The sequence below is a fragment of the Agrobacterium sp. NPDC090283 genome, assembly GCF_044769685.1.
GTDB lineage: Bacteria > Pseudomonadota > Alphaproteobacteria > Rhizobiales > Rhizobiaceae > Agrobacterium.
The window spans coordinates 172160-219046 of the sequence record NZ_JBIVYG010000009.1 but is presented as its reverse complement, the minus strand read 5'-3'; the positions used below and the strand labels follow the sequence as shown (position 1 = coordinate 219046).

Genomic DNA, 46887 nt, shown 5'->3' with positions numbered 1-46887 from the left:
CACTCTAAGCAGTCAAATAATCATCCGCCTCAAAGCCATAAGCCCCGAAACCAACAAGCAAGCAGCTCATCTTCCTGATTTATTTAGAACGAAAGACTTCGTCGCCAGCAGCGCCGCCGCCCTCGTTCAGTGAGCGGACTTATAAGAGAACACCCACAAACAAGTCAACAGCCCAAATCCGAAAAATATACGAAATTCGACAAGTAACTGAAATTAAAAGGTAATTTGAGATTTATCGTATAAATTAACAGCTTTTAACGATTTTCAGGCTCGCTAGCCTCGGCTCGATGGGCCTTCCCTTATATAGGGTTTCCATTTCGCGATAACAGGCCAACGGGTCTATGCGGATATCAGTCGGAAGATGGGCTGAATCGGGCAACCAGCGCATGCGCATTGCCCGGATAGGTAAAGCGCACATAGGTGACGGCACCTGAATTGCTCCAGGTGCGACGCTCTACGACAAGACAGGCCTGCCTGTCGGAAATGTTGAGCAGGCGCGCGATCTCCTTGGAGGGCGACTCGGCGCTGATCCGGTGTTCGGCGGTACTCCATGGCACATGGCCGAGCAGCCAGGGGCCTGGTGCAATTTCACTGAAGTCGGTTTCAGCCGCTTCCGGCACGGCAGCCAGATTGATGAGGCGCTGTTCGACACAAAATTCCCGCGCGCCCGCGAGATGGATGCAGATGATTTCGAGCAAGTCTGTGCCAACGGAAACGTCGAGCCTTTCACGATCCCCGCTTTTGGCGCTGCGTTTGGTGCGTTCCAGGACTTTGAAGCCATAGTCTAGACCGAGCGATTCAACCTCGGCCCCGATGTCATGAATTTGAAGGACGGCGGACTGGATCTGCGGCTGGCGAACGAAACTGCCGGATTTCTTTCGGCGTTCGATCAAACCGGCCTTGGCGAGCTGGCTCATGACCTTGTTCACGGTCATGCGCGAACAATGATACTGATCCGCAAGGTCGACCTCGAAAGGCAGCCGATGACCCGGCGGCCATTCTCCCGAAACGATCCGGCCCTCGATGTCGCTGAGGATACGCTGGTGCAGGGTCTGCCCGGCCGATGCTTTCGTCACGTCCGCAATGCCTTTCCCCACTGGCTCTTTTCCGTTGCTGCCGAGGCCATATCAGCTATCGAGGAGTTCGACCATGACCTTGTTGAAGCGACCGGATATTTCACGGCGATGGATATGCCGGCCGGCCTGCACCAGTTTTTTGCCGCGCACCCAGACGGAATCGACCGCGATGCCGCCCGCGAACATCCACTGATCGAGAAGCTGGGATACCGGAAGATAGGAAACGGCGGACACGTCAAGAGCGACAAAATCGGCGCTTTTTCCCTTTTCCACGCCGTTTCGCGACGCCAGTGCCCTGCCACCCCCTTCAAGCGCTTGCAGGAACAGTTTTTCACCCGTGGAGCAACCGGCATCGGCGATGACATTACGCGCCCGAAGTGAGAGGCGCTGCGAATATTCGAGGGTTCGCAATTCTTCCGGCAAGGAAATCAGGATATTGGAGTCGGATCCGACACCGTAATGGCCGCCTTCGGCGAGAAAGACCGGGGCCGGGAAGATCCCGTCACCGAGATTGGCCTCGGTGATCGGGCAAAGACCGGCAACAGCCCCGCTTTTCGCCATACGTCTCGTTTCGGTTTCCGTCATATGCGTCGCATGGATAAGGCACCAGCGGCCATCGACCGGCGCATTGTCCAGCAGCCATTCCACCGGCCGAGCGCCGGAAAAGGCGAGCGAATCGTCCACTTCCTTCGTCTGTTCCGCCACATGAATATGGATCGGCCCAGCCTTTGCCAGCGGCTCGATGGCCGTGAGCTCGGCGCCGGTCACGGCGCGCAGGCTGTGGGGCGCGATACCGAGAACGGCACCCGGCAAGCTGTCCACCACTGCCTGCACGCCCTGCATCAGCTTTCCGTAGCTGTCGAGTGAATGGATGAAGCGCTTCTGCCCGTCGATCGGCGCCTGACCGCCGAAACCGGAATGGGCGTAAAAGACCGGCAGCAATGTAAGACCGATACCCGTTTGCGAAGCGGCCGCGCCGATACGCTCGGCCATTTCGGCGATATTGCCGTAATGCGAGCCGTCCCTGTCATTATGCAGGTAGTGGAATTCGCCGACCCGGCCGAAACCCGCCTCGAGCATTTCCATATATAGCTGGGCGGCAACCGCCTCGACATGGTCAGGCGTCATGGAGAGCGCGAATTTATACATGACGGTGCGCCAGCTCCAGAAACTGTCGTCACCGGGACCGCGAGTTTCGGCAAGCCCGGCCATGGCGCGCTGAAAGGCGTGGCTGTGGAGATTGGGCATGGCCGGAACGATGACGGCGTGGCGCTCATCCTGCGGCTGCGGGGAAACGCCGGTTTCGACGGATGAAATAACGCCGTCATCGCAGATGATGCGAACATCCTTCGCCCACCCACCAGCCAGAAGCGCCGCGCCCGCGTGAATTGCCGTCATGCCACACTCTCCTTTGGTTCTTTCCGGCAAGGCCATTTCAAACCCGAAATTGCAGCTTGCCAAGCCGATTATTATGTATATACATTTAACTCACAAAGGAAAGGCGAAAAGCAAATGCCAGGGAACAATTCTACGAAGGGAACGGCGACGGGGAACGCCACGGCTTTGTGGCGCAACGCCCGGCTGGCGACTTTCAATCCTGCACTTGATGGCATCGGCGCTGTCGAAAATGCCGTCATTGCCGTGCGGAACGGCCGCATTGCCTTTGCCGGCCCGGAAAGCGAGCTGCCCGCTGGTCTCTCGACAGCCGACGAGACGACCGATTGCGGCGGCCGCTGGATCACACCCGCCCTGATCGACTGCCACACCCATCTCGTCTTCGGCGGCAATCGCGCCATGGAATTCGAGATGCGGCTGAATGGCGCCACCTATGAAGAGATCGCCAAGGCGGGCGGCGGCATCGTTTCTTCGGTACGCGACACGCGTGTACTTCCGGAAGAGGTTTTGGTGGCGCAGGCGCTGCCGCGTCTCGACACGCTTCTTTCCGAAGGCGTTTCCACCATCGAAATCAAATCCGGTTACGGTCTCGACATCGAAACCGAGCTGAAAATGCTGCGCGTCGCCCGCCGGCTCGAGACGCTGCGGCCGGTGCGCATCGTCACCAGCTACCTCGCCGCACACGCGACACCCGCGGACTATAAGGGCCGCAACGCCGATTACATTACTGAAGTCGTCCTGCCCGGGCTGGAAAAAGCCCATGCGGAAGGACTGGCGGATGCGGTGGACGGTTTTTGCGAAGGCATCGCCTTTTCCGTCGCGGAGATCGACCGGGTTTTCGCGGCAGCGAAGCAACTGGGGCTTCCCGTCAAACTGCATGCCGAGCAGCTTTCCAATCTTGGCGGTGCTGCGCTTGCTGCCTCCTACAACGCACTTTCGGCCGATCATCTGGAATATCTCGATGAAGCCGGTGCGAAGGCGCTGGCAAAAGCGGGAACGGTGGCCGTGCTTCTGCCCGGTGCCTTCTATGCGCTCAGGGAAAAGCAGCTGCCGCCGGTTCAGGCGCTGCGCGATGCCGGAACCGAAATCGCGCTCGCAACGGATTGCAATCCCGGCACGTCGCCGCTCACCTCGCTGCTGCTCACCATGAATATGGGCGCCACGCTTTTCCGCATGACCGTGGAAGAGTGCCTGACGGCGACGACGCGCAACGCGGCAAAGGCGCTCGGCCTGCTTGCGGAAACCGGCACGCTGGAGGCCGGAAAATCCGCCGATTTTGCCATCTGGGATATCGAGCGCCCGGCCGAGCTTGTCTATCGCATCGGTTTTAATCCGCTCCACGCCCGTATTTTCAAGGGACAGAAGGTTTCCCCATGACCATGAAAACCATCACGCTTCATCCAGGTGCCGTGACGCTTGCCGATCTCGCCGCAATCTATTGGGAGAACGGCACGGCAAAGCTCGACCGTTCTTTCGACGCCGGCATTGAGAAGGCTGCAGCCCGCATTGCCGAAATCGCCGCCGGCAATGCGCCGGTCTATGGCATCAATACCGGGTTCGGAAAGCTTGCTTCCATCAAGATCGACGCCGCCGATGTGGCGACGCTGCAGCGCAACCTCATCCTGTCTCATTGCTGCGGGGTCGGCGCGCCGCTTCCTGAAAACATCGTGCGGCTGATCCTGGCGCTGAAGCTGGTTTCGCTCGGCCGTGGCGCGTCCGGCGTGCGGCTGGAACTGGTTCGGCTGATCGAGGGCATGCTGGAAAAGAGCGTCATCCCCGTCATTCCCGAAAAGGGTTCGGTCGGCGCTTCCGGCGATCTCGCGCCGCTTGCCCATATGGCGGCCGTGATGATGGGCGAAGGCGAGGCCTTTTATGAGGGCATGCTTCTTTCCGCCGGCGAGGCGCTGGCGAAGGCTGGGCTGACGCCGGTGGTTCTTGCGGCAAAAGAAGGGCTGGCGCTGATCAATGGCACGCAGACCTCGACGGCGCTGGCGCTGGCCGGGCTTTTCCGCGCCCATCGCGCCGCGCAGGCAGCTTTGATTACCGGCGCGCTTTCCACCGATGCCGCCATGGGCTCATCCGCGCCTTTCCATCCCGATATTCACAGCCTGCGTGGTCACAAAGGCCAGATCGATGCCGGTGCGGCACTGCGCCGGCTGCTGGAGGGCTCGGAAATCCGCGTCAGCCACATTGAAGGCGACGAACGGGTGCAGGACCCCTATTGCATCCGCTGCCAGCCGCAGGTCGACGGCGCCTGCCTCGATCTTCTGCGACAGGTGGCCCGCACGCTGGAAATCGAAGCCAATGCGGTGACCGACAATCCGCTGGTACTATCGGACAACTCAGTGGTTTCCGGCGGCAACTTCCACGCCGAACCGGTCGCCTTTGCGGCCGACCAGACGGCGCTTGCCATTTGTGAAATCGGCGCGATCGCCCAGCGCCGTGTGGCGCTGCTGGTCGATCCGGCACTTTCTTATGGTCTGCCCGCTTTTCTTTCCAAGAAGCCCGGGCTGAATTCCGGCCTGATGATCGCCGAAGTCACCTCCGCTGCGCTGATGAGCGAGAACAAGCAGATGGCGCATCCGGCCTCGGTCGATTCCACACCGACTTCGGCCAATCAGGAAGACCATGTCTCCATGGCCTGCCACGGTGCGCGTCGTCTGTTGCCGATGACCGACAATCTCTTTGCCATCCTGGGAATCGAGGCGCTTTCGGCCATTCAGGGTGTGGAACTGCGCGGGCCGCTGAAAACCAGCCCTGAATTGCAAAAGGTGATTGCTGTGCTGCGTGCGGTAGTCCCGTCACTGGAAGAAGACCGCTATATGGCGCCGGATTTGAAGGCTGCGGCAGAGCTGATTGCCTCCGGGGCGCTGGTTTCGACGATTTCGGACGGCATTCTGCCTAAGCTGGAGGCTTGAGGTGATGAACGTTTTATCCTCCTCCAATTCCGTTTGTGCACTGGGGTTGCCCCCCTCTGCCCTGCCGGGCATCTCCCCCTCAAGGGGGGAGATCAGATGCCGCGCCCGCTCGTTCTATTGGCAGGGTGCTATCCGCTTGCCAATCTCCCCCCTTGAGGGGGAGATGCCCGGCAGGGCAGAGGGGGGTAACCCCACGGCAAAGAGGGGCAATCGATGACCACCCCATTCACCCTGCGCAAAGGTACCTCGCCCATCATCCTCGGCCTGCCGCACACCGGCACAGACGTGCCCCCCGAGATTTGGGACCGCCTCGACGACAACGGCAAAATCCTCGCCGATACGGATTGGCATATCCATGAGCTCTATAGCGGGTTGCTCCCGAATGCGACCATGGTGCGGGCAACTTTCCATCGCTATGTCATCGATGCGAACCGCGATCCCTCCGGCGTGAGCCTTTATCCGGGCCAGAACACGACCGGCCTTATTCCGGAAACGGACTTCGACGGAAAGGCCATCTGGAAAGAGGGAGCGGAGCCCACTCAGGACGACATCGCCTATCGCCTTGAAAACTTCCACGCGCCCTATCACGCAGCCCTTGCGGCGGAAATCGAACGGGTGAAATCCATCCATGGCATCGCCATTCTCTATGATTGCCATTCGATCCGCTCACATATTCCCTTCCTGTTCGAGGGCAAGCTGCCAGATTTCAACATCGGCACGGATATGGGCAAGACCTGCGATCCGGCGATCGAGACAATCGCCGTAGAGGTGACCGCCGGGGCGGAGGGCTATGACAGCATTCTGAACGGCCGCTTCAAAGGCGGCTGGACGACGCGCCATTACGGAAAACCGGAGACCGGCGTGCATGCCATTCAGATGGAGCTGGCGCAGTCCACCCATCTTCAAAACGAGCAGCCACCCTTTGCCTATGACACGGGCAAAGCCGAACGGCTTCGAACCCATCTCAAGACCATTCTCACGCGCATGGAAAAATTTGCGCTCGACACGAAACGATAAGGGGAAAGCACATGAACAATCCACGCCACAATATTCGCGACGTCCGCGCACCGCAGGGCACTGAACTCAATGCCAAAAGCTGGATGACGGAAGCGCCGCTGCGCATGCTGATGAACAATCTCGACCCTGACGTTGCAGAGCGCCCGCATGAACTGGTGGTTTATGGCGGCATAGGCCGCGCCGCCCGCACCTGGGACGATTTCGATCGTATCGTTGCGACACTCAAGGATTTGACCGAGGACGAAACCCTCATCGTGCAGTCCGGCAAGCCGGTCGGCGTGTTCCGCACCCATAAGGATGCGCCGCGCGTCCTGATCGCCAACTCCAACCTTGTACCGCATTGGGCGAACTGGGATCATTTCAACGAGCTGGATAAGAAGGGCCTTGCCATGTACGGCCAGATGACGGCCGGTTCATGGATTTACATCGGCACGCAGGGCATCGTGCAGGGCACCTATGAAACCTTCGTCGAGGCTGGCCGCCAGCACTACAATGGCGACCTCAAGGGCAAATGGATCCTGACCGGCGGTCTCGGCGGCATGGGCGGCGCACAGCCGCTCGCCGCCGTCATGGCCGGCGCCTGCTGCCTTGCGGTGGAATGCGACGAGACCCGTGTCGATTTCCGCCTGCGCACCCGTTATGTCGATGCGAAGGCGCATACGCTGGATGAGGCGCTGGCGCTGATCGACCAGTGGACCAAGGCAGGCGAGGCAAAATCCGTCGGCCTGATCGGCAATGCCGCGGAGATCTTCCCGGAACTTTTCCGCCGCGGCATTCGCCCCGATATCGTCACCGACCAGACCTCGGCACACGACCCCGTGCATGGTTATCTTCCCGCCGGCTGGACCGTTGCCGAATGGCGCGCCAAGCAGGAAAGCGACCCGAAGGCCGTTGCCGCTGCCGCCCGCGCCTCGATGAAGGTGCATGTTCAGGCGATGGTCGATTTCTGGAATGCCGGCGTTCCGACGCTCGATTACGGCAACAATATCCGCCAGGTCGCCAAGGATGAAGGGCTGGAAAACGCCTTCGCTTTCCCGGGCTTCGTGCCGGCCTATATCCGCCCGCTGTTTTGCCGCGGCATCGGGCCATTCCGCTGGGCTGCACTTTCCGGTGATCCGGAAGATATCTACAAGACCGACGCCAAGGTGAAGGAACTGCTGCCCGATAACAAGCACCTGCATAACTGGCTGGATATGGCGCGCGAGCGCATTGCATTCCAGGGCCTGCCGGCGCGCATCTGCTGGGTTGGGCTTGGTGATCGCCATCGCCTCGGGCTTGCCTTCAACGAAATGGTCAGGAACGGTGAACTGAAGGCGCCTGTTGTTATCGGCCGCGACCATCTCGACTCGGGCTCCGTCGCTTCGCCCAACCGCGAGACAGAAGCCATGAAAGACGGCTCGGATGCCGTTTCCGACTGGCCGCTCCTCAACGCGCTGCTCAACACCGCATCCGGCGCCACCTGGGTTTCGCTGCATCACGGCGGCGGTGTGGGCATGGGCTTCTCGCAGCATTCCGGCATGGTCATCTGCGCCGATGGCACGGATGATGCGGCGCGCCGGCTGGAGCGTGTTCTCTGGAATGACCCCGCCACCGGCGTCATGCGCCACGCCGATGCCGGTTACGACATCGCGCTCGATTGCGCAAAGGAACAGGGCCTTCGCCTGCCCGGCATTCTCGGCAATTGATCCTCTTGCGGCCGGAAAGAGAAACACCTTTTTCCGGCCGACCCCTCTCAAAAGTGGAAAACCATGACCCTGCTGCGCGCAAGCGACTACAAGCGTATGCCCTGGAAAAACGGCGGCGGAGAGACGGTGGAAATCGCCATTTTTCCGCCCGGCTCTTCCGTCGAGGACTTCGATTGGCGCATCAGCATGGCGACGGTTGCCAATGACGGGCCGTTTTCGATCTTTTCGGGCATTGACCGTACCCTGTCCATTCTTCAAGGAAACGGTATGGCACTTGCGATCGCGGCTGGCGATCCGCGGCTGCTGACAAAAGAAAGCCCACCCCTGCCCTTTCCGGCCGATGTTCCGGTGAGTGCGACCTTACCGCATGGCCCGATTACCGATCTGAACGTCATGACCCGGCGCTCAACCTTTCGTCATGTGGTGGAAAGGCATGCCGGGCCATTTTCAGGCGAAGCAGCCGGAAACATCACATTTGTTCTCGCGCTGGAACCTCTGACGGTCTCCACTAACAACAGTAAGAACCGTCTAGAGAAACTCGATGGCCTGCTGATCGAAGCCGGTTTGCCCTTCGTCATCGAAGCGGATCAGAGCGAAAGCGCGTTTTTCCTGATCACGCTCGAGCGTATCTGACGTCTTTCCGGAACACCCGCCGCGGTTCCGACCAGATAAGACACAAACCGCTGCCGCCTCAATCCAGACCCAGCGGATCGGCCACGCGCGGCCAGAGTTCAAGGCTCGCCTTGCGATAGGGCGTTTTTGCCGGATCGGTCGGATAGGACGTCGGAGCCGCTATATAAACGATCTCGGAAGCGACCGGCGCAAAGCCCGCATGGAAGTGGTTGGTCGACTTGACCAGCAGCACATCCTTTTTCGCGAAATCGACGCCGAGATTGGAAAAGATATCCGGCTCATAAGTTTGCGTCCGGCTGGTGATGAGGATGATATCGATGTCAGTGCCAAGCGGCCGGACGACCGCGGCGCGACCGAGTGTCACCCGGCTGTTGCGGAAACTCTGCCAGCCGGCCTCGGCCGTGCGCATCACCTTGATCCGGAAATCGAGCGGCTCCCCACCCTCGGGGCTGGATTTGCCGCCGATGCGCAGATCGATCTCGGCCCCCTCGCCCGCGGCGTGACAGAAAGACACCGCAATCGGATCCCAGATCGTCGCGACGGCAAAATTGTCCATGCCGCGCTCCACCATGCGCCGTAGAATATGCGTGGCGTCACCAGCGACACCGCCGCCGGGATTGTCCCATATATCCGATACGACCACCGGCTTCTCCGGATTATCGCTGCGAAGGGTAAGAACGAGGTCGAGACCTGACTCCGTATCCAGCATCGGCATCGCGGTCAGCTTGCGCATGGCATAAAGCTCATGGCCGAATTTTTCGGCCAGTGCATCGCCCTTTGCCTTGTCATTATCGGTGACGACGACGATCCGCGTTCCCATATCCGGCACATCGCCTGCCATAAAACCGTGAATGACAGAAATCGACAGGATGCCGTCCTTGCCTTCCATCGCCTTCAGCCGGTCGACATAGGAACGCATCGGCTCACGACTGGTCGGATAAATGGTGATCATGCGGCAATCGAAGGTGGAGATGACCGGACTGATCTCTCCCCGAAGCGCGCGCAACGCCATTTCCACGACATGTTCGCCACGCTCTTCGAAATCCGTATGCGGAAACTCCAGAAACGTCGCCATGATATCGAGGTTTTTGACCCGAAGCGCCGTCAGATGACTATGGGGATCAAATTCCGCCGCCACCAGCACATCCGGCCCGACCAGAGCCCGAACGCGAGAGAGGAAATCCCCTTCCGGATCGTCATAACCCTGCGCCACCATGGCGCCATGCAGGCCAAGCACCACGGCATCGACCGGCAGGGCGGCCGTGAGTTCGGTTAGAATGGTATCCCGCAGCGTTTCATAGGTCTGGCGCTGGATGAGACCCGCCGGTTCCGCCCAGCAGGACGTGCCTTCGATCACCGTAAACCCTTCCGCCTTGCCACGGCGGCGCAGGATAGGCACGGGCGACGAGCAGAGCGTCGGCGTTTCGGGGTGCTCCCCGGGCCCGGCGTAAAAAGCCGCGCGAAAAGCGTCCATATCCGTCGGGACGGGTGAAAACGTATTGGTTTCGGTGGCGAGTGACGCCGTAAAAATGCGCATGTCCCTGAATTCTCGTTACAGTGATCCGCCTTTCGGCAGCTTCATTTCGGAATTTAATTAGCCGGGTAATATCACCAGACCGTCCCACGTGCTGCGACCTGCTCCACCCGTGTCACGATGCCGTTTCGATGGAAAACCATCCTGTCGAAAAGGTTGCTCACGACGCAGGTGTGGTTTGGTACGACCTTGACCATCTCGCCGATTTCAGGCCGGCCCGAAACACAGCCGGATAGATCCACAACCGCATGTTCCTCCGAAAGCGAGACGATTTTTGCACCTTCGTAGCCTTCAATTAGCCCATAATCGCTGAAACCCAGCAGATCGGAGGTCAAGGCCTTGGAGCCGCAATCCAGCACGGCCCGATCTGTCGTGGGTCGCGATACGACGGTGGCGAGAACATGCATCGCCAGGTCGCCAGCACCGCAATGCCCGGCTCGCAGCATCGAGCGATCATTATAGACATAGGTGCCAGCCCGATGTTCGGTTGCGGAAGGAACGAGATGGGCCGTGTAAAAATCCGGCGAACCGCCGCTGGATCGAACCGGGCAATCTATGCCCTTTGCCGCAAGCAATGCCATGGTCTCACGAAGGAAGTTTTCCACCGTCTCGGCCCCGCCCGGTGCCGGATAGGTCAACACACCCCTGAATGTAAGGCCAGGTGCCGCGACGATCTGTTCCGCAAGCGCCAACGCCACCTCCGGCGTCTGCACACCGCAGCGCTTGCCGCCCGTATCGCATTCAACCAGAACGGCGAGCGGCCTTGACGCATCGAATGTATCGGCGAGGCCGGCAATCGTGACCGCGCTATCGGCAACCACGCTCAGCCGGCTGATACGAGCATTCAGCGCCTTCAGCCGCGAAAGTTTTGCTGCGCCGAGAATATTATAGGTGATCAGAATGTCGTCGAAACCGGCATCCGCAAAAACCTCCGCCTCGCTGACTTTCTGGCAATTAATGCCGATGGCGCCAGCCAGAAGCTGTTGTTTTGCGATGGCAGGGATCTTGTGTGTCTTGATATGCGGCCGGAACGCCTTGCCGTGATCATCCAGATAGGATTGCGCTCTGAGGATATTGGCGGCGAGCCTGTCCTCATCAATGACGGGCATGGGCGTCGAAATCGCATTGAGGGCTGTGCCCGCATCAGGCCAAGGATAGCTCATCATCTACTCGCAGAATTGTAAAATCGGGGCCTTAAGCCAGAGGCTTATAAGCGATGACGTCCATTTCCACCTTGGCATCCACCATCAGCGGCGATTGCACGGTCGAACGGGCCGGCGGATGATCGATGAAATATTTCTGGAAAACGGCGTTGAAGCTCGAAAAATCCCGGGCATCGTCCAGCCAGACATTAACCTTGATCACATCCGCAAGCGTACAATCGGCAAGCGCCAGAACATCCCTGATATTCGCGACCACCTGCTCGGTCTGCGCCACGATCCCGCCGGTCACGACCTCGCCATCGACGGTCGGCACCTGCCCGGAAACATAAACGAAATCGCCAGCCCGGACGGCCTTGGCAAATGGTCGGCGCTGTCCACCCGCTTGACTGTCCGCCGCTTCAAATCTTACCAGTTTCGGCTTCTGCATGGATCCTCGCAAATTATTTTCATAAATACGGAATTTTTCACGGTTTATAGCCGCTTTTATGGCGAAGTTCCATAAGCTATGTAAATTATTTAGCAATCCGGCATATTACGTGCGGGATCGGCCGCCATCCCTTACCCGTTCATAAAAGAGGAGGCATGCGTGTTTCACGGAAGAACTTTGCCTTCCATCATTCGCCAGCCCTTGCGACATTCGTTAACCGGCCGCCCCGCGAATTCGGTGCCAAATGAACCTTCAGCACATTTGTTCTGAGAGAAAGTTTGCCGCGGCTAACACCACAAGGAGAGGCGTAGAGAATGGCTGTTATCAAGGCGCCTTTGCTCCGGCTGGTTCTCCAGCCAGATCAGCCCCGGGCGGAAACCCGATCATTCGCGGTTACTCTATTCGTTATCTCCTGCGCGATCTTTTGCGCCTGAACACGAATATCCGGAACAGCGGTAATTTCCCAAAATCGGCCGGCCGTCAGCGCACCGGCAGCGAAAAGACCGGGCCAGCTTCGTCCATCCGTCCGCAGCAAACGCGACTGGTCGTCAACTTCGACCCCGAGCCCGAAGGGATCAAGCAGAATAACACCGTCGTCGCGCATGATTTCAAGCAGGCGTGAATGGCCGATGCCGGCCCGCTCCATTCCCGTGCAATTAACCACCCAGTCGACCTGCAGCTCTTTCAATATTTGCGTATGCCTGCGTCGATACCGTACGACAATCCCCTCCTCCCGCTCCTCTATGGACCGAAGGTAACCCGCATGAATTTCCAGAACACCGTCTGACATCAACGTCCCGAAGGCACTGGAAACTTCAGGCGCGATACGGTGCCGATGGATGTTCCACCAAGGTAGGGCGTGGCGAAGAAACCGGGCACGCTGCTCGGGAGTAAGGCGCTGCCAAAGCAATTGGGTTTGCGGTCGCAAACCATCCATCACGCTCCGCCACGGTGCTCCATCTCTGACCTGTCTGCGCAGAGACTGCAACAACCGGCTGATCTCCGTCGAGCTTTCCGGCAGATTCGGCGCCGTAGGCGGCAGAGGCGGGCTGACATGCGGATGCGGCACCAGACCCCGGCGGGATAGAACATGGATGGGGCCTCGATGTCCTTTTCCCCGCAGGGTCAAAACCTGATCGATCATCGTCAGGCCCGAGCCCAGAATACAAATACGATCACCTGCCTTGACCTTCGACAACCAGCCCGGCTGCCAGCAGTGACCGATGACACGTTGTGGCCCCTCTTCTTCCCTCGCGACAGTTTGCACCGGCAAACTTGCCGCGCCGACCCCCAGACATAAAACGACATTTTTCGCGTGCAGCCGTTCGCCACTCTCCAAAGCAAACGAAAATCCATCTGCGCCGTCCGGCCGACAGGCCGAAGCCTTGGCCCGAACGAAATCCACCCGCGCCCGTTGCTCCCGGCTTCTCAGCAGAACCGCCAGCCTGTCACGAAGATAAAGACCATAGTCTCCGCGCGAGGCGAACAATAAAGGATCGTCCGTTATCCCGTTCTCCGCCAACCAGTCGACAAAATCATCGGGCCGGTCAGGGAAGACACTCATTCGCCCGGCCGGCACATTCAGCCTGTGATAGGGAAGTTCCGTGCGATAGGCGGTGCCGCGCCCGAAATCCGATTCATCGCCCACGATAGCAATCGAGGCCTCGGGCGGCAGGAATGATAAAAGATGGGCGGCAGTACAGATGGCCGAAAAACCCGACCCGACGAGAGCGACATCATAGGACATTCATTCCTCCAACCTGCGACAGCTTGAACAGCCAGACGACGGGCGTCGAACCCAACGATACTCTAGTGAACGAGTAGAGATTAAACATCTGCAAATGTCCACCCTTCACTTTCTGTCTCCGGGTTTGTCGAAAGCGCCAAGGGGCAAAGCGGAAAGTTAGCCGCGGCAAACTTCTGCGTGGCCGTGCAGTTCTTGCCTAAAGAGACGCAATCAACGCCCGTCATTGTGATCTCCAGGAAGAAGTTAGCCGCGGCTAACCGTCAAACTGTCACAAAAAGCAAATGTGATTCTTCCACAATGCTTTAGCGGCACTTTCGCATCCGGGAAAAAAGCCTATTGCGCCAAAAAGAGAATCGGCGCTTATATCTCAGTTGCGGAAAAAACCGCCTTTTTCGAAAAAAACCGCTACTGCAATTTCGAGCGAAAGAAGACCGATGACACAGAGTGCCGATTTAAGACGTGCCGCAGGAGCACCTGACCTGACGAGTCTTATACAACAGCATTCGGCTGCGTTGTCAGCCCAATTGCAGGCTCATAATGCAAATACATTTTCACCACACACCGAAAAGAGCATGCGCCATTTTTCGCCGGCAGAAACCGCACGGTTGATCGGCATCGGCGAGGCCTATCTGCGCCAGATCGCCGCCGAGCGTCCGGAGCTCGATGCAGCGCAGGCTTCCGGCCGTCGTTCCTATTCAGTCGAGGATATGGACGAAATCAGGAAACTCCTTGACCAGGGCGCGCGCGGCACACGCCGGTACCTGCCCCATCGCCGTGATGGCGAAGAGTTGCAGGTCATCGCGGTCATGAACTTCAAGGGCGGCTCGGGAAAAACCACGACATCGGCGCATCTGGCACAATATCTGGCGCTGCGCGGCTACCGGGTACTTGCCATCGATCTCGACCCGCAGGCCAGTCTGTCCGCTCTCTTCGGCCATCAGCCGGAAATCGACGTCGGCCCTAATGAAACGCTTTATGGCGCGATCCGCTACGACGATGAACGCCGGCCGATCGCCGAGATCGTTCGCGGCACCTATATTCCCAATCTCCATATCGTTCCGGGCAATCTGGAGCTCATGGAGTTCGAGCACGACACACCCCGCGCCCTGATGCGTCGCGCACCCGGCGATACGCTGTTTTTCGCCCGCATTGGCCAGGCAATCGCCCAGGCGCAGAACTTCTATGACGTCGTGGTGATCGATTGCCCGCCGCAGCTTGGTTATCTCACACTTTCCGCGCTAACCGCCGCCACATCGGTCCTCGTCACCGTTCACCCGCAAATGCTCGATGTAATGTCGATGAACCAGTTCCTTGCCATGACCGGCGATCTTCTCGCTGAAATCGGCAGGGCGGGTGCGCGCTCCGACTATAACTGGATGCGTTACCTCATCACCCGTTTTGAACCAAGCGATGGGCCGCAAAACCAGATGGTCGCCTTCCTGCGCTCGATTTTCGGTGAAAACGTCCTCATCCACCCGATGCTCAAGAGCACGGCCGTCTCGGATGCCGGATTGACCAATCAGACACTTTTCGAAGTGGAAAGAACCCAGTTCACCCGGTCCACCTATGACCGTGCGCTGGAAGCCATGAACAACGTAAACGCTGAAATCGAAGGACTGATTAAAAAAGCGTGGGGTAGGGCAGCATGAGCAGAAAACAGATCTTCGCCAATCTCGGCACGCCGGGTGCAGACAACAGCGAGACCGCACCAGAGCGGTCGCGTCCGCGTATCAGGCCCATCCTCGGTTCTCCGGAACTGGTGACGGATGTTCTTAATTCCCCGGTCGGCATGATCGGCCAGTCGCTCAACGAAGTATCGGAACGCGCCAAGCGTGCGGAAGAGATCGAAAAGCAGCTCGCGGAAGGTCTCACGATCGTTTCGCTCAGCCCTGCCGATATCGATCCCTCCTTCATACCGGATCGCATGCCAGCCTCGGAAGAGGCGGATGCAGGTCTGGTAGAGGCCATTCGTGAGCAGGGCCAGCAGGTTCCCATTCTGGTGCGCCCGCATCCCGAATTCCCCGGGCGTTATCAGGTCGCCTTCGGCCATCGTCGCCTGCGTGCCGTCTCCAGCCTCGGTATTCCGGTCAAGGCGGTCGTTCGTGATCTCAGCGACGAGCAGCTGGTGGTCGCCCAGGGACAGGAAAACAACGAGCGTCGTGACCTCACCTATATCGAGAAGGCACGCTTTGCCCAGAAACTGCAGATGCGGTTTCCGCGAGATACGATCATGGCCGCCATGTCGCTGCACAAGGGCGATCTCTCCAACATGCTGTCGGTTGTCGGCCGCATTCCAGAGGATCTGGTCGATCTCATCGGCCCGGCCCCAACTGTTGGCCGCCGTAACTGGATGGATCTTGCCGATCAGCTTTCTTCGTCGCAGGTCAAGGAAGCGGCCCGCGCCTATGTGAAGGATGCATCGGTTGCCGCGCTTCCCTCGGAAGAACGTTTCAAGTCGCTTCTGGATTTTCTGAAGCCCAAGGCACAGGCAAAAAAAACCGGCGTCTGGTCATCCGAAGCCGGCGGCCGGCTGGCAAAGGTGGTCGAGAGCGACCGCAAGCTGGATATCTCCATCGACAAGAACGAAGCTCCGGAATTTGCCGAATTCGTTCTGGAACATCTTCAGACGCTGTTTGCCGAATACCGGTCCAAACAGTGATTTTTAACTCGAACGACTAACAGGAGACGCATCACAAAAGAAAAAAGCCCCCGAACGTTGCCGCGCGGAAGCCTTTCTTTGATTTAAGCACCCGAAGAATCTCATTTCCGCGAATCATAGTCAAGAGTCTTGGCATCGAATTTTTCGGTGAGCGATTTTCTTTTGCCTTGTGAAAGGTGAAAGACATGGACAGCACATGTGTAACGACGCCCTTTGGGCGGCGAGCGATGTCGTTTGGCGTCCTCGCAACCCAGTTGGCCGCGCAGAAAAACAAAAAAATCGAAGCGGTCGATAAATGGAAACTCTATCGCTCGGTCTGTGAAGCCAGGCCATTGCTCGGCGTGACTGATCGCTCCCTTGCGGTTCTGAACGCGCTTTTGAGTTTTTATCCGAAAAACGAACTTTCCAGCGAAGCCGGCCTGGTCGTCTTTCCCTCGAATACGCAATTGTCGCTCCGGGCCCATGGCATGGCCGAACAGACATTACGCCGGCACCTTTCGGCGCTTGTCGAAGCCGGTCTCATCATCCGCAAGGACAGCCCGAACGGAAAACGATATGCCCGCAAGCACAGGGGAGGGGAAATCAGCGAAGCCTATGGTTTTTCGCTGGCGCCGCTTCTTGCCCGCAAAGCGGAAATCGAGGAACTGGCCGAACGCATCGTCAGCGAGCGGCTCGATCTTCAGCGGCTTCGCGAAAACATCAGCCTTTGCCGCCGCGATATCCAGAAACTCTGCGAGATGATTGCGGCGAGCGGTCAGGTTGAAACCTGCGAAGGGTTTCAGACACGCTACAATGCCATTGCCCGTTCTCTCGGTCGCAATTCCAAGCCTGCGGAACTCAGGGAAATCGCCGGATTTTTGGCATCTTTGCGCGCAGAAGTGACCAACTATCTGGAAAACATTGAAAAATCGGAAAAAACGGGCGGCAATGACTGCCAAAATGAGCGCCTCATAAAGAATTCAGAATCCGAATCCATATCTAAACGGCAAAATTTGAATGAGCCGCTGACCCTTGCACCTGCCAGCAAGGCAAGCGCCCAGCCTGCCTATGGGGCACCCGTCAGTGCAACTCCTTCGTCACAACCACCAAAGCCGGTTCTTCATAAGCAATTTTTTGTTCCTGATATTGTTTTGGTTTTGAAGGCTTGCCCGGATATCTCGCTCTACGCACCCGGTGGAGCCGTTACCGGCTGGCGCGATCTCGAAGTGGCGACATCCGTGATCAAAACCATGTTCAACATCAGCCAGTCGGCATATCAGGATGCGCTTGTCACATTCGGCCGACAGGGAACGGCAGCCATTCTCGCCTGCCTCTTGCAGAAAGCCGACCAGATAAGTTCGCTCGGCGGATATCTGCGCAATCTGACCCGCAAGGCCCAGGAGGGTGGTTTCGACGTACAGACGATGCTTCTGGCGCAATTGCGAGGCCGTAAGGATATTATGGAGGCAAGCATGCCCTGCTGAGTTCTGAGGGCCTGGCAAACGGCCGTGGCTTGCGGAAAAAACGGACTGAAGTTAGATTAACACCGTTTCCGCAAGCAGAAGAGATTCGCGTGGCGCTGCTGATATCGACAGTGCAGCCGGGGGATTTCTATGGTTAATGCAAGGTAATGAAAACTAAGTTCAGTTTAGCTTTCGTTTGCGTTTTTCCGTGATTGGTTTCAATCGCTTGAGTCGGGGATGTTTTTCGTCGGAATTGCGATGACGAGGACCGAAAAGTGCAATCTTTGTGCATTGATGACCGGTCGAACCGGGGGGAGCGCTGGATAAAAGTGCATCTCTGGTTGCTGCAAAACGGGGCATGAAAACTGACGGAAGCGCAATGCACATTCGAGACAAGCTGCATCGCGCAGAGGCGGTGAAGTTGAACTTTCCGCAGGGTCCTGCGTTTGCGCTTTATTGCTAAAACGGATGGCTGAGCTCATGAATTTTCCGGATGATATGGAACTGGCCGTCGCTCTCTATATGGCGGACAACGCCTTGCCCCGGGACAGGGCGATTGAAAAGCTCATGAGGGTGGAGCTTGAAAACACTGGGCATCTGCCGGGTGGTGATGGTCGGCCGCGCGAAATCATCGATGGGCAACCAAGCGCGGCCTATGTGCAATATAGCTCCTACCTGGATGGGGATAGCTGAGAAGCGGCGGAACCAAAGCGGACGAGGCCTGTTTATGGCGCAGATAATTGTGCCAGAATATGAGCCCCATGTTTCCAAGATCATTTCTTCTCGCAGTCGCGCTTGCCACCATGACGGGCTTGCCGACAGTTGCCCAAACTTTCGAGGTCAGCACGCTTGCGGTTTCCAAAGCCGATAGCACCCCAGCTCCGCCAAAGGCCATCGCCCCGAACTACATTACCGACGTGTCCGGGAAAAAAGTCCGTCTTGTCGGGCCGCAGTTTTATCCGGACAGTGCGCGGGCGCTGGAATTTCCTGGCCGAAGGTCGAGCCCGCTTGCATCGGGCAGCGAAGAGACCCTGTCGCAACGGTGAGGGCACGTATTGCGACGATCGACATCTGACAATGGGGGTGGCATGAGAGCTGAGGGGGAGATTAACCGACACAAAGCGGATGCGGAAAGCTGGGTAAGGCAGGAACGACAGGATGCCGAAAAGGCCAGTTTTCCCGAATTATTCTTCGATCTGGTCTTCGTTTTCGCGCTGATCCAGCTCTCCCACGCGCTGGCCAAGGATTTTGGGCCGACGGCGGCGCTTGAGGCCGGCATATTGATATTGTCGCTTTGGTGGTTGTGGATACATACGACCTGGATCACAAACCTGCTGAACACCGAAATGGAGCCAGTCAGGCTTTTGCTATTCGTCCTGATGTTCGGGGGCGTTCTGCTGGCCATTGCGCTGCCGGAGGCATTTGCGGAGCAGGGCCTTGTCTTCGCCCTGATCTACAGCGCCATGCAGGTCGGCCGAAGCCTGTTCGCCCTCTATGCCTTCAGGGGCGAAGACCGCCCGTCTTTTCTGGTGTTCGTGCGCGTGACGATCTGGCTCGTCATATCGAGCCTGTTCTGGATCGCCGGTGGGCTCGTCGATCTGGCGGATCGCATTCTCCTGTGGGGCATCGCGCTCGCAATCGAATATGCCGGCCCCGCCTGCCGTTATGTCGTGCCGGGCGTGGCCTCGAGCGACGAGGACAGGCTGCATCTTTCCGGGGAGCATCTGGCGGAGCGATGTGCGCTCTTCGTCATCATCTGCCTGGGGGAAACGATCCTGACCACGGGGCGCACGGCCACGGAATATATGAATTCGGGTCTGACATTCGTCGTCTTCTGTTCGGCTTTCGTCAGCACCGTCGCCATGTGGTGGATTTATTTCCATCACGGCCAGGAAGGAGCTTCGAGAAAAGCCGAGAATGCCGAAGAAAAGGCGAAGATCGCCCATAATCTTTTTAATTACGGGCATTTGCCTATCGTGGCCGGTATCATCCTGACGGCGGTGGGTGAGGATTTCAGCCTCTCCCATGCGCGTGATGGCGCAACGATGCGGGAAGCGATCCCCATTCTCGGCGGTCCGGTCCTGTTTCTGGCCGGTAATATCGGCGTCAAAATTGCCACCGCCTATCAGCGACCGGTTTCGCATTTCGCCGGTGCCGCGGCCCTCTGCCTGTTTTTGCCGGTGCCGGGTATCCCGCTTTTCGTGCTGCAACTGGCAAGCACGGGAATTCTTCTGCTCGTCGCCTTTTGGGAATATTGGGCGCTGAAAAAAGCCGTCACCAATGCCTGACGGTTAATCAGGCATTGGCCAGATTACGCGCCCTGTCGTTCCAGAGCCGGAGGCTGCGCGCATAGGCTTCCTCAAAGGGAAGGGTCATATCGTTGACCAGCATCAGCGCGATGGCCGTCGTGGAAATGATAATGATCTCGGCCCTTTCGTCCCTTGCGGCACCCGTCCAGACCGCCCGCCAATATTCGAAGGTAGTGAACATGGTCGGCATTTCGGCGGGCGGTGTTTCGCGTGCGGGAATGATGAACTCTACGTCTCTGCCCTCTGAAAGACCGAAAATCCGGGTACTGCGAAATGGCGTGTATTGCGCGAAATCGCGTGTATTGCCGAGAATGGCGAGGTTTTCCACCGAAAGCAGCCGCGCCGTATCGCGGTGAAGTTCCTGATAGGACGGGCGAGCGACACCAATGATGGTGCTTCTGGCACGAAGCGGATTGAGAAGATGCACGACCGTATTCAGCGGCAGGCGCATCTCCAGAATGTCGTATAGGCCGAGCAGGCTCTGAAATTGCAAGGACAGGCCACCGATCGGCAGATAGGCGATACGTTCCGAGGCTGTGGCTTTCGCCGCCTGCGAAAGCGAGTGGCAAAGGGGAATGCCGCAGGCCTGCGCGGCAAGTTCAAGCTTGCCGCCGTTTTCGCCCTGTCCCACATGGCCGTGCAGCAGCACGCTGTATCCCGCCATGGCGACAAGACGTGCGGAATGGAGGAACCATGGGGCGTCGCGATGTTTTGGCGACATATAAGCCGGCCAATCGAGATCCGCCGATGCAGGCGCCTGCTGGCCCCTTTCTATATGTTGCCACATCGCCTCGATGAAACCGGCAAGCTCCGCCGCAGTCACGCCGCGATAATGCATGGTGGCGAGCAGTGCCCCGATCTGTATCGGGTCGGCATCGCCATCGAGAATGATCGAGAGCGCATCCATGGCTTCCACCTGGCTGAGCGGGCGGCTGTTGCCGATGCCCATCGCCGAGGTCGCGATATATTTGGCAAGCCTCTGCTGCGGATCGGCATTGTGACCGATGCGCGCGAGACGGTCGGCGATGTTTTCCGGTGTCGGTTGACCTTCGAGAAGAACGCTGGGGCGAAGCGAGAGCGGTGGTGCTTTCATCAGAACCGGCCGCTCCCAGCCGCTTACACTGGTAGCGGCCGGGGTTGCGGGTTTTTCCTGCGAATAGTCGATCAGGTTTTCGGCCTCCGCTGCGAGCGAACGGATGCGCAGCCGCATGTTTTCAGCAAAGGGGGTGGGACGCAGGCCCTGACCGGTGCGCAGAAAAAGCTGGTCGCCGTATTTTTCGCGGAGCTGCTGCAATATCCGGCTCATGGAAGATGTCGGCAGTCCCATGCCCGCCGCAGCGCGGCTGACACTGCCTTCCCGCAACAAGGCATCGAAAGCGACAAGTAGTTTCAGCTGTCCAAGCCTGTCGGGTTTTGCCGTGGAGACTGGTTCATCTTTTCTCTTGCCGGTTGTCATCTTGCGATTTTTTTACTCCGCCGCTCGTCCGGGGAGCCCTTTTTGCAATTTCTGGAATTTAGAACTGTTCGAAAACAAACGCGTTGCACCTGCCCTCCCTCCTAAATAAGTGGGGTTAAATTCTCAAGTTAAATGCGGGGGCATAACATGGAATTGAAGTACCGCGGCCAGAACAGGACCGTGACAATAATAAAGGCCGGTGTTTCGGCAGCAATGGCGGGCACCGCTCTTGGTCTTGCTCTGCCGGCTTTCGCGCAGCAAGCATCTGGAGATAACACTGTTCTTCAGCAGATCGTCGTCACTGCATCCGGCTTCGAGCAGAATGTGAAGGACGCACCGGCCAGCATCACGGTGGTGACGCGGGAGGATCTGGAAAAAGGCTCTTACCGCGATCTGACCGATGCCCTGCGGGAAGTGCAGGGTGTGTCCGTCACCGGCATTGCCAATGAAAAGGATATTTTCATTCGCGGCCTGCCCGGCGCTTACACGCTGGTTCTGGTTGATGGGAAGCGGCAGAGCACGCGTGACGCCCGCACCAATGGCAATTCCGGCTTCGAACAGAGCTTCGTGCCGCCGGTCTCGGCAATCGAGCGCATCGAGGTCGTGCGCGGCCCGATGTCATCGCTTTACGGTTCGGATGCCATGGGCGGCGTCATCAACATCATCACCCGCAAGGTCGGCGATGTCTGGTCCGGCTCCGTCACCACCGAGGGCACGGTCCAGCAGCATTCCAAGTTCGGCAATAGCGGCCAGGTTTCCTGGTATGCGAACGGGCCGATCCTGAAGGATCAGCTCGGTCTGCAGCTCTGGGGCAGGGGTTTCACGCGGGGCGAAGACCGTATTCTGAACGGCACCACGGGCGCCAAGGAATATGATTTCAACGGCCGCCTGACGTTTACGCCGAATGAAGACCACGACATCTATCTGGAAGGCGGCAAGACCCGCCTGCGCCGCGACGCCGAACCCGGCGATACGCTGGCGGCGACGGATGCCAATGGCACCTACAACACCAATACGCGTGATCACTGGTCGCTGTCGCATACTGGCCGCTGGGGACCGACCACGTCCGAATTCTCGTTCCAGCAGGAATGGGCGGAGCGCACCAACTTCACCAGAAACATCCGAACCGGCAGGGTGACGGAAAATCCGCGTTCGCCGGAGGTCCGCAACACCGTCCTCGACGGCAAGTTCACCACGCCGTTCGAACTATTCGGCAACCATACGCTGGTGACCGGCGGGCAATATTTCGAGGCGCGGCTGACGGACCAGAATCCGGGCCGCCGCACCGGCCTCGACGAAACCTTTTCCGCAACGCAATGGGCGCTTTTCGTCGAGGATGAATGGCGCATCGTTGATAATTTTGCGCTGACGGGCGGTCTCCGTCTCGATAATCACGAGAAATACGGCAATCATTTCAGCCCGCGGCTTTATGGTGTCTGGAGCGCCACCGATGAGCTGACGATCAAAGGTGGCGTTTCCACCGGTTTCCGCGCTCCTGAAATCCGCCAGATCGCGCCGGGTTACGCCTATACCACGGGTGGTGGCGGTTGCAGCTATGGGCCGAGCGGCACCTGCGGCGTGATCATCGGCGATCCCAATCTCGAAGCGGAAAAGAGCACGAGCTATGAAGTGGCTGCCCTTTGGGACAATGGCGACGTCGCCCTCGGCGCCACCTATTTCTACACCGATTTCAAGGACAAGATTTCCAACGCGCTGGTGCTCAACCCGGATGGGACGCCGGCCCGCTGGAGCGAGGACCGCAACTATCGTCTCTGGTATAATTACAACATCGACGATGCGGTCATTCAGGGCGTGGAACTGACGGCGACCTGGTATGCGACGCCGGAACTGACGCTGCGCGGCAACTACACCTATACGCATTCCGAACAGAAGACCGGCGATTATGAAGGTTTCCCGCTGGCGCGGACACCTGAACATATGGCCAATCTGCGCGGTGACTGGGTAACCCCGATCGATGGGCTGGAAGCATGGGCTTCGCTGAATTACCACGGATCGGAAATCAATGCCGGCCCGCGCATCGGCACCAACGGTACGCCGGTGACGATCAACGGCAAGGCCGGACGGAAATATGACGCCTACACCACGCTGGATATCGGCGCGAAATATGCGGTCGCTGAAAATGTCGACCTCAATGCCGCCGTCTATAATGTCTTCGACAAGGATGTCGGCACCGACGACTTCAACACCGTCATGGAAGGCCGCCGTTTCTGGATCAGCATGACGGCGAAGTTCTGATTGCGCCATCCTCGCCGAATTTCAGGGGCGCCCACCGGGCGCCTCTTTTTTTTGACCATTCGCCTATTGACCTCAACTATAGTTGAGGAATTATACCGGCTGCTCTTCAACGCGTTTTCGCATTTCCCGCGCGGAAATCGTTCCGGAAGCAGGAGCCAGAATGGAAAATACCATATTCAAACACAGCCTCTCGGTGGGCGATGTCGCGCGCCGCAGCGGTATTGCCGTTTCCACCATCCATTTTTATGAGGCGAAGGGGCTGATCGAAGGCTGGCGCACCGCCGGCAACCAGCGTCGTTATCACCGCGCTGTCCTGCGGCGCATCGCCATCATTCGCATTGCGCAGCGCGCCGGCATCCAGCTCAGCATCATCAGGGACGCGATGGCGGATCTGCCGCAGGACCGGGTGGCGACGACGGCGGACTGGCGCAGGTTCTCACAGTCCTGGCGGGAAATGCTCCAGACTCGCATCAACAATCTGGTGATGTTGCGAGATCAGCTGACCGGCTGCATCGGCTGCGGTTGCCTGTCGCTGGATGATTGTCCGCTGCGCAATCCGAACGATGTTCTGGCCGATGACGGCGCCGGGCCGCGCCGCCTCGTCTCCGCAGAATGAGCGTCTGTCCGTGCTGAGACGGACACCTCCTATTCAGAATCGGCGGAAACCCAGACGCTGACGCTGCCGCCATTTGTCGGGAAGGTGCCTTTGCCGCTTTCATCAAGCGTTATCCGTTCTTCCCGGTGACCGAGAAAATCGCGCCAGACCGATCCCGCACGCTCCGGGCCAAGGTCGGCCTGCTTTTCGCCCGGTTCGCCGTTCGACATCACCACCACGCAGCCCGCCGCATCGGCGGTGCCGTGGCGGATAAAGGCGACGCAGCTGGCATCGTCGAAAATATCCGTCTGGGGACCGTTGGCAAAGCGGCTGCGGGCCTCGATGAGCTTCGGCAGGCATTCGATGGCGGGCATATCGATCTTGTATTCGTTGCCGTCATTGCCGGTGTCGGTATAACCGGTGCCGAACAGATCGGGATAAAAGACGCAGGGAACGCCTTCTTCGCGCAACAGGATGATCGCGTAGGCGAGAGGTTTGAACCAGGGTTCCACCGGCGCTTTGAGCGATTGCAGCGGCTGCGTGTCGTGATTGTCGACCAGCGTGACGGCATGGTCGGGAACGGCAGAGACGAGCGAGCCATCGAAGATGCTGCGCATATCGAAATCGCCGCCCTGTTTCGAAGCATCATGAAAACTATGGTGAAGGGCGACGTCGAAAAGCATCAGCTGCTTGTCGACCAGCTCCAGATAACTTTTCAGCGCCTCCAGATCGGGGTGCCAATATTCCGCGACCACAAAAAGATCGGGATCGACAGTCTCACGCACATGCCCGACCCAATCTCGGAAGAACCACGCCGGAATATGTTTGGCGGCGTCGAGACGGAAGCCGTCCACCTGCACCTGTTCGGACAGCCACCGGCCCCAATATTTGAGTTCCTCATAAACCGCGCGGTTTCTGAACTCGACATCGGCACCCATCAGATAGTCGAAATTGCCGTTTTCCTGATCGACTTCCTCATTCCATTCCCCATCACCATATTCGTTGACGAGGCGGAATATGCCGTCTTCGGTCGGCTCCTCGATGTGGTCGACACCGCTGAAGCACTTGAGGTCCCAGATGAATTTGGAATGTTTGCCGTTGCGGCCGGGAAAGGTGAAGCGCGTATAGGCGAGTGCTGCGAAATCCTCATCGTCGATATCGGTGCGGTCTTCGGGATTGACGCGGCGGACCCGCACCTTTTCCTTCTCGTCGGCACCCATCTTGTGATTGAGAACCACGTCGTGAATGACACGGATGCCATTCTCTTTCAGCGTCTTGCCCGCATGTTCGAGGGCGCCGCGATCACCGTATTTGGTCGCGACCGTGCCCTTCTGGTCGAATTCGCCGAGGTCGAAGAGATCGTAGGTATCGTACCCCACCGAATAACCGCCGGCGGCGCCCTTGTAGGCGGGCGGCAGCCAGACGTCGGTGATGCCCATTTTGGCAAGGCTTTCGGCCTTTTCGGCCACCTCGCTCCATAATTTCCCTCCGTCCGGATAATACCAATGGAAGAATTGAAGCAAGGTGCGTCCAGCCATATTTCCCTCACGATGGTTAGCAGGTCGCGCCATAAACGGCCCGGCGGCGAAAGGGTTCCGCCGCCGGTGCCGCGCGATCTGCAATTGTGAGGCCGGTATGCCGGCAGTATATTAGCCGGCTATATCGATAAGGGCTGCTCCCGCCTGCAGGTAATCGCCTTCCTTGACGATCAGGCGAACCTTGCCGGCCCGGGTGGCGACAATTTGCGTCTCCATCTTCATGGCTTCCATGACCGCCAGAAGATCGCCTTCGGAAACCGTATCACCGTCCTTCACCTTGAAAGATTGCAGTGTGCCGGAAACGGGGGCGGTGATTTCGCCTTCCTTTTTCTCGACCGCGGCACTAGGCGCGGATGCATTGCCACCGCTGACGGAGCCGAGGCTGGAGAGCAGAATGCTTGGCAGGCCGACCGAAACACGCTTGCCGTCGATCTCGAGATAGGTGCGGGTGATCGACGGGTCGTCGGCCGGTGCCGGGCGTTCCATGGCGTCGGGCATGGCGGCGAAATCGGTCTCGATCCAACGGGTGTGAACCTTGAACCCATCAGTGCCGATGAAATCTTCCGTCTCGATCGCGGCGCGGTGGAACGGAAGAACGGTGGCGATGCCCTCGATGCGGAATTCCTTGAGCGCACGGCGGGCACGGCGCAGAACCTGATCGCGGTCAACACCGGTGACGATCAACTTCGCCATCAGTGAATCGAAGACACCAGGCACGCTGGAGCCGCTGACGACGCCGCTATCCATGCGAATGCCGGGGCCGGAAGGTGCATCGAAAACCGAGATCGAACCGGGGGTCGGCAGAAAGCCGCGGCCCGGATCTTCGGCATTGATGCGGAATTCCATCGAATGGCCGCGCGGTTGCGGCGTTTCGAGGACCCGCAGCTTTTCGCCTTCAGCAATACGAAACTGCTCGATGACGAGATCGATGCCGGTGGTTTCCTCGGTAACTGGGTGCTCCACCTGCAGGCGGGTATTGACCTCGAGGAAGGAAATCGTGCCATCGACGCCGAGCAGGAATTCGACGGTGCCGGCGCCGGAATAACCGGCTGCGGCGCAGATCGCCTTGGCAGCCGCATGGATTTTCTGGCGCTGTTCATCCGACAGGAACGGGGCGGGTGCCTCTTCGATCAGCTTCTGGTTCCGGCGCTGCAGCGAGCAGTCGCGGGTGCCGAGGACAAGTACATTGCCGTGCTTGTCAGCGATAACCTGCGCCTCGATATGACGCGGCCGGTCGAGGAAGCGTTCCAGAAAACACTCGCCGCGGCCGAAGGCAGCCGTTGCCTCGCGCACGGCGGATTCATAGAGATCGGCGATCTCCTCCATCTTCCATGCGACTTTCAGCCCGCGGCCACCGCCGCCATGGGCCGCCTTGATGGCGACGGGCAAGCCGTGCTGTTCGGCAAAGGCGGTGACTTCGGCGGCGGAAGAGACGGGGCCATCGCTGCCGGCGACCAGTGGCGCGCCGACACCGGTGGCGATGCGCCGTGCCTCGACCTTGTCGCCCAGTGCCTCGATGACTTGAGGATCGGGGCCGATCCAGATCAGTCCCGCATCAAGAACAGCCTGGGCAAATTCGGCGCGTTCGGACAGGAAGCCATAACCGGGATGCACGGCATCCGCGCCGGCGCGTTTGGCAATCGCGATCAGCTTGGTGATATCGAGATAGGTCTCGGCGGGCCGCACGCCCTCCAGCGCATAGGCCTCATCCGCCAGCCGGACGAAAAGCGCGTCCTGATCGGGGTCGGCATAAACGGCGACCGATTGCAGGCCGTAATCGCGACAGGCGCGGATGATGCGCACCGCGATCTCGCCGCGATTGGCAATCAGCACTTTTTTCATCGCTCTTCTCCTCCGAATTCTGTGTTCTTGGCCACGATTTCGGCAAAGGGGCCGATCGGGCGGAATTTGATTTTGGCGTTGACCGGGATTTGCCCGGCAAGATCGAGATGATATTCCGCCACCGCGCCGATGACGGGATAACCGCCGGTCAGCGGGTGATCGGCAAGGAAAAGAACCGGCTGGCCGCTATGGGGAATCTGGATCGCCCCTGTCGCGGTGCCTTCGCTCGGCAATTCGGCGCTGTCCCTGCGCTCCACCGGCACCTCGCCGGCAAGGCGAATGCCGACGCGGTTCGATTGCGGGGTGACCTGCCAGAGCTGGCCGGTCAGCGTCTCGATACCTTTTTGCGTAAACCAGTCGGTGCGGGGCCCGAGAACGACGTCCAGTGTCACGACGTCGCCGGTTGCCGGCGGCTCAAAGGCTGGAATCTCGCCGATCGATACGCTGGAAAGACCAGACTTTTCGCCCTTAAGCGGCAGGATGGCACCTGCACCCACCGGATCGGGGCCGACGACAGCCAGCGTATCCGTCGCAAAACTGCCGAGCACCGGCTCGATATCGAACCCGCCACGGACGGCAAGATAACAGCGCATGCCCTTCGGCGGCTGGCCAAAAGTGACCACGTCACCGACCTCAAGGGCGACCGGGCCATGGGTCTTTACCGCGAAACTGCGATCCGCCGTCCTGATCGTGACGGGGCAGGGCGCGCCGGTTATGCCGATGACGGCGCGGCTTGCGCTTTTGAAAGAAAAGCCGCCGAGCGTCAGTTCAAGACATGGCGTATTGACCGGATTGCCGACGATGCGGTTTGCAGCGTTGAACGCGCCGCGATCCAGCGCGCCGGAGGCGGAAACGCCCTGACCGGTCTGGCCGAAGCGGCCGAGATCCTGGAAGATGGCGGGCATCGGCGCTGCGAGCACCTCGAAATGCGAGCCCTCTTTTGTCGGTTCTTTCCGGCGCGGTGCCGGGGCAGGGATATCAACCGTTCTGCCGGCCTTGTCCATGTCGAAGAAACGCACCCGGTACCCCGGCTGGAACAGCGCGCCGGGGTCGCGGTCTATATCCCACATCTTCACCGGCGTGGTGCCGATGATCTGCCAGCCGCCGGGGCTGTTTTGCGGATAGACACCGCTGAAGGCGCCGGCCAGCGCCACGGAACCTGCGGGAATGCGGGTGCGTGGGCTTTGTCGGCGCGGCACATGCAGAGCCGGATCGCCGCCGACCAGATAACCGAAACCGGGGGCGAAACCGCAGAAGGCGACGGTAAACTCGCTTTCGGTATGGCCGCGGATGACCTCTTCGACGCTCATGCCGGTCAGTTCCGCGACGTCGGCGAGATCCTCACCGTTGTAGTGGACGGGGATTTCCACGAGATTGTCGGAAGGTGCGATCCTTGCCGAGAGATCGCGGCTTGCAAGCTGCGCGGCGAGCATCTCCGCGCCGATCTTTTCGGGGCGGAAACGGATCATCAGGGTGCGGGCAGCCGGCACCGTTTCTTCGATGCCCTCGATGGGATCACTCTGAAGCGAGGCGAACAGCGCCAGCGTTTCATCGAGATCGGCGAGTTCGACAAGAATGGTCGTGAGGCTGACGGGAAGAAAACGCATCATATCCTCACGCGTGATAGGCGGAATCGGGAATATCGGTGATGAACATATGGCCTGGTGCATGGGTGATGGCAAAGGGTACGCCGGATGCCATGACCGCGGCCTGTGGGGTCACACCGCAGGCCCAGAATACCGGCACCTCGCCCGGTTCGATCCGCACCGCATCGCCGAAATCAGGTTTGGCAAGATCGGAAATGCCGATCTCTTCGGGAGCGCCGACATGCACGGGGGCACCGTGCACCGCCGGAAAACGCCCGGAAATCGTGGCCGCGTCGGCCACCCGCGACGCCGGGATCGGCCGCATGGAAACGACCATGTTGCCCTTCAGCCGCCCGGCCGGGCGGCAGGGCCGGTTGGTGAGATACATCGGCACATTGCTTTTATCCGTCATGTGGCGGATTTCGATACCCGCTTCCACCATCGGCGTTTCGAAGGTGAAGCTGCAGCCGATCAGGAAGGCGACGAGATCGTCACGCTCGGCCCAGGCGGCCGTTGCATCCGCGGTTTCTTCGACGAGCTTACCGTCGCGCCAGATGCGGTAAAGCGGCAGGTCGATTCTCAGATCAGCGCCGGGCGCCAGAAGCGTTGTCGCAGAGCCGGGGTCTGACACATCCAGCATCGGGCAGGGTTTGGGGTTGCGCTGGGCATAAAGCAGGAAATCGAAGGCCCAGTCACGCGGCAGCACGATCATGTTCGCCTGCGTAAAGCCGGGCGCTATGCCGGAAGTTGGGGCGATGAGGCCGTTACGATAGGTCGCGCGGGCCTTTCGCGCGGCCTCCGGGTCCGTGTGGTTGAGATAGGATGTCGGTATCGTCATCGGCTACCCTTTCAGCGATCGGATGCAAAGGAGCGGATTGCGATACCATCAGCCTCGAAACGGCGGCGGATTTCCTGGGCGATGGCGACCGCGCCGGGGCTGTCGCCATGCACGCAGATGGATTGCGCCTCGATTTTTATGATGCTGCCATCGATGGCCTCCAGCGTGCCTTCGCGGGCAAGCTGCACCATGCGATCGGCGATTTTCGCCGCGTCATGCAGCACGGCACCGGCTTCCCGGCGGGAAACGAGCTGGCCTTCGGGCGTATAGGCGCGATCGGCAAAGGCTTCGGCAACGACGGCGAGACCCGACTTGCGGGCGAGATCAAGGATGGGCGCGTTGGCAAGGCCCATCAATACCAGCGAAGGGTCGACGGCCTTGATGCCGTCGATCACGGCCTGCCCCTGTTTGGCATCATTGGCGATGCGATTGTAAAGCGCGCCGTGCGGCTTGACATAACGCACCGTGGTTCCGGCCGCGGCGGCGACACCTTTCAGCGCGCCGATCTGATAGATGACATCGGCGATCAGTTCTTCCGAGGTCGCGTCCAGATCGCGGCGGCCAAAGCCGACGCGGTCCGGATAGGAGACATGGGCGCCGACGACCACGCCTTTTTCGGCAGCGGCCTTGACGGTGCGGTAGATGCCGGCCGGGTCGCCGGCGTGAAATCCGCAGGCGATGTTGGCACTGGAAACGATGGCGAGCATCGCTTCGTCATCGCCCATGCGCCACGCGCCGTAGCTTTCGCCAAGATCGCTGTTGAGATCGATAGTGGCCATGTTTGCCTCCCTCTAATTTTATCAGTAGCCGAGCAGGGCAAAGATCGCGCCCGCCGACTTATAGGCCATATACCAGGTGAGTGCGCAGGTCAGCACGCCAAGCACCAGCAGCCAGCGCGGGTAATGATATCCGTGCATCAGATCAGCGCGTTTCCAGGCCGCATACATGAAGATCGAAAGGCCGATTGGCAGAACGAGACCGTTGAGGCCGCCGACGAAGACGAGCATGGCTGCAGGCGGTGTGGTGATGATGATATAGGCGATAAGCGAGATGGCGATGAAGCCAACCGTTGCCAGATTACGCTGGCGCTCCGTTATGTCAGGCTTGAAAGCCGTCAGGAACGACACGGATGTATAGGCCGCACCGATGATGCTTGTCATGGCCGAGGCGAGGAAAACCGCGCCGAACAGGCGGAAGCCGATATCGCCGGCGGCGGCATGAAAAGCCTGGCCGGCGGGGTTTGCCGCCTTGCCCGAGAGATCGATGACCACGCCGCTGGCGACAACACCGAGGATGGCAAGGAACAGGATGTAGCGCAATACGCCGGTGATGGCGATGCCGCTCAACGCCGCGCGATTGACCGCGCTGATATTTTCAACGCCCACCATGCCCTTGTCCAGCAGGCGATGCGCGCCGGCATAGGTGATGTAGCCGCCGACCGTGCCGCCGACGATGGTGGTGATGGTGACGAAATCGATGGTGTCGGGCAGGAAGGTCTGGTGGAAGGCTTCCGCTACCGGCGGGCCGGAGACATATGCCGCATAAAGGATCAGCGCCAGTTTGACGAAGGCTGCGACGAAAACCACGCGGTCCATGGCGATGCCTGCGCGACGGGACAGGAAGATACCGATGGCTGCCAGTGCGCCGATCGCGCCGCCGATCTTCGGATCGAGATCGATCATGGCGTTGAAGCCGAGGCCGGCGCCGCCGATATTGCCGATGTTGAAGAACAGGCCGCCGATGATGACGAGAATGGCGAGCAGATAACCCGAGCCCGGAATGGCGGCATTAGCAATCGCCGGCGCCCGCATGCGGGTGATGGTGACGATGCGCCAGATATTGGCCTGAACGACGAAGTCGATCAGGATGGAAATAATGATGGCAAATGCGAAGGCGGCACCCAGTTTCACCGTGAAATTTGCAGTCTGCGTGATGAAGCCCGGCCCGACGGCCGACATCGACATCAGGAACATTGCCGAAAGCAAGGCATAACGTTGATTTTTCGCCTTGCGCGCAACCTCATTCGGGTCGGCGGGCGAGAGCTTTTGTTGCTCCATGGATTTTCTCCGCTCCTGTCGCAATCCGCCCCTCGCGGATGCTTTATGCGGTCGATCTTGTCCTGTTCTGCGAAATTGTCAATATTGTTCAACAATAAATAATAATCGTTCTCCTATTCTGTCTATTTGTTGGACGTTATGCGCATGAATTCATCACGTTTTTTTCGTGCTTTGCTAATGCTTTGTGCTATGGGCAATCATGCCGTGTCCGAACATGCCTGTCACGGAATTCCCGATGCTGCATTGCTCTTAAGGAAAGGAGCGCCATGACCGAAACGATAGAGGGTCTGCCGCTTGCGGATCGATTGGCCAAGGGTATCCGCACCCTGCTGATATCAGGCGAGTTGATGCCGGGGCAGCGCCTTTCGGAGGCAGCCTTCAGCGAACGTTTCGACGTTTCCCGCAATTCGCTGCGCGAAGCCTTCCGGCTGCTGACCAAGGACGGGCTTCTGCGCCATGAGGCCAATCGCGGCGTGTTCGTCGCCGTTCCCACCATGTCCTCGGTCATCGATATTTATCGGGTGCGACGCATGGTGGAATGCGGTGCGTTACGACAGGCCTGGCACAAGCATCCCGCGATCAAGACGATGCGGGCGGCGGTCGAGGATGCCAAGATCAAGCGTGAAGATGCCGACTGGCTGGGTGTGGGCAGCGCCAACATGAAATTTCATGCTGCCGTCGTCGATCTTCTCGACAGCGCTCGCCTCAGCGATTTTTATGAGCGCATCGCCGCTGAACTCAGGCTTTGTTTCGGGCTGCTGAAAGATCCCGAACAGCTTCATTCCCCCTTTGTCGACATGAACAGCAAGATCCTGTCGCTGATGGAGGAGGGGAAGGCGCAAGAGGCGGGCGATGAGATGGAAATCTATCTCAATCTGTCCGAGCGGACGGTTCTGAAGGCGCTTGAACGGGCCGTTGAACACGCCTCCTGACATGACGGGCAGCAAGGGAGAAAGCGGCCCTTGCGGCTCCCTTCATTTTTTGCTGGCGCAGCCGATTGCCAAGTTTGCTGCGCTGCGTCATCAATGTTGACATGACGCTTCGCGACCTGACCATTCTCGTAATAGACGAAAACGCGATCCGCGCCTCCATCATCGAGGAGGGGCTGCGCGAGGCTGGTTATCAGCGTGTCACGGTCATCCATGAAGTAAACGGGGTAGCGCGCACCATCGATACGCTGCAGCCTGATGTCATCTTCATCGATCTTGAAAATCCCAACCGCGACATGATGGAGCATCTCTTCCAGCTTACCCGAACGGTCGGCCGGCCTATCGCCATGTTTGTCGATCGTTCCGACACGGCTTCCATCGAGGCAGCCGTCGAGGCGGGCGTTTCCGCCTATGTGGTGGACGGGCTGAAGAAAGAGCGGGTCAAGCCCATTCTCGATATGGCGGTCAGCCGCTTCAATGCCTTCAGCCGTTTGCAGCGGGAACTCGCAGAAGCCAAATCGGCTCTTGAGGAACGCAAGGTCATCGAGCGCGCCAAGGGCATTCTGATGAAGATGCGCGGTCTTTCCGAAGAGGAAGCCTTTGCGCTCTTGCGGCAGACAGCGATGAACGAGAAAAAGAAGATTTCCGAGATCGCGCAAAGCGTGGTCACCGCGGCCGGCCTGTTGATGTGACAAAGGCCAGTCGGACAGTGTGGAGTGTATGAATATGGCACCGGAAAAAACGGCCGGATCAGACGGCGGAGTAACGCAAGCCCCGGGCGCACCGGCAATCGTCGGCAGCGACCGGCAGAAAATCCTGCGTGCCGGCTTTATACCCCTTGTCGACGCATCCGTCCTGATTGCCGCGGCTGAATTCGGTTTCGCCGAACGCGAGGGCCTGTCGCTCGATCTCGTCAAGGATGTCTCCTGGGCGAATGTGCGCGACCGGCTGGCGTTTCGACAATTCGATATCGCTCATATGCTGTCGCCGATGCCCGTCGCATCGATGCTCGGGCTCGGCTCCAACCCGTCGCCGACGATCACGCCTTTTTCGCTCGGACGCGGCGGCAATGCGATCACGCTTTCGACCCGGCTGTTTGCGCGCATGAAGGCTTTGACCGGGCTTTCCGAAACGGCGGGAGCGCTGGAAAACGCTGAGGCGTTGAAGCGCGTGCTCGGTGATATGCGCGCCCGCGGCGAGCCGCCGCCGACGCTCGGCATGACCTATCCCTTTTCGTCGCATAATTACGAATTTCGCTATTGGCTCGCCGCCGGCGGCATTCACCCCGATCACGACGTCAAGCTTGTGGTGGTACCGCCGCCGTTGACGTCGGATGCGCTTGCCGCAGGGGCCATTGACGGTTTCTGCGTCGGAGCGCCGTGGAACATCGTCGCCGCGGAGCGCGGTGTCGGCCGGATCGTTGCGGCCAAGCAGGATTTGTGGCCTTCCGCGCCGGAAAAGGTCATCGGCATGCGACCCGAATGGGCGGAAAACCAGCAGGAAACGGTCGGACGGCTGTTGACGGCGCTCGATGCCGCCGCGCGCTGGTGCGACCTTGCCGAAAATCACGATGATCTCAGCGCAGCACTTGCCGATCCCCGTTATATCGGCGCGCCGCAAGGCATCATTCGCCGTGTGCTTGCCGGTGAATTCAGCATCGACAGCCAAGGCAATCGCCGGGTGATCGACAATTATTTCATCTTCCACGGCGGCCACGCCAATTATCCGCGCCAGAGTCAGGCATTGTGGATCTACAGCCAGATGATCCGCTGGGGGCAGGCGGAATTTTCCGAGGCCGGTGTGGAGGCCGCCCTGTCTGCCTACCGACCGGATATTTATCGGGAGGCGCTGGGCGAGGCCAATGCACCTGATGATGCCGATATTCGTATCGAAGGACAGCAAGAGCAAGACCGTTTCGTGGACGGTCTCGTATTCGATCCCGCCGATATTGCAGGCTATGTGAACGGTTTTTCCGTGCGCACCGCTGCGCCCTTTCCTCCAGCTTCAGGAGAGGCATGAGCGGCGTCGTGCCTCGCAGGCTGCGCAAATTTCAAGCGCGGAATTCTTTCTTTTGCACAAATGGAAGACAAGAAACGCGCTGATTAAAATTTAATCATAAGTTTGATTTTCAAAAATACTCTTTTATTTTCAATATTATAATCCAGTCTCCATAAATTGGCACGCCTCTTGCTTCTTCCTGGTTGCACCGGTCAACGGCGATCGGGGCAAGCAGGGCGCGGCATAGGCGCTTTCAGAAGACACAGACGTCGCAAGGTTTTGCTGCCCGGAACACCTCCCGTTCCGCCGGCGCAAACACCGAGCGGCGTTTTTTTATTTTCAGGTTTTTCGCAAGCGAAAACGTCACCCGCAGAGGTGGCCCAATAAGGGGAACATGCGAATGAAAAAGATATTCTCCGGCGCTGTCAGCCGCCGCACGATATTGAAGACGACAGCCACCGCAGCCCTTGTCAGCGCTGTGCGCGTGGCCTTTCCATCCGGCGCTTTCGCGGCCACTGCGGAACCGGAAGTAAAAGGCGCGAAACTGGGCTTCATCGCACTCACCGATGCCGCACCACTCATCATCGCCGCTGAAAAGGGGCTGTTCGCCAAGCACGGCATGCCTGATGTCGAGGTTCTGAAGCAGGCCTCCTGGGGCGCGACGCGCGACAATCTCGTGCTCGGCGGCGCATCGAACGGCATCGATGGCGCGCATATTCTGACGCCGATGCCGTATCTGATGCATACCGGCAAGGTGACCCAGAACAATGTGCCGGTGCCGATGACAATCCTCGCCCGCCTCAATCTCGACAGCCAGGGTATTTCCGTCGCCAAGGAATATGCCGAAACCGGCGTTCAGCTCGATGCTTCCAGGCTGAAGGCGGCTTTTGAGAAAAAGAAGGCCGAAGGCAAGGAAATCAAGGCCGCCATGACCTTCCCCGGCGGCACGCATGATCTCTGGATCCGCTATTGGCTGGCCGCCGGCGGTATCGATCCGGACAAGGATGTCTCCACCATCGTCGTTCCGCCGCCGCAGATGGTCGCCAATATGAAGGTCGGCAATATGGACGTCTTCTGTGTGGGCGAACCGTGGAACGAACAGCTCGTCAATCAGGGCATCGGTTTCACCGCCTGTACCACCGGCGAACTCTGGAAGGGCCATCCGGAAAAGGCGCTCGGCATGCGCGCCGACTGGGTGGAAAAGAACCCCAACGCCACCAAGGCGCTGCTGATGGCTGTCATGGAGGCGCAGATGTGGTGCGACGAGATGGCGAACAAGGAGGAGATGTCCGCCATCCTCGGCAAACGCCAATGGTTCAACGTGCCGCCGAAGGATGTGCTTGGCCGCCTGAAGGGCAATATCAATTACGGCAACGGCCGCATGCTCGAAAATACCGGACTGCAGATGAAGTTCTGGCAGGACCACGCTTCCTATCCCTTCCACAGCCATGACAGCTGGTTCATCGCGGAAAATATCCGCTGGGGCAAATTCGCGCCCGATACGGATGTGAAGGCGCTGGTGGAAAAGGTAAACCGCGAGGATATCTGGCGCGCAGCCGCCAAGGATCTCGGCGTTGCCGATCTTCCCGCCTCTACGTCACGCGGCAAGGAAACCTTCTTCGACGGCAAGGTCTTCGACCCTGAAAACCCGTCCGCCTATCTCGAAAGCCTGTCCATCAAGGCGGCCTCCTGAGGAGGAGACCCGGGGTGTCGCCCTTCATCCGCCGGTCGCACCGCCCAACCGGCGCGATTGAAGACCGGATGAGGGGCGAGCCCCAGACTGCAACCGAAATCAAAAGGAAATGCCCATGTCCGCATTGGCCCGAAAATTCAACGAAGAACCGCAGCAGCCGGCGGCGCAGAAGGCAAACGTCGTGTCGCTTGCGACGAAACAGTCGCCGCGGATCGACCTGCGCAAATGGGGTGCGGCGGCGGCCCGCAACATCATCCCGCCTTTTATCGTTCTCGCCATTCTGCTTGGCGTTTGGCAATTGCTCTGTTCCGCCCCCGGCGCATCCCTTCCGCCGCCGAGCCAGGTTTTCGAGGAGAGCTACGATCTCATTGTATCGCCGTTCTTCCATAACGGGTCGCAGGATATCGGGCTTGGCCTGCGTGTTCTGGTCTCGCTCGAACGGGTGGCTTACGGTTTCGGCCTCGCCGCCATTGCCGGCATCATCCTCGGTGCGGTGATCGGCCAGTCGGTCTGGGCCATGCGCGGCCTCGATCCGATCTTCCAGGTGCTGCGCACCGTGCCGCCGCTCGCCTGGCTGCCGCTTTCGCTGGCCGCCTTTCAGGATAGCAATCCGTCGGCCATTTTCGTGATCTTCATCACCTCCATCTGGCCGGTCATCATCAACACGGCGGTCGGAGTGCGCAATATTCCGCAGGATTACCGCAACGTGGCGAAAGTGCTGCGGCTCAACCAGCTCGAATTTTTCTTCAAGATCATGCTGCCATCGGCGGCACCCTACATCTTCACCGGCCTGCGCATCGGTGTCGGCCTTTCGTGGCTTGCGATCGTTGCAGCGGAAATGCTGACCGGCGGCGTCGGCATCGGTTTCTTCATCTGGGATGCGTGGAACTCCTCGCGTCTGCCCGACATCATCGTGGCACTCGCCTATATCGGCGTCGTCGGCTTCATGCTCGACAAGCTGGTGGCGGCGCTCGGCAAGGTCATCACCCGCGGCGCTGCGGCGAACTGAGAGGGCCCAAATTATGAACGCTTATCTGAAGCTCGATCATATCGACAAATATTTCGACAAGGGCGGCTCCCGCGCCGAGGTGCTGAAAGGTATCAACCTCACCATCGAAAAAGGCGAATTCGTCTCCGTCATCGGCCATTCCGGCTGTGGCAAGTCCACCATGCTCAACCTCATCGCCGGGTTGACGAAGGTTTCGGCCGGTGCCGTGCTGCTGGAAAACCGCGAGGTCAACGAGCCGGGTCCGGAGCGCGCTGTCGTGTTCCAGAACCACAGCCTGCTGCCGTGGCTTTCGGTCTATGAAAACGTCAATCTTGCCGTCGACAAGGTGTTTCGCAACACCAAGACCCGGGCCGAGAGGCACGACTGGGTGATGCGCAATCTCGACCTCGTGCAGATGGCCCATGCGAAGGACAAGAAGCCGTCCGAAATTTCCGGTGGCATGAAACAGCGCGTCGGCATTGCCCGGGCGCTCGCGATGGAGCCGAAAATCCTGCTGCTGGACGAGCCTTTCGGGGCGCTCGACGCGCTGACCCGCGCTCACCTCCAGGACGCCGTGATGGAAATCCACGCCCGGCTCGGCAACACCATGGTGATGATCACCCACGATGTCGATGAAGCGGTGCTGCTCTCCGACCGTATCGTGATGATGACCAACGGCCCCGCCGCCCATATCGGCGAAGTGCTGGAGGTGCCGTTGGCCCGTCCGCGCAACCGCATCGAGCTTGCATCCGACAAGACCTACCTCAAATGCCGCGAGGCCGTGCTGAAGTTCCTTTACGAACGTCACCGCTTCGTCGAAGCCGCGGAGTAATCACCATGACGCAAAAACTCGTCATCATCGGCAATGGCATGGCGCCGGGGCGCATGCTGGAAAACCTGTTCGAAACCGCCCCCGGCCTTTACGACGTCACCATTTTCAACGCCGAACCGCGTGTCAATTACGACCGCATCATGCTTTCGCCAGTGCTTTCAGGCGAAAAGACCTATGAGGATATCGTCATCCATAATGACGAATGGTACGCCGCCAACAATGTCACCTTGCACAAGGGCGCGAAGGTCACCGGCATCGACCGGGACAAAAAGACCGTCACCAGCGAAAACGGCATCACGGTTTCCTACGACAAACTGGTGATCGCCACCGGTTCCTCGCCTTTCATCATCCCGGTTCCCGGCCATCAATTGCCTGGTGTGCTCGCCTATCGCGATCTCGACGACGTGACCAGGATGCTCGAGATCGCCGAGGGCAAGGGCCGCGCCATCGTCATCGGCGCCGGTCTTCTCGGGCTGGAAGCGGCCTATGGTCTCAAGCGTCAGGGCATGGATGTCACTGTCATCCACCTGATGCCGACGATTATGGAGCGCCAGCTCGATCCGGCAGCGGCCTATCTCCTCGAAAAAGCGCTCAACGAGCGCGGCATCGATATCATTACCAAGGCCAACACCAAATGCATTCTGGGTGAAGACAAGGTCGAAGGCATCGAGCTGGAAGACGGCCGGGTCATCAAGGGCGATATGGTGGTGATGGCGGTCGGTATTCGCCCCGCCTCGGGCCTTGCCAAGGAGGCAGGCATTGCCGTCAATCGCGGCATCGTCGTGGATGACGGCATGATGACGTCGGACGCGTCGATCTACGCGCTCGGCGAATGCGCCGAACATCGCGGCATGTGCTACGGCCTCGTTGCGCCGCTTTATGAATCGGCACGGGTTCTGGCTGATCGGCTGTGTGGCGGTTCTGCCGAATATCACGGCTCCGTCACCAATACGAAATTGAAGGTCACCGGCATCAACCTGTTTTCCGCCGGCGATTTTGCCGAAGGTGACGACCGCGAGGAAATCGTGCTGCGCGATGCCACCGCCGGTGTCTACAAGCGCCTGATCCTCAAGGAAAACCGCATCATCGGCGCGGTGCTTTACGGCGAGACGGCGGATGGATCGTGGTTCTTCGACCTGATGAAGAAATCGACCGATATTTCCGCCATGCGCGAAACCCTGATCTTCGGCCAGGCCTATCAGGGAGGGTCTCCGCTGGACCCTATGGCGGCCGTTGCAGCCTTGCCGGATGATGCGGAAATCTGCGGCTGCAACGGCGTTTGCAAGGGCAAGATCACCACGGCCATCACCACCAAGGGCCTGACCTCGCTCGACGATGTGCGTGCCCACACCAAGGCTTCCGCCTCCTGCGGCAATTGCACCGGCCTTGTCGAACAGCTGATGACGATAACTCTTGGCGACAGCTATAATCCCGCCGCGGTGCAGCCCATGTGCAAATGCACCGATCTCGGCCATGACGATGTGCGCCGTCTGATCAAGGCCAAGGGGCTGAAGACTATTCCCGCCGTGATGCAGGAGCTGGAATGGAAGACCTCCTGCGGCTGCGCCAAATGTCGGCCGGCACTCAATTATTACCTCGTCTGCGACTGGCCGGATGAATATGCCGATGATTACCAGTCGCGTTATATCAACGAGCGTGTCCACGCCAATATCCAGAAGGACGGCACCTACTCCGTCGTGCCGCGCATGTGGGGAGGCGTCACCTCCTCCTCGGAACTTCGGGCAATTGCCGATGTGGTCGACAAGTTCGAAATCCCGATGGTGAAGGTGACGGGCGGCCAGCGCATCGACCTTCTCGGCATCGAGAAGGAGGATCTGCCGGCCGTCTGGGCCGATCTCGGCAAGGCCGGCTTCATCTCGGGTCAGGCCTATGCCAAGGGCCTGCGGACCGTGAAGACCTGTGTGGGCCAGCAATGGTGCCGCTTCGGCACGCAGGATTCCACGGGGCTTGGCATCCGCATCGAAAAATTCATGTGGGGCTCATGGACGCCGGCCAAGCTGAAGCTTGCCGTTTCCGGCTGTCCGCGCAACTGCGCGGAGGCGACCTGCAAGGATATCGGCGTCATCTGTGTCGATTCCGGTTTCGAGATCCATTTTGCCGGTGCCGCCGGTCTCGATATCAAGGGCACGGAAGTGCTGGGTCTCGTCAAGACCGAAGACGAGGCGCTGGAGCATATCGTGGCGCTGACGCAGATGTATCGCGAACAGGCGCGTTACCTCGAGCGCATTTACAAATGGGCCAAGCGCATCGGCTACGACGAGATCCGCCGCCAGATCATGGACGATGCCGAAAAGCGCCGGGCCTATTTCGACCGCTTCGTCTTCAGCCAGAAATTCGCGCAGGTCGATCCCTGGTCGGAACGTGTGTCCGGTCACGACAAGCACGAATTCAGGCCCATGGCGGCAATCGGTTTCAGCGAGGCAGCGGAGTGAGAACGATGGACAGCAACTGGATCGATATTGGCGATATCGCCGACATTCCGCTGCGGGGCGCGCGCTGCGTGAAGACGCCGATGGGCAAGATCGCCGTGTTCCGCACGGCGGAAAATCAGGTCTTCGCGATTGAGGACCATTGCCCGCACAAGGGCGGGCCGCTCTCTCAGGGCATCGTGCACGGCGCTTCGGTGACGTGTCCGCTGCACAATTGGGTGATTTCGCTCGAAACCGGCAAGGCGCTGGGGGCGGATGAAGGGGAGGTGCGGACCATTCCGGTGCGGAATCTGGATGGGCGGCTTTCGATAGCGCTTGAAACGCTGATGATTGCGGCGGAGTGAATTGCGATGGCGGCGATGGTACCCCCCTCTGCCCTGCCGGGCATCTCCCCCTCAAGGGGGGAGATCGACAAGCGGATGGCTCCCCGCCTCATAGCCGCGGGCCGCGTTGCAAGCTGTGAATTGGTGTCCGTGCCGCAATTGATCTCCCCCCTTGAGGGGGAGATGTCCGGCAGGACAGAGGGGGGTAAGCGCCACGCGCCGAGACAGGGTAACCCCCACCCACTGAGAGGGCAAACCCATGCCCGTTGAAACAAAAACCACCTGTCCCTATTGCGGCGTCGGCTGCGGCGTCATCGCCACCGTCAATGACAATGGTGTCGTTTCCGTCAGGGGCGATCAGGATCACCCCGCCAATTTCGGCCGGCTGTGTTCCAAGGGCTCGGCGCTGGCCGAAACCATCGACCTCGACGGCCGCCTGCTCCACCCCGAAATCGGCGGCAGACGGGCGGCATGGGACGAAGCGCTCGATCTTGTCGCTTCCCGCTTCTCTCAAGCTATTGCCGAACACGGCCCGGATTCGGTCGCCTTTTACGTCTCCGGCCAATTGCTGACGGAGGATTATTACCTCGCCAACAAGCTGATGAAGGGTTTCATCGGCTCGGCCAATATCGATACCAATTCAAGGCTCTGCATGTCGTCATCCGTCGCCGGCCATCGCCGCGCCTTCGGGGCCGATACGGTGCCGGGCACCTATGAGGATATGGAGCTTGCCGATCTGGTGATCCTCACCGGTTCCAATCTCGCCTGGTGTCATCCGGTTCTCTACCAAAGGCTTGCGGCGGCAAAGGCTGCACGGCCGGACATGAAAGTCGTTGTCATCGATCCGCGCCGGACGATGAGCGCCGATATTGCCGATATGCACCTCGCCATCCGGCCGGATGGCGATGTGGCGTTGTTTGCCGGCTTGCTGGCGCATCTTTCCGATAGTCCTGCAATCGATAAGGGTTATGTGGGAAACCATACGGTCGGTTTTGATGCTGCGATGCAGGCAGCAACTGAATACAGCCTGCAGGAGATCGCCGAGGCCAGCGGCCTGACCATCGCCGAACTGGTTTCCTTTTACGAATTGTTCGAACGCACCGAAAAAACCGTCACCTGCTACAGCCAGGGTGTCAACCAGTCGCAAAGCGGCACGGACAAGGTCAACGCGATCATCAATTGCCACCTTGCCACCGGCCGCATCGGCCGGCCGGGCATGGGGCCGTTTTCGCTGACCGGCCAGCCGAACGCCATGGGCGGGCGCGAGGTTGGCGGTCTTGCCAACATGCTGGCCGCCCATATGGCTATCGAAAATGCCGGGGACCGCGACCGCGTGCAGCGCTTCTGGGCCTCACCCGCCATTGCGGAAAAGCCCGGCCTGAAGGCAGTGGATATGTTCCGGGCGGTGGCTGACGGTCGCATCAAGGCGCTGTGGATCATGGCGACCAACCCGGTGGTTTCCATGCCGGATGCCGGTGCCGTCGAGGCGGCCATCAAGGCCTGTCCTTTCGTCGTGGTGTCCGATGTCATGGCTTCTACCGACACGGCCCGCCATGCCCACGTTCTCCTGCCGTCGCTCGGCTGGGGGGAAAAGGACGGCACGGTCACCAATTCCGAACGGCGGATTTCCCGCCAGCGCGGTTTTCTCGATGCTCCGGGTGAAGCGAAGGCCGACTGGTGGCAAATGGCGGAAGTGGGCCGGCGCATGGGCTTCGATGCGGCCTTCGCTTTTGGCCAGGCATCGGAGATTTTTGCCGAACATGCGGCCCTTTCCGGCTTTGAGAATGCGGGCAGCCGCGATTTCGATATCAGCGGCATCGAACGGAATTCCTATGATGCGATGGCACCCTTTCAATGGCCAAAAACCAGCCCCGGCGATGCCGCCGTTACCCGCTTTTTCGCGGATGGGCGGTTTTACCATGCCGATGGCAACGCGCGCTTCATCGCCACTGCCTTGCCGGAGACCGGCAGGACATCGGCGGACTATCCGCTGACGCTGAATACCGGCCGCATCCGCGATCAATGGCACACCATGACCCGTACCGGCAAAAGTGCGCGTCTCACCGCCCATATCGCTGAACCCTTCGCCGAGCTTCACCCGCGTGATGCGCAGGCGCTGGGAATCGGCAGCGCCGATCTGGTGGAGCTGGAAAGTCCCCATGGCAAGGTTCTGCTACGGGCGCTGGTCAGCGAAAGGCAGGCGCGCGGTTCAGTCTTCGCGCCAATGCACTGGAACGACCAGTTCGCCGCGCGGGCGCGTATCGATGTCGTGGTTGCGCCGGTCACGGATCCGCATTCCGGCCAGCCCGCCTCGAAAAACATGGGCGTAAGGGCAAGGCGTTTCGAAGCGAAGGCCTATGGTTTCGCCATCTGCCGCACCCGGCCAAATGCGCCGGATTGTGCCTATTGGGCCACGGCCAAAGCGGATGGCGGTTATCGCATGGAGCTCGCCTTCGAGGAGGAGCCGCAGGACTGGACAGTCTGGGCGCGGCAGGTCTTCGGTATCGATGTCAGGATCGAGCCGCTGGGTTACAGCGACCGGCAGACGGATGACCTGCGCCTGGCCTTTTTCGATGGTGAAACTCTGCTCGCCGCGCTGTTCGTCGCCAATCAGCCCGTGGCTGTCGCCCGTAACTGGGCGATATCGCAGCTTTCGGAACGCCACGAGGATTTGCGCATGCGTTTTGCGCTGGTCGCGGGGCGTCCCGGTGCCGGCCGGGCCGATCCCGGCGCGACGGTCTGCTCCTGCTTTAATGTCGGGGTGAACCAGATCACGGCGGCCATCCGTGATGGCTGCCACAGCGTCGAAGCCATCGGCAAGGCGTTGAATGCCGGAACCAATTGCGGCTCCTGCCGCGCCGAAATCAGGGGAATCATCGATGGATGCCTTAAAACCGCAGCGGAATGAACCGGCCCGCATGGAGAAGCTTGCCAAATTGCCGGTCTTCTGGGGGCTGGAGGGCAAGCGCGTGGTGCTGGCAGGCGGATCGGATGGCGCCGCATGGAAGGCGGAACTGCTGCTGGCCTGCGGGGCGGAACTTCATCTTTATTCCGAAAGAAGCGAGCTTTCGGAAAGCTTTACGGCGCTTGTTGCAAGAAACCCGATGTTGACATGGCATGACCGTTCGTGGGTCCCGGATATTTTCGAAGGCGCGGAGCTGGCGCTGGCGGATTGCGAAACCGATGAGGAAGCCGAAAGATTTTACCATGCGGCGCGGACAGCAGGTGTTCCCGTCAATGTCATCGACAAGCCGGAATTCTGCCAGTTCCAGTTCGGCTCCATCGTCAATCGCTCGCCGGTGGTCGTGTCGATTTCCACCGATGGCGCAGCGCCCATTCTGGCGCAGGCCATTCGCCGCCGCATAGAGACCTTGCTACCGCTTTCGCTGAAGGACTGGGGCGCGCTTGCCCAGACGATCCGTGAGCGTGTCAATCTGCGGCTTGCCGCTGGTGCGGCACGGCGCTCATTCTGGGAAAAATTCGTCGATCGGGCGTTTACCGAAAGGCTGGATGAAAACAGCGAAGTACGGCTGCTTGCGGATATCGGAACACAGGCTGCGCGGGCGGGGTCGGGGCGCGGACTCGTGACGCTTGTGGGTGCCGGGCCGGGCGATGCCGAGCTTCTGACGCTGAAGGCAGTGCGCGCTTTGCAGGCCGCCGATGTCATCCTGTTCGACGATCTCGTTTCAGTCGAGGTACTGGAACTGGCGCGGCGCGAGGCGAAGCGCATGCTGGTTGGCAAGCGCGGCGGCCGGGAAAGCTGCAGGCAGGAAGACATCAACGAGATGATGATCCGCCTCGCCAAGGCAGGCAAACGGGTGGTGCGGTTGAAGTCCGGCGATCCAATGATTTTCGGGCGCGCCGGCGAGGAGATCGCCGCGCTAGAGGCTGAAAATATCCCGGTCGAGATTGTCCCCGGGATTACCGCCGCAAGCGCCATGGCCTCGCGTTTGGGTGTTTCCTTGACCCATCGCGACCATGCCCAGTCGGTTCGTTTTGTCACCGGCCACTCCCGACAGGGAAAGTTGCCGGAGAATATAGACTGGAAATCGCTGTCCGACCCTTCCGTGACCACGGTTTTCTACATGGGTGGGCGCACCGCAGCGGAGATCGAATCGTCCCTGCTTGCCCATGGCATGCCAGCCTTGACGCCGGTTGTCATCATGATTTCTGTCAGTCGCTCAAACGAACAGCGCTGGTGCGGTTCGCTCATGCAACTGGCCGCGGCAGTAGAGAGGCTGGGTGTCAATGAACCCGTGCTCATCGGCATCGGCAACGCATTTGGTGCCGCATCCTCGGCGATGTCAGCCTCCGGCCTGACGATTCAGAAAGCCGGCTAAGTAATAGTGCCAAATGGCTTCATGCGGTTCCCACCCGGCCGGAGGAATTGCATCTCCCTGTTTTCATCCCGCCGCTATCGCTACTGCAAAACCGTCCCTTGACATTGGTTTTTCGTTCGCTCTTCAATAAAACGAAAAAATTGAAAGAGGAGGGAGGGTGAAATGCTGCTCACACCGCGTCAGGATGAAATCGTTGCGCTGGCGAAAGCGAACGGCCGGGTGCTGGTCGATGAGCTGGCGGCGCGGTTCTCGGTCACTCCCCAGACGATCCGCAAGGATTTGAACGACCTCTGCGATACGCGGGTCCTGACCCGCATCCACGGCGGCGCGCTTTTTCCAAGCGGCAATGAAAACGTCAAATACGAGGCTCGCCGCGCCATTGCTTCCTCCGAAAAACAGGCGATCGGTGCGGCCGCTGCCGCGCTCATCCCCAACAACTCATCACTTTTCATCAATATCGGCACGACCACTGAGGCGGTGGGTGAAGCGCTGGCGGACCATCACGAGTTGATGGTCATCACCAACAACATCAATGTTGCCAACAGGTTGAGGGTTTTCCCCGGTATCGAGGTGGTGATTGCCGGTGGTGTCGTGCGCGGCTCCGATGGCGGTATCGTCGGCGAGGCGGCGGTGGATTTCATCCGTCAGTTCAAGGTGGATTTTGCCGTCATCGGCGTTTCGGCCATCGATGAGGATGGCGCTCTGCTGGATTTCGACTTTCGTGAGGTCAAGGTCGCGCAGGCGATTATCTCCAATGCCCGTCACGTCATTCTGGTTTCGGATTCGCTGAAATTCGAACGCACGGCTCCGGTGCGCATCGGCCATCTTTCGCAGGTGCACACTTTCATTACCGATCATTGTCCGGTTGATTCCATCCGCAGCATCTGTGCCGATCATGATGTCCGGCTGATCGAAACCGAGGCCCGCGACGCCTGATCAGGAGATACCGGAATTTCGTTTGACATTCGTTTTATCTTCGAATTAGATGACCATGCTTTCAATATATCGATGAGGAGAGCATCGATGAAAGCGCGGGAGGATGTATGTCTGACGAGGCAATTCACGATATTTTCGTGATCGGCGGCGGGATCAATGGTTGCGGCATCGCCCGCGACGCCGTCGGCAGAGGCTATTCCGTCGCGCTTGCGGAAATGAACGATT

39 protein-coding genes (1 of these 39 running past the window's edge) are annotated in these 46887 nt (G+C 59.4%); 25 read left to right on the top strand and 14 right to left on the bottom strand.

Going from position 1 to position 46887, the window contains the following annotated elements; translation table 11 throughout:
- Window positions 1-350 precede the first annotated feature (350 nt).
- Window positions 351-1076, bottom strand: coding sequence for a histidine utilization repressor (hutC, locus tag ACIQUH_RS15500; RefSeq protein ID WP_400816577.1), 726 nt, complete (start codon window positions 1074-1076; stop codon window positions 351-353).
- A gap of 51 nt (window positions 1077-1127) precedes the next feature.
- Window positions 1128-2474: a formimidoylglutamate deiminase gene (locus ACIQUH_RS15495; protein WP_400816575.1), complete on the bottom strand. Its 1347-nt coding sequence runs from the start codon at window positions 2472-2474 to the stop codon at window positions 1128-1130.
- A gap of 114 nt (window positions 2475-2588) precedes the next feature.
- On the opposite strand from ACIQUH_RS15495, the gene hutI reads away from it, so the two are divergent.
- The 5 genes from hutI (at window position 2589) to ACIQUH_RS15470 (ending at window position 8724) form a co-directional block, all read left to right on the top strand.
- Window positions 2589-3848 (top strand): imidazolonepropionase, encoded by a 1260-nt coding sequence (gene hutI / locus ACIQUH_RS15490; protein ID WP_400816573.1) that lies wholly within the window; start codon window positions 2589-2591, stop codon window positions 3846-3848.
- The gene (gene hutH / locus ACIQUH_RS15485; protein WP_400816571.1) at window positions 3845-5389 is read left to right on the top strand and encodes a histidine ammonia-lyase; all 1545 of its coding nucleotides are present in this window, start codon (window positions 3845-3847) and stop codon (window positions 5387-5389) included. Before hutI ends, hutH begins: the two co-directional genes overlap by 4 nt.
- Before the next feature lie 213 nt (window positions 5390-5602).
- Window positions 5603-6406 (top strand): N-formylglutamate deformylase, encoded by an 804-nt coding sequence (gene hutG, locus ACIQUH_RS15480; RefSeq protein ID WP_400816569.1) that lies wholly within the window; start codon window positions 5603-5605, stop codon window positions 6404-6406.
- An 11-nt stretch (window positions 6407-6417) separates the two neighbouring features.
- Window positions 6418-8091 (top strand): urocanate hydratase, encoded by a 1674-nt coding sequence (hutU, locus tag ACIQUH_RS15475; protein ID WP_400816567.1) that lies wholly within the window; start codon window positions 6418-6420, stop codon window positions 8089-8091.
- A 63-nt stretch (window positions 8092-8154) separates the two neighbouring features.
- Window positions 8155-8724 (top strand): HutD family protein, encoded by a 570-nt coding sequence (locus ACIQUH_RS15470; RefSeq protein WP_400816565.1) that lies wholly within the window; start codon window positions 8155-8157, stop codon window positions 8722-8724.
- Between the two features lie 58 nt (window positions 8725-8782).
- Here ACIQUH_RS15470 and ACIQUH_RS15465 read toward each other — a convergent pair whose 3' ends face one another.
- From ACIQUH_RS15465 to ACIQUH_RS15450, 4 genes are all read right to left on the bottom strand, one after another.
- Window positions 8783-10261 (bottom strand): M81 family metallopeptidase, encoded by a 1479-nt coding sequence (locus ACIQUH_RS15465; RefSeq protein WP_400816563.1) that lies wholly within the window; start codon window positions 10259-10261, stop codon window positions 8783-8785.
- A 71-nt stretch (window positions 10262-10332) separates the two neighbouring features.
- Entirely contained in the window at window positions 10333-11421 is a 1089-nt protein-coding gene (locus ACIQUH_RS15460; protein ID WP_400816561.1) for a D-TA family PLP-dependent enzyme, read from the bottom strand.
- Window positions 11422-11452: 31 nt separating this feature from the next.
- Complete coding sequence (locus tag ACIQUH_RS15455) at window positions 11453-11848, bottom strand: RidA family protein (RefSeq protein ID WP_400816559.1); 396 nt, start codon at window positions 11846-11848, stop codon at window positions 11453-11455.
- 361 nt (window positions 11849-12209) lie between these two features.
- Window positions 12210-13595 (bottom strand): FAD/NAD(P)-binding protein, encoded by a 1386-nt coding sequence (locus ACIQUH_RS15450; protein WP_400816557.1) that lies wholly within the window; start codon window positions 13593-13595, stop codon window positions 12210-12212.
- Between the two features lie 434 nt (window positions 13596-14029).
- Between ACIQUH_RS15450 and repA the strand changes: the two genes are divergently transcribed.
- From repA to repC, 3 genes are all read left to right on the top strand, one after another.
- Window positions 14030-15244, top strand: a complete 1215-nt coding sequence (gene repA / locus ACIQUH_RS15445; protein ID WP_269346360.1) for a plasmid partitioning protein RepA — start codon at window positions 14030-14032, stop codon at window positions 15242-15244.
- Window positions 15241-16254, top strand: a complete 1014-nt coding sequence (gene repB, locus ACIQUH_RS15440) for a plasmid partitioning protein RepB (protein WP_400816554.1) — start codon at window positions 15241-15243, stop codon at window positions 16252-16254. Before repA ends, repB begins: the two co-directional genes overlap by 4 nt.
- A 185-nt stretch (window positions 16255-16439) precedes the next feature.
- Window positions 16440-17717 (top strand): plasmid replication protein RepC, encoded by a 1278-nt coding sequence (repC, locus tag ACIQUH_RS15435; protein WP_400816552.1) that lies wholly within the window; start codon window positions 16440-16442, stop codon window positions 17715-17717.
- A gap of 197 nt (window positions 17718-17914) precedes the next feature.
- Here the strand turns inward: repC and ACIQUH_RS15430 are convergent, their stop codons facing one another.
- Window positions 17915-18178, bottom strand: coding sequence for a hypothetical protein (locus ACIQUH_RS15430; RefSeq protein WP_400816550.1), 264 nt, complete (start codon window positions 18176-18178; stop codon window positions 17915-17917).
- Here ACIQUH_RS15430 and ACIQUH_RS15425 point away from each other — a divergent pair.
- From ACIQUH_RS15425 to ACIQUH_RS15415, 3 genes are all read left to right on the top strand, one after another.
- Window positions 18177-18389, top strand: coding sequence for a hypothetical protein (locus tag ACIQUH_RS15425; RefSeq protein ID WP_400816548.1), 213 nt, complete (start codon window positions 18177-18179; stop codon window positions 18387-18389). The two genes, ACIQUH_RS15430 and ACIQUH_RS15425, sit on opposite strands and share 2 nt — an antisense overlap.
- Window positions 18390-18457: 68 nt before the next feature.
- Window positions 18458-18742, top strand: coding sequence for a hypothetical protein (locus ACIQUH_RS15420; RefSeq protein ID WP_400816546.1), 285 nt, complete (start codon window positions 18458-18460; stop codon window positions 18740-18742).
- Window positions 18743-18784: 42 nt separating this feature from the next.
- Entirely contained in the window at window positions 18785-19984 is a 1200-nt protein-coding gene (locus ACIQUH_RS15415) for a low temperature requirement protein A (RefSeq protein WP_400816544.1), read from the top strand.
- A 7-nt stretch (window positions 19985-19991) separates the two neighbouring features.
- Here ACIQUH_RS15415 and ACIQUH_RS15410 read toward each other — a convergent pair whose 3' ends face one another.
- Window positions 19992-21461, bottom strand: a complete 1470-nt coding sequence (locus ACIQUH_RS15410; RefSeq protein WP_400816542.1) for a glycosyl transferase family protein — start codon at window positions 21459-21461, stop codon at window positions 19992-19994.
- 147 nt (window positions 21462-21608) lie between these two features.
- Between ACIQUH_RS15410 and ACIQUH_RS15405 the strand changes: the two genes are divergently transcribed.
- Together ACIQUH_RS15405 and soxR are read left to right on the top strand one after the other, a co-directional pair.
- Complete coding sequence (locus tag ACIQUH_RS15405; protein ID WP_400816540.1) at window positions 21609-23717, top strand: TonB-dependent receptor domain-containing protein; 2109 nt, start codon at window positions 21609-21611, stop codon at window positions 23715-23717.
- A gap of 160 nt (window positions 23718-23877) precedes the next feature.
- Window positions 23878-24333, top strand: a complete 456-nt coding sequence (gene soxR, locus ACIQUH_RS15400; protein ID WP_080828920.1) for a redox-sensitive transcriptional activator SoxR — start codon at window positions 23878-23880, stop codon at window positions 24331-24333.
- A gap of 29 nt (window positions 24334-24362) precedes the next feature.
- On the opposite strand, the gene amyA is transcribed toward soxR, so the two are convergent.
- The 6 genes from amyA to ACIQUH_RS15370 form a co-directional block, all read right to left on the bottom strand.
- Entirely contained in the window at window positions 24363-25850 is a 1488-nt protein-coding gene (amyA, locus tag ACIQUH_RS15395) for an alpha-amylase (RefSeq protein WP_400816537.1), read from the bottom strand.
- Window positions 25851-25961: 111 nt separating this feature from the next.
- On the bottom strand, window positions 25962-27692 hold the full coding sequence (locus tag ACIQUH_RS15390; protein WP_400816535.1) for a biotin carboxylase N-terminal domain-containing protein: 1731 nt from the start codon (window positions 27690-27692) through the stop codon (window positions 25962-25964).
- The gene (locus tag ACIQUH_RS15385) at window positions 27689-29299 is read right to left on the bottom strand and encodes a 5-oxoprolinase/urea amidolyase family protein (RefSeq protein ID WP_400816533.1); all 1611 of its coding nucleotides are present in this window, start codon (window positions 29297-29299) and stop codon (window positions 27689-27691) included. Before ACIQUH_RS15385 ends, ACIQUH_RS15390 begins: the two co-directional genes overlap by 4 nt.
- Window positions 29300-29306: 7 nt before the next feature.
- Complete coding sequence (locus ACIQUH_RS15380) at window positions 29307-30116, bottom strand: putative hydro-lyase (RefSeq protein ID WP_400816531.1); 810 nt, start codon at window positions 30114-30116, stop codon at window positions 29307-29309.
- Between the two features lie 11 nt (window positions 30117-30127).
- Window positions 30128-30895 (bottom strand): LamB/YcsF family protein, encoded by a 768-nt coding sequence (locus tag ACIQUH_RS15375; protein ID WP_400816529.1) that lies wholly within the window; start codon window positions 30893-30895, stop codon window positions 30128-30130.
- Between the two features lie 21 nt (window positions 30896-30916).
- On the bottom strand, window positions 30917-32173 hold the full coding sequence (locus ACIQUH_RS15370; protein ID WP_400816527.1) for an NRAMP family divalent metal transporter: 1257 nt from the start codon (window positions 32171-32173) through the stop codon (window positions 30917-30919).
- 266 nt (window positions 32174-32439) lie between these two features.
- Here ACIQUH_RS15370 and ACIQUH_RS15365 point away from each other — a divergent pair, with 266 nt between their 5' ends.
- From ACIQUH_RS15365 to ACIQUH_RS15310, 12 genes are all read left to right on the top strand, one after another.
- Entirely contained in the window at window positions 32440-33105 is a 666-nt protein-coding gene (locus ACIQUH_RS15365) for a GntR family transcriptional regulator (protein WP_400816525.1), read from the top strand.
- Between the two features lie 101 nt (window positions 33106-33206).
- A complete protein-coding gene (locus ACIQUH_RS15360) occupies window positions 33207-33794 on the top strand; it encodes an ANTAR domain-containing response regulator (protein WP_400816523.1) in 588 nt (195 codons plus the stop codon).
- Window positions 33795-33828: 34 nt separating this feature from the next.
- On the top strand, window positions 33829-35121 hold the full coding sequence (locus ACIQUH_RS15355) for a CmpA/NrtA family ABC transporter substrate-binding protein (protein WP_400816521.1): 1293 nt from the start codon (window positions 33829-33831) through the stop codon (window positions 35119-35121).
- A 379-nt stretch (window positions 35122-35500) separates the two neighbouring features.
- Entirely contained in the window at window positions 35501-36793 is a 1293-nt protein-coding gene (locus tag ACIQUH_RS15350; protein WP_400816519.1) for a CmpA/NrtA family ABC transporter substrate-binding protein, read from the top strand.
- Between the two features lie 115 nt (window positions 36794-36908).
- Window positions 36909-37802, top strand: coding sequence for a nitrate ABC transporter permease (gene ntrB, locus ACIQUH_RS15345; RefSeq protein ID WP_400816517.1), 894 nt, complete (start codon window positions 36909-36911; stop codon window positions 37800-37802).
- A gap of 13 nt (window positions 37803-37815) precedes the next feature.
- Window positions 37816-38613, top strand: coding sequence for an ABC transporter ATP-binding protein (locus ACIQUH_RS15340; RefSeq protein ID WP_400816515.1), 798 nt, complete (start codon window positions 37816-37818; stop codon window positions 38611-38613).
- Between the two features lie 5 nt (window positions 38614-38618).
- Window positions 38619-41066 carry a nitrite reductase large subunit NirB gene (gene nirB / locus ACIQUH_RS15335; RefSeq protein WP_400816513.1) on the top strand — a complete coding sequence of 816 codons (2448 nt, stop codon included), beginning with the start codon at window positions 38619-38621 and terminating at the stop codon, window positions 41064-41066.
- Between the two features lie 5 nt (window positions 41067-41071).
- A complete protein-coding gene (gene nirD, locus ACIQUH_RS15330; protein WP_400816511.1) occupies window positions 41072-41407 on the top strand; it encodes a nitrite reductase small subunit NirD in 336 nt (111 codons plus the stop codon).
- Window positions 41408-41645: 238 nt separating this feature from the next.
- Window positions 41646-44294 (top strand): molybdopterin-dependent oxidoreductase, encoded by a 2649-nt coding sequence (locus ACIQUH_RS15325; RefSeq protein WP_400816509.1) that lies wholly within the window; start codon window positions 41646-41648, stop codon window positions 44292-44294.
- Entirely contained in the window at window positions 44266-45726 is a 1461-nt protein-coding gene (gene cysG / locus ACIQUH_RS15320) for a siroheme synthase CysG (RefSeq protein WP_400816507.1), read from the top strand. Before ACIQUH_RS15325 ends, cysG begins: the two co-directional genes overlap by 29 nt.
- 162 nt (window positions 45727-45888) lie before the next feature.
- Window positions 45889-46662, top strand: a complete 774-nt coding sequence (locus ACIQUH_RS15315; RefSeq protein WP_400816505.1) for a DeoR/GlpR family DNA-binding transcription regulator — start codon at window positions 45889-45891, stop codon at window positions 46660-46662.
- Between the two features lie 107 nt (window positions 46663-46769).
- Window positions 46770-46887: the 5' end (the start) of a glycerol-3-phosphate dehydrogenase gene (locus ACIQUH_RS15310; RefSeq protein WP_400816503.1), read on the top strand. 1406 nt of this gene lie beyond the right edge of the window; the window shows 118 of its 1524 coding nt (coding positions 1-118); the start codon lies at window positions 46770-46772; its stop codon lies off the right edge, out of view.

Coding starts and splice junctions, on each gene's coding strand:
- ACIQUH_RS15495 (WP_400816575.1), bottom strand. CDS start 2,474: ATGACGGCAATTCACGCGGGCGCGGCGCTTCTGGCTGGTGGGTGGGCG.
- hutI (WP_400816573.1), top strand. CDS start 2,589: ATGCCAGGGAACAATTCTACGAAGGGAACGGCGACGGGGAACGCCACG.
- hutH (WP_400816571.1), top strand. CDS start 3,845: ATGACCATGAAAACCATCACGCTTCATCCAGGTGCCGTGACGCTTGCC.
- hutG (WP_400816569.1), top strand. CDS start 5,603: ATGACCACCCCATTCACCCTGCGCAAAGGTACCTCGCCCATCATCCTC.
- hutU (WP_400816567.1), top strand. CDS start 6,418: ATGAACAATCCACGCCACAATATTCGCGACGTCCGCGCACCGCAGGGC.
- ACIQUH_RS15470 (WP_400816565.1), top strand. CDS start 8,155: ATGACCCTGCTGCGCGCAAGCGACTACAAGCGTATGCCCTGGAAAAAC.
- ACIQUH_RS15465 (WP_400816563.1), bottom strand. CDS start 10,261: ATGCGCATTTTTACGGCGTCACTCGCCACCGAAACCAATACGTTTTCA.
- ACIQUH_RS15460 (WP_400816561.1), bottom strand. CDS start 11,421: ATGAGCTATCCTTGGCCTGATGCGGGCACAGCCCTCAATGCGATTTCG.
- ACIQUH_RS15455 (WP_400816559.1), bottom strand. CDS start 11,848: ATGCAGAAGCCGAAACTGGTAAGATTTGAAGCGGCGGACAGTCAAGCG.
- ACIQUH_RS15450 (WP_400816557.1), bottom strand. CDS start 13,595: ATGTCCTATGATGTCGCTCTCGTCGGGTCGGGTTTTTCGGCCATCTGT.
- repA (WP_269346360.1), top strand. CDS start 14,030: ATGACACAGAGTGCCGATTTAAGACGTGCCGCAGGAGCACCTGACCTG.
- repB (WP_400816554.1), top strand. CDS start 15,241: ATGAGCAGAAAACAGATCTTCGCCAATCTCGGCACGCCGGGTGCAGAC.
- repC (WP_400816552.1), top strand. CDS start 16,440: ATGGACAGCACATGTGTAACGACGCCCTTTGGGCGGCGAGCGATGTCG.
- ACIQUH_RS15425 (WP_400816548.1), top strand. CDS start 18,177: ATGAATTTTCCGGATGATATGGAACTGGCCGTCGCTCTCTATATGGCG.
- ACIQUH_RS15430 (WP_400816550.1), bottom strand. CDS start 18,178: ATGAGCTCAGCCATCCGTTTTAGCAATAAAGCGCAAACGCAGGACCCT.
- ACIQUH_RS15420 (WP_400816546.1), top strand. CDS start 18,458: ATGTTTCCAAGATCATTTCTTCTCGCAGTCGCGCTTGCCACCATGACG.
- ACIQUH_RS15415 (WP_400816544.1), top strand. CDS start 18,785: ATGAGAGCTGAGGGGGAGATTAACCGACACAAAGCGGATGCGGAAAGC.
- ACIQUH_RS15410 (WP_400816542.1), bottom strand. CDS start 21,461: ATGACAACCGGCAAGAGAAAAGATGAACCAGTCTCCACGGCAAAACCC.
- ACIQUH_RS15405 (WP_400816540.1), top strand. CDS start 21,609: ATGGAATTGAAGTACCGCGGCCAGAACAGGACCGTGACAATAATAAAG.
- soxR (WP_080828920.1), top strand. CDS start 23,878: ATGGAAAATACCATATTCAAACACAGCCTCTCGGTGGGCGATGTCGCG.
- amyA (WP_400816537.1), bottom strand. CDS start 25,850: ATGGCTGGACGCACCTTGCTTCAATTCTTCCATTGGTATTATCCGGAC.
- ACIQUH_RS15390 (WP_400816535.1), bottom strand. CDS start 27,692: ATGAAAAAAGTGCTGATTGCCAATCGCGGCGAGATCGCGGTGCGCATC.
- ACIQUH_RS15385 (WP_400816533.1), bottom strand. CDS start 29,299: ATGCGTTTTCTTCCCGTCAGCCTCACGACCATTCTTGTCGAACTCGCC.
- ACIQUH_RS15380 (WP_400816531.1), bottom strand. CDS start 30,116: ATGACGATACCGACATCCTATCTCAACCACACGGACCCGGAGGCCGCG.
- ACIQUH_RS15375 (WP_400816529.1), bottom strand. CDS start 30,895: ATGGCCACTATCGATCTCAACAGCGATCTTGGCGAAAGCTACGGCGCG.
- ACIQUH_RS15370 (WP_400816527.1), bottom strand. CDS start 32,173: ATGGAGCAACAAAAGCTCTCGCCCGCCGACCCGAATGAGGTTGCGCGC.
- ACIQUH_RS15365 (WP_400816525.1), top strand. CDS start 32,440: ATGACCGAAACGATAGAGGGTCTGCCGCTTGCGGATCGATTGGCCAAG.
- ACIQUH_RS15360 (WP_400816523.1), top strand. CDS start 33,207: ATGACGCTTCGCGACCTGACCATTCTCGTAATAGACGAAAACGCGATC.
- ACIQUH_RS15355 (WP_400816521.1), top strand. CDS start 33,829: ATGGCACCGGAAAAAACGGCCGGATCAGACGGCGGAGTAACGCAAGCC.
- ACIQUH_RS15350 (WP_400816519.1), top strand. CDS start 35,501: ATGAAAAAGATATTCTCCGGCGCTGTCAGCCGCCGCACGATATTGAAG.
- ntrB (WP_400816517.1), top strand. CDS start 36,909: ATGTCCGCATTGGCCCGAAAATTCAACGAAGAACCGCAGCAGCCGGCG.
- ACIQUH_RS15340 (WP_400816515.1), top strand. CDS start 37,816: ATGAACGCTTATCTGAAGCTCGATCATATCGACAAATATTTCGACAAG.
- nirB (WP_400816513.1), top strand. CDS start 38,619: ATGACGCAAAAACTCGTCATCATCGGCAATGGCATGGCGCCGGGGCGC.
- nirD (WP_400816511.1), top strand. CDS start 41,072: ATGGACAGCAACTGGATCGATATTGGCGATATCGCCGACATTCCGCTG.
- ACIQUH_RS15325 (WP_400816509.1), top strand. CDS start 41,646: ATGCCCGTTGAAACAAAAACCACCTGTCCCTATTGCGGCGTCGGCTGC.
- cysG (WP_400816507.1), top strand. CDS start 44,266: ATGGATGCCTTAAAACCGCAGCGGAATGAACCGGCCCGCATGGAGAAG.
- ACIQUH_RS15315 (WP_400816505.1), top strand. CDS start 45,889: ATGCTGCTCACACCGCGTCAGGATGAAATCGTTGCGCTGGCGAAAGCG.